This window comes from Variovorax sp. R-27, from assembly GCF_049913215.1.
Lineage (GTDB): Bacteria > Pseudomonadota > Gammaproteobacteria > Burkholderiales > Burkholderiaceae_C > Variovorax.
Genome location: NZ_CP183984.1, coordinates 5,397,682 through 5,452,001, shown reverse-complemented (window position 1 = coordinate 5,452,001; position 54,320 = coordinate 5,397,682). Strand labels below are relative to the sequence as shown.

General features: G+C 67.9%; 54 protein-coding genes and 1 tRNA gene (2 of these 55 only partly in view). 27 read left to right on the top strand and 28 right to left on the bottom strand.

Features of this window, described 5'->3' with window-relative positions; genetic code table 11:
- Positions 1-1,302, bottom strand: partial view of a methionine--tRNA ligase gene (gene metG, locus ACN9MV_RS25510; RefSeq protein ID WP_093178691.1) — the 5' portion only. 789 nt of this gene lie to the left of the window's left edge; the window shows 1,302 of its 2,091 coding nt (coding positions 1-1,302); its start codon is at positions 1,300-1,302; its stop codon lies off the left edge, out of view.
- 102 nt (positions 1,303-1,404) lie between these two features.
- On the opposite strand from metG, the gene ACN9MV_RS25505 reads away from it, so the two are divergent.
- From ACN9MV_RS25505 to ACN9MV_RS25480, 6 genes are all read left to right on the top strand, one after another.
- Positions 1,405-2,040, top strand: coding sequence for an LpxA family transferase (locus ACN9MV_RS25505; RefSeq protein ID WP_426390057.1), 636 nt, complete (start codon positions 1,405-1,407; stop codon positions 2,038-2,040).
- Positions 2,041-2,072: 32 nt separating this feature from the next.
- Positions 2,073-2,495 carry a hypothetical protein gene (locus ACN9MV_RS25500; RefSeq protein WP_093077415.1) on the top strand — a complete coding sequence of 141 codons (423 nt, stop codon included), beginning with the start codon at positions 2,073-2,075 and terminating at the stop codon, positions 2,493-2,495.
- Positions 2,496-2,569: 74 nt separating this feature from the next.
- Complete coding sequence (locus ACN9MV_RS25495) at positions 2,570-3,604, top strand: isocitrate/isopropylmalate dehydrogenase family protein (RefSeq protein WP_426390055.1); 1,035 nt, start codon at positions 2,570-2,572, stop codon at positions 3,602-3,604.
- A 25-nt stretch (positions 3,605-3,629) separates the two neighbouring features.
- Positions 3,630-4,328: a phosphodiester glycosidase family protein gene (locus ACN9MV_RS25490; protein ID WP_093058027.1), complete on the top strand. Its 699-nt coding sequence runs from the start codon at positions 3,630-3,632 to the stop codon at positions 4,326-4,328.
- A 47-nt stretch (positions 4,329-4,375) separates the two neighbouring features.
- Complete coding sequence (locus ACN9MV_RS25485) at positions 4,376-5,053, top strand: YceH family protein (protein WP_307616243.1); 678 nt, start codon at positions 4,376-4,378, stop codon at positions 5,051-5,053.
- 87 nt (positions 5,054-5,140) lie between these two features.
- Positions 5,141-5,644: a hypothetical protein gene (locus ACN9MV_RS25480; RefSeq protein WP_426390052.1), complete on the top strand. Its 504-nt coding sequence runs from the start codon at positions 5,141-5,143 to the stop codon at positions 5,642-5,644.
- On the opposite strand, the gene ACN9MV_RS25475 is transcribed toward ACN9MV_RS25480, so the two are convergent.
- Positions 5,613-6,083 carry an Lrp/AsnC family transcriptional regulator gene (locus ACN9MV_RS25475; RefSeq protein ID WP_093077408.1) on the bottom strand — a complete coding sequence of 157 codons (471 nt, stop codon included), beginning with the start codon at positions 6,081-6,083 and terminating at the stop codon, positions 5,613-5,615. The two genes, ACN9MV_RS25480 and ACN9MV_RS25475, sit on opposite strands and share 32 nt — an antisense overlap.
- Positions 6,084-6,167: 84 nt before the next feature.
- Between ACN9MV_RS25475 and ACN9MV_RS25470 the strand changes: the two genes are divergently transcribed.
- Both ACN9MV_RS25470 and ACN9MV_RS25465 read left to right on the top strand, forming a co-directional pair.
- On the top strand, positions 6,168-7,355 hold the full coding sequence (locus ACN9MV_RS25470) for a M20 aminoacylase family protein (RefSeq protein ID WP_426390050.1): 1,188 nt from the start codon (positions 6,168-6,170) through the stop codon (positions 7,353-7,355).
- Between the two features lie 5 nt (positions 7,356-7,360).
- Positions 7,361-8,605 (top strand): diaminopropionate ammonia-lyase, encoded by a 1,245-nt coding sequence (locus tag ACN9MV_RS25465; protein WP_426390048.1) that lies wholly within the window; start codon positions 7,361-7,363, stop codon positions 8,603-8,605.
- A gap of 13 nt (positions 8,606-8,618) precedes the next feature.
- Here ACN9MV_RS25465 and ACN9MV_RS25460 read toward each other — a convergent pair whose 3' ends face one another.
- A complete protein-coding gene (locus ACN9MV_RS25460; protein WP_093178681.1) occupies positions 8,619-9,815 on the bottom strand; it encodes a patatin-like phospholipase family protein in 1,197 nt (398 codons plus the stop codon).
- 75 nt (positions 9,816-9,890) lie between these two features.
- Between ACN9MV_RS25460 and apbC the strand changes: the two genes are divergently transcribed.
- The 3 genes from apbC (at position 9,891) to ACN9MV_RS25445 (ending at position 13,775) form a co-directional block, all read left to right on the top strand.
- The gene (apbC, locus tag ACN9MV_RS25455; protein ID WP_093077402.1) at positions 9,891-10,982 is read left to right on the top strand and encodes an iron-sulfur cluster carrier protein ApbC; all 1,092 of its coding nucleotides are present in this window, start codon (positions 9,891-9,893) and stop codon (positions 10,980-10,982) included.
- 14 nt (positions 10,983-10,996) lie between these two features.
- Complete coding sequence (locus tag ACN9MV_RS25450) at positions 10,997-11,941, top strand: LysR family transcriptional regulator (protein ID WP_093077400.1); 945 nt, start codon at positions 10,997-10,999, stop codon at positions 11,939-11,941.
- A 136-nt stretch (positions 11,942-12,077) separates the two neighbouring features.
- On the top strand, positions 12,078-13,775 hold the full coding sequence (locus tag ACN9MV_RS25445; RefSeq protein ID WP_426390045.1) for an OFA family MFS transporter: 1,698 nt from the start codon (positions 12,078-12,080) through the stop codon (positions 13,773-13,775).
- Positions 13,776-13,787: 12 nt separating this feature from the next.
- On the opposite strand, the gene ACN9MV_RS25440 is transcribed toward ACN9MV_RS25445, so the two are convergent.
- Positions 13,788-14,324: a hypothetical protein gene (locus tag ACN9MV_RS25440; RefSeq protein ID WP_426390044.1), complete on the bottom strand. Its 537-nt coding sequence runs from the start codon at positions 14,322-14,324 to the stop codon at positions 13,788-13,790.
- A gap of 167 nt (positions 14,325-14,491) precedes the next feature.
- On the opposite strand from ACN9MV_RS25440, the gene ACN9MV_RS25435 reads away from it, so the two are divergent.
- Both ACN9MV_RS25435 and tsaA read left to right on the top strand, forming a co-directional pair.
- The gene (locus ACN9MV_RS25435) at positions 14,492-14,839 is read left to right on the top strand and encodes a winged helix-turn-helix domain-containing protein (RefSeq protein ID WP_093058016.1); all 348 of its coding nucleotides are present in this window, start codon (positions 14,492-14,494) and stop codon (positions 14,837-14,839) included.
- A complete protein-coding gene (gene tsaA / locus ACN9MV_RS25430) occupies positions 14,836-15,330 on the top strand; it encodes a tRNA (N6-threonylcarbamoyladenosine(37)-N6)-methyltransferase TrmO (RefSeq protein ID WP_426390042.1) in 495 nt (164 codons plus the stop codon). Before ACN9MV_RS25435 ends, tsaA begins: the two co-directional genes overlap by 4 nt.
- Here the strand turns inward: tsaA and ACN9MV_RS25425 are convergent.
- Both ACN9MV_RS25425 and ACN9MV_RS25420 read right to left on the bottom strand, forming a co-directional pair.
- Positions 15,291-15,950: a nitroreductase family protein gene (locus ACN9MV_RS25425; protein WP_426390041.1), complete on the bottom strand. Its 660-nt coding sequence runs from the start codon at positions 15,948-15,950 to the stop codon at positions 15,291-15,293. The two genes, tsaA and ACN9MV_RS25425, sit on opposite strands and share 40 nt — an antisense overlap.
- A gap of 5 nt (positions 15,951-15,955) precedes the next feature.
- Positions 15,956-16,198, bottom strand: coding sequence for a hypothetical protein (locus ACN9MV_RS25420; RefSeq protein WP_426390040.1), 243 nt, complete (start codon positions 16,196-16,198; stop codon positions 15,956-15,958).
- A 108-nt stretch (positions 16,199-16,306) separates the two neighbouring features.
- Here ACN9MV_RS25420 and modB point away from each other — a divergent pair, with 108 nt between their 5' ends.
- From modB to fdhD, 6 genes are all read left to right on the top strand, one after another.
- On the top strand, positions 16,307-16,990 hold the full coding sequence (gene modB / locus ACN9MV_RS25415; RefSeq protein WP_093058013.1) for a molybdate ABC transporter permease subunit: 684 nt from the start codon (positions 16,307-16,309) through the stop codon (positions 16,988-16,990).
- A gap of 28 nt (positions 16,991-17,018) precedes the next feature.
- Positions 17,019-17,768, top strand: coding sequence for a molybdate ABC transporter substrate-binding protein (modA, locus tag ACN9MV_RS25410; protein WP_426390039.1), 750 nt, complete (start codon positions 17,019-17,021; stop codon positions 17,766-17,768).
- Positions 17,765-18,556, top strand: a complete 792-nt coding sequence (locus tag ACN9MV_RS25405) for an ABC transporter ATP-binding protein (protein ID WP_426390038.1) — start codon at positions 17,765-17,767, stop codon at positions 18,554-18,556. The genes modA and ACN9MV_RS25405 overlap by 4 nt, the downstream gene beginning before the upstream one ends.
- 84 nt (positions 18,557-18,640) lie before the next feature.
- Positions 18,641-21,001, top strand: coding sequence for an FdhF/YdeP family oxidoreductase (locus tag ACN9MV_RS25400; RefSeq protein ID WP_426390036.1), 2,361 nt, complete (start codon positions 18,641-18,643; stop codon positions 20,999-21,001).
- Between the two features lie 28 nt (positions 21,002-21,029).
- The gene (locus ACN9MV_RS25395; protein WP_093058009.1) at positions 21,030-21,317 is read left to right on the top strand and encodes a hypothetical protein; all 288 of its coding nucleotides are present in this window, start codon (positions 21,030-21,032) and stop codon (positions 21,315-21,317) included.
- Positions 21,318-21,348: 31 nt separating this feature from the next.
- Entirely contained in the window at positions 21,349-22,266 is a 918-nt protein-coding gene (gene fdhD / locus ACN9MV_RS25390; protein WP_426390035.1) for a formate dehydrogenase accessory sulfurtransferase FdhD, read from the top strand.
- On the opposite strand, the gene mnmH is transcribed toward fdhD, so the two are convergent.
- The 5 genes from mnmH to ACN9MV_RS25365 are packed head-to-tail and all read right to left on the bottom strand — an operon-like array spanning position 22,200 to position 26,610.
- Positions 22,200-23,270 (bottom strand): tRNA 2-selenouridine(34) synthase MnmH, encoded by a 1,071-nt coding sequence (gene mnmH, locus ACN9MV_RS25385; RefSeq protein ID WP_426390034.1) that lies wholly within the window; start codon positions 23,268-23,270, stop codon positions 22,200-22,202. The genes fdhD and mnmH overlap by 67 nt on opposite strands.
- 32 nt (positions 23,271-23,302) lie before the next feature.
- Positions 23,303-24,103: a phosphonate ABC transporter, permease protein PhnE gene (gene phnE / locus ACN9MV_RS25380; protein ID WP_093077384.1), complete on the bottom strand. Its 801-nt coding sequence runs from the start codon at positions 24,101-24,103 to the stop codon at positions 23,303-23,305.
- Positions 24,100-24,930: a PhnE/PtxC family ABC transporter permease gene (locus tag ACN9MV_RS25375; RefSeq protein WP_426390033.1), complete on the bottom strand. Its 831-nt coding sequence runs from the start codon at positions 24,928-24,930 to the stop codon at positions 24,100-24,102. The genes phnE and ACN9MV_RS25375 overlap by 4 nt, the downstream gene beginning before the upstream one ends.
- The gene (locus ACN9MV_RS25370) at positions 24,927-25,742 is read right to left on the bottom strand and encodes a phosphonate ABC transporter ATP-binding protein (protein ID WP_426390032.1); all 816 of its coding nucleotides are present in this window, start codon (positions 25,740-25,742) and stop codon (positions 24,927-24,929) included. The genes ACN9MV_RS25375 and ACN9MV_RS25370 overlap by 4 nt, the downstream gene beginning before the upstream one ends.
- Before the next feature lie 10 nt (positions 25,743-25,752).
- Entirely contained in the window at positions 25,753-26,610 is an 858-nt protein-coding gene (locus tag ACN9MV_RS25365; protein ID WP_426390031.1) for a putative selenate ABC transporter substrate-binding protein, read from the bottom strand.
- 83 nt (positions 26,611-26,693) lie between these two features.
- Between ACN9MV_RS25365 and selD the strand changes: the two genes are divergently transcribed.
- The gene (gene selD / locus ACN9MV_RS25360; RefSeq protein ID WP_307616224.1) at positions 26,694-27,761 is read left to right on the top strand and encodes a selenide, water dikinase SelD; all 1,068 of its coding nucleotides are present in this window, start codon (positions 26,694-26,696) and stop codon (positions 27,759-27,761) included.
- Positions 27,762-27,908: 147 nt separating this feature from the next.
- On the opposite strand, the gene ACN9MV_RS25355 is transcribed toward selD, so the two are convergent.
- From ACN9MV_RS25355 to ACN9MV_RS25305, 11 genes are all read right to left on the bottom strand, one after another.
- A tRNA-Sec gene (locus tag ACN9MV_RS25355) sits at positions 27,909-28,001 on the bottom strand.
- A gap of 14 nt (positions 28,002-28,015) precedes the next feature.
- Complete coding sequence (gene selB, locus ACN9MV_RS25350) at positions 28,016-29,923, bottom strand: selenocysteine-specific translation elongation factor (RefSeq protein WP_426390030.1); 1,908 nt, start codon at positions 29,921-29,923, stop codon at positions 28,016-28,018.
- A 13-nt stretch (positions 29,924-29,936) separates the two neighbouring features.
- Positions 29,937-31,142, bottom strand: a complete 1,206-nt coding sequence (locus ACN9MV_RS25345; RefSeq protein ID WP_426390029.1) for a ferritin-like domain-containing protein — start codon at positions 31,140-31,142, stop codon at positions 29,937-29,939.
- Positions 31,108-31,968: a phosphate/phosphite/phosphonate ABC transporter substrate-binding protein gene (locus ACN9MV_RS25340; RefSeq protein WP_426390028.1), complete on the bottom strand. Its 861-nt coding sequence runs from the start codon at positions 31,966-31,968 to the stop codon at positions 31,108-31,110. The genes ACN9MV_RS25345 and ACN9MV_RS25340 overlap by 35 nt, the downstream gene beginning before the upstream one ends.
- Before the next feature lie 11 nt (positions 31,969-31,979).
- Complete coding sequence (locus ACN9MV_RS25335; RefSeq protein ID WP_426390027.1) at positions 31,980-33,095, bottom strand: acyl-CoA dehydrogenase family protein; 1,116 nt, start codon at positions 33,093-33,095, stop codon at positions 31,980-31,982.
- Positions 33,096-33,130: 35 nt separating this feature from the next.
- Positions 33,131-34,579, bottom strand: coding sequence for an L-seryl-tRNA(Sec) selenium transferase (gene selA / locus ACN9MV_RS25330; RefSeq protein ID WP_426390026.1), 1,449 nt, complete (start codon positions 34,577-34,579; stop codon positions 33,131-33,133).
- Positions 34,579-35,607 carry a formate dehydrogenase accessory protein FdhE gene (gene fdhE, locus ACN9MV_RS25325; RefSeq protein WP_426390024.1) on the bottom strand — a complete coding sequence of 343 codons (1,029 nt, stop codon included), beginning with the start codon at positions 35,605-35,607 and terminating at the stop codon, positions 34,579-34,581. The genes selA and fdhE overlap by 1 nt, the downstream gene beginning before the upstream one ends.
- 10 nt (positions 35,608-35,617) lie before the next feature.
- Entirely contained in the window at positions 35,618-36,241 is a 624-nt protein-coding gene (locus tag ACN9MV_RS25320) for a formate dehydrogenase subunit gamma (RefSeq protein WP_354337718.1), read from the bottom strand.
- 10 nt (positions 36,242-36,251) lie between these two features.
- Positions 36,252-37,217, bottom strand: a complete 966-nt coding sequence (gene fdxH / locus ACN9MV_RS25315; RefSeq protein ID WP_426390023.1) for a formate dehydrogenase subunit beta — start codon at positions 37,215-37,217, stop codon at positions 36,252-36,254.
- Between the two features lie 3 nt (positions 37,218-37,220).
- Positions 37,221-40,298 carry a formate dehydrogenase-N subunit alpha gene (gene fdnG / locus ACN9MV_RS25310; protein ID WP_143047794.1) on the bottom strand — a complete coding sequence of 1,026 codons (3,078 nt, stop codon included), beginning with the start codon at positions 40,296-40,298 and terminating at the stop codon, positions 37,221-37,223.
- 90 nt (positions 40,299-40,388) lie between these two features.
- Positions 40,389-40,685 carry a hypothetical protein gene (locus ACN9MV_RS25305; RefSeq protein WP_093057992.1) on the bottom strand — a complete coding sequence of 99 codons (297 nt, stop codon included), beginning with the start codon at positions 40,683-40,685 and terminating at the stop codon, positions 40,389-40,391.
- A gap of 201 nt (positions 40,686-40,886) precedes the next feature.
- On the opposite strand from ACN9MV_RS25305, the gene ACN9MV_RS25300 reads away from it, so the two are divergent.
- Together ACN9MV_RS25300 and ACN9MV_RS25295 are read left to right on the top strand one after the other, a co-directional pair.
- Positions 40,887-43,403 (top strand): ABC transporter permease, encoded by a 2,517-nt coding sequence (locus ACN9MV_RS25300; protein WP_426390021.1) that lies wholly within the window; start codon positions 40,887-40,889, stop codon positions 43,401-43,403.
- Between the two features lie 93 nt (positions 43,404-43,496).
- Positions 43,497-45,170 (top strand): AAA family ATPase, encoded by a 1,674-nt coding sequence (locus ACN9MV_RS25295; protein ID WP_426390020.1) that lies wholly within the window; start codon positions 43,497-43,499, stop codon positions 45,168-45,170.
- Here ACN9MV_RS25295 and ACN9MV_RS25290 read toward each other — a convergent pair whose 3' ends face one another.
- Positions 45,171-46,097, bottom strand: coding sequence for a LysR family transcriptional regulator (locus ACN9MV_RS25290; RefSeq protein ID WP_007839236.1), 927 nt, complete (start codon positions 46,095-46,097; stop codon positions 45,171-45,173).
- 107 nt (positions 46,098-46,204) lie between these two features.
- Here ACN9MV_RS25290 and ACN9MV_RS25285 point away from each other — a divergent pair, with 107 nt between their 5' ends.
- Entirely contained in the window at positions 46,205-47,716 is a 1,512-nt protein-coding gene (locus ACN9MV_RS25285) for an MFS transporter (protein WP_426390019.1), read from the top strand.
- A 7-nt stretch (positions 47,717-47,723) separates the two neighbouring features.
- On the opposite strand, the gene ACN9MV_RS25280 is transcribed toward ACN9MV_RS25285, so the two are convergent.
- Positions 47,724-48,620, bottom strand: coding sequence for a LysR substrate-binding domain-containing protein (locus ACN9MV_RS25280; protein ID WP_426390018.1), 897 nt, complete (start codon positions 48,618-48,620; stop codon positions 47,724-47,726).
- A gap of 123 nt (positions 48,621-48,743) precedes the next feature.
- Here ACN9MV_RS25280 and ACN9MV_RS25275 point away from each other — a divergent pair, with 123 nt between their 5' ends.
- From ACN9MV_RS25275 to ACN9MV_RS25260, 4 genes are all read left to right on the top strand, one after another.
- Entirely contained in the window at positions 48,744-49,487 is a 744-nt protein-coding gene (locus ACN9MV_RS25275) for an SDR family oxidoreductase (RefSeq protein ID WP_426390016.1), read from the top strand.
- 32 nt (positions 49,488-49,519) lie between these two features.
- The gene (locus ACN9MV_RS25270) at positions 49,520-50,020 is read left to right on the top strand and encodes a DUF1097 domain-containing protein (RefSeq protein ID WP_426390015.1); all 501 of its coding nucleotides are present in this window, start codon (positions 49,520-49,522) and stop codon (positions 50,018-50,020) included.
- Between the two features lie 64 nt (positions 50,021-50,084).
- Positions 50,085-50,978 (top strand): SDR family oxidoreductase, encoded by an 894-nt coding sequence (locus ACN9MV_RS25265; protein WP_426390014.1) that lies wholly within the window; start codon positions 50,085-50,087, stop codon positions 50,976-50,978.
- A 65-nt stretch (positions 50,979-51,043) separates the two neighbouring features.
- Positions 51,044-51,268: a SlyX family protein gene (locus tag ACN9MV_RS25260; protein ID WP_007839244.1), complete on the top strand. Its 225-nt coding sequence runs from the start codon at positions 51,044-51,046 to the stop codon at positions 51,266-51,268.
- Positions 51,269-51,274: 6 nt separating this feature from the next.
- Here the strand turns inward: ACN9MV_RS25260 and trhA are convergent, their stop codons facing one another.
- The 4 genes in view from trhA to ACN9MV_RS25240 are tightly spaced (at most 36 nt apart) and all read right to left on the bottom strand, a layout consistent with a single transcriptional unit that may run on beyond the window.
- Positions 51,275-51,964 carry a PAQR family membrane homeostasis protein TrhA gene (gene trhA, locus ACN9MV_RS25255; protein WP_177142429.1) on the bottom strand — a complete coding sequence of 230 codons (690 nt, stop codon included), beginning with the start codon at positions 51,962-51,964 and terminating at the stop codon, positions 51,275-51,277.
- A gap of 36 nt (positions 51,965-52,000) precedes the next feature.
- The gene (locus ACN9MV_RS25250) at positions 52,001-52,546 is read right to left on the bottom strand and encodes a response regulator transcription factor (protein ID WP_093057984.1); all 546 of its coding nucleotides are present in this window, start codon (positions 52,544-52,546) and stop codon (positions 52,001-52,003) included.
- A complete protein-coding gene (locus ACN9MV_RS25245; protein ID WP_426390013.1) occupies positions 52,527-53,960 on the bottom strand; it encodes an ATP-binding protein in 1,434 nt (477 codons plus the stop codon). Before ACN9MV_RS25245 ends, ACN9MV_RS25250 begins: the two co-directional genes overlap by 20 nt.
- A protein-coding gene (locus ACN9MV_RS25240) for an SURF1 family protein (RefSeq protein WP_426390012.1) crosses the window boundary here: on the bottom strand, positions 53,917-54,320 show its 3' portion. The gene runs 403 nt beyond the window's last position; the window shows 404 of its 807 coding nt (coding positions 404-807); its start codon lies off the right edge, out of view — the gene reads right to left on this strand; the stop codon is at positions 53,917-53,919. The genes ACN9MV_RS25245 and ACN9MV_RS25240 overlap by 44 nt, the downstream gene beginning before the upstream one ends.

Here is a 54,320-nt window from a genome sequence, read left to right as displayed (position 1 = left end):
GAACAGCAGCGCGTCGCCGTCGGCCGACACCTCGCCCAGCTTGCCCTCGAAGCGCTTGCCGATGAAGCCAGCGGCGCGGCTCGCGATGTTGATGTACTTGCCCACGAGGTCGCTGTTGACGCGCGCGACGAAGTCCTCGGGATTGAAGTCGATGTCCTCGTTGCGGCCGTTGAGCTTGGCGGCGATGTAGTAGCGCAGCCATTCGGGGTCGAGCCCGATCGACAGGTACTTGAGCGGGTCGATGCCGGTGCCGCGGCTCTTGCTCATCTTCTCGCCGCTCACCGTCAGGTGGCCATGCACGTACACGGCGTCGGGCGCCTTGCGGCCGCTGAAGTGCAGCATCGCGGGCCAGAACAGCGTGTGGAAGGTGATGATGTCCTTGCCGATGAAGTGCACCTGCTCCAGGTCGGGGTCGGCCATGTACTCGGTGTACGAGATGCCGTCGCCGCCGAGTTCGATGCAGCGCTTGTCGAGCAGGTTCTTCAGCGAAGCCAGGTAGCCCACGGGCGCATCGAGCCACACGTAGAAGTACTTGCCCGGTGCATCGGGAATCTCGATGCCGAAGTAGGGCGCGTCGCGGCTGATGTCCCAGTCGCCGAGGCCGCCCTTGCCTTCGTCGTCCTTGTAGAGCCATTCGCGGATCTTGTTCTGCACCTCGGGCTGCACGTGGCCCGCGGCGGCGGTCCATTCCTTCAGGTAGGCCTCGCAGCGCGGGTCCGACAGCTTGAAGAAGAAGTGCTCCGAGCTGCGCAGTTCGGGCTTTGCACCCGACAGGGCCGAGTAGGGGTTGATCAGCTCGGTGGGCGCGTACACGGCGCCGCACACTTCGCAGTTGTCGCCGTACTGGTCCTTCGAATGGCAGTTGGGGCACTCGCCCTTGATGAAGCGGTCGGCCAGGAACATGCCCTTTGCGGGGTCGTAGAACTGCTCGACGCTCTTGGTGGCAATCAGGCCGTTGGCGCGCAGGTCGCGGTAGATGTCCTGCGCCAGCTGGTGGTTCTCGGGCGCATCGGTCGAGTGCCAGTTGTCGAAGGAGATGTAGTAGCCGTCGAGATACGGCTTGCGGCCCGCGGCGATCTCGGCCACGAAGGCCTGCGGCGTCACGCCGGCCTTGTCGGCCGCGATGGTGATGGCCGCGCCGTGCGCGTCGTCGGCACAGACGAAGTTGACGTCGGCGCCATTCATTCGCTGGTTCCGCACCCAGATGTCGGCCTGGATGTACTCCATCATGTGGCCGATATGGAACTTGCCGTTGGCATACGGCAGGGCGGTGGTGACGAAGAGCTTGCGCGGGGCGGACATCGGGAAGGGCGCTTTCGGGAGTGGCTGACTGGACTGACTGACGGGAACCGGGCATTTTAGGTGGCGGCGTCCCGGGAGGTGTTCGATGGCAGCATCGACCCCATGACGCATGCCATCGAACTCGCCGCCTACATCGCCGGATTCACCGGTTCGCCCCTGGCGCCATGGGCTGCCTCGCAGCCCTGGGAACTGCCGCCGCGCGCCCCTGAAATCGTGCGCCGGTTGCTGGCCGGGCTGCCGGCCGGCGACTACGTCGTCGAGGGCGAAGTCGCCGTTCACCGCAGCGCCCGGGTCGAGCCGGGCGCGGTGCTCAAGGGCCCGCTGATCCTCGGGGCGGACTGCTTCGTGGCCGCCGGCGCCTACCTGCGGGGCGGCAACTGGGTCGACGCCCGCTGCACCATCGGGCCGGGCGTGGAGCTGAAATCGTCCTTTGTGTTCGAGGGCACGGCGCTCGCGCACTTCAACTTCGTCGGCGACTCGGTGATCGGCGCGGGCGTCAACATGGAAGCCGGCAGCATCATCTGCAACCACCGCAACGAGCGTGTCGACAAACAGATCCTCGTGCGAAGCGGCGAGGGCGGCTCGCTGCAGGGCACGTGCTGCGACAAGTTCGGTGCGCTCGTCGGAGATGGGGCGCGTATCGGCGCCAATGCGGTGATCGCGCCCGGTGCCCTGCTTGTGCCGGGCCGCGTCGTGGACCGCATGACGCTGGTGGACGAGGAATTGCCCGGCCGATAAAGTCGAGGCGACAAACAGGGAGGAAGAAGACCATGTCTGACGATCGCTTTGCCCCACCGACCGCGGAAGTGCTGATGCCTGTCGTCGCGCCGCAAGTGCCAGACGCCATACGCAAGAAGATCCGTCTTGCCTGGGGCGCTGGCCTGGTTTCGGCGGCGGTGACGCTCATCTTCGTTCTGATCGCGGTTTCGGGGACGAGCCTGCTCGGCTTCGGTCTCGCGCAACTGCTGGACGTCGCGGTGATCCTGGGGCTGTCCTTCGGGATCTACAGGAAGAGCCGTGTTTGCGCGGTACTGATGCTGCTCTACTTCATCTATTCCAAGTTCCTGATGATGCGCATCGGCGGTATCAGCGGTGGCAACGTGTTCACTTCGCTGCTCTTCCTCTATTTCTACGTACAGGGCGTCATCGGCACCTTCGCGTACCACAAACACCTCAAGCAGAAGGTGCCTTGAGCGTGGGGGCGCTCGGCACTGTCTCGCGCGCGACGTATGCTCCAGCCCCCGATACAGAAAGCGAGACGCAGCCGATGACCCCCCCCTCCATTCCCGCAACCCTGATCCCCGGCGACGGCATCGGCCCCGAAATCGTCGACGCCACGCTGGCCGCGCTCGATGCACTGAAGGCACCCTTCACCTGGGACACGCAGATCGCCGGCCTGGGCGGCGTCAAGGCGTCGGGCGATCCGCTGCCGCAAGCCACGCTGGACAGCATCCGCCGCACCCGCCTGGCCCTGAAGGGCCCGCTCGAAACCCCGTCGGGCGGCGGCTACCGCTCGTCGAACGTGCGGCTGCGCGAGGAATTCCAGCTGTACGCCAACCTGCGCCCCGCGCGCACCATCATCCCCGGCGGCCGCTTCGACAAGATCGACCTGGTGGTCGTGCGCGAGAACCTCGAAGGCCTCTACATCGGCCACGAGCACTATGTGCCCATCGACGGCGACCCGCACGCCGTGGCCATGGCCACCGGCATCAACACCCGCCAGGGCAGCCGCCGCCTGCTCGAATACGCCTTCGAGACGGCAGTGGCCACGGGCCGCAAGAAAGTCACGATCGTGCACAAGGCCAACATCATGAAGGCGCTCACGGGCATCTTCCTGGAGACCGGCCTGGACCTCTACGAGAAGAAGTACAAGGGCAAGTTCGAGCTCGACACGGTCATCATCGACGCCTGCGCGATGAAGCTGGTGCTCAACCCTTGGCAATTCGACGTGCTGGTCACCACCAACCTGTTCGGCGACATCCTGTCCGACCTCGTGGCGGGCCTGGTCGGCGGCCTGGGCATGGCGCCCGGCGCCAACATCGGCGCCGACGCCGCGATCTTCGAGGCGGTGCACGGCTCCGCGCCCGACATCGCCGGCAAGGGCATCGCCAACCCCATCGCGCTGCTGCTGGCCGCCGCGCTGATGCTCGACCACGTGAAGCTGCCCGAACTGGCCACGCGCCTGCGCACGGCCATCGACGAGACGCTGAACATCGACAAGGTGCGCACGGGCGACCTCGGCGGCACGGCGGGCACGGTGGCGTTCACGAAGGCGCTGGTCAGCCGCATCAACGGCGGTTGACCGGAGCGGGGCTCGCGGGCGCTGCATGAGAAGGCTTCTGCTGCTCCTGGGGGCTCTGCTGTTCGCAGGCTTCGCTGCGGCCGACCCGCGCTTCACCGTGGTGAAGGTCGACTTGCGTACCGAGCGGCTCGAACTGTTCCTGCGCGACGACGCGGGCGTACCGTTCAAGCGCTTCGACCGGCTCGATGCCTGGCTGAAGGAGCGTCACCGCCAACTGGGCTTCGCGGTGAACGCCGGCATGTACCACGAGGACTTTTCCCCGGTCGGCCTGCTGGTGCGCAATGGCCGCGAAGAGGCACCGCTCAACCTGGCCGACGGTGCCGGCAATTTCTTCCTCAAGCCCAACGGCGTATTCCTCGTGTCGGACACGGGGCCGCGCGTGGTCGAGTCGTCGGAATACCCGGCGCTGGCGCAGGGCGTACGCCTCGCCACGCAGTCGGGCCCGCTGCTGCTGCGCCGCGGCGTTGTGCACCCCGCCTTCATTCCCCATTCCGACTCGCGCAAGATCCGCAACGGCGTCGGTGTGATCGGTCACACGGCGATCTTCGTCATCAGCGAGACGCCGGTGAATTTCTACGAGTTCGCGCTCTACTTCCGCGATGTGCTCCACTGCCGGGACGCGCTGTATCTCGACGGCACGGTTTCGGCACTGCATTCGACGGCGCTGCACAGAAGCGACTTCGTGCGGGAGCTGGGGCCTATCCTTGGCGTCGCGTCGCCCTGAGTGCGGCGCCTGCCTGCCTTCTGCGTTTCATCATCGATCCCCGAGCCATGTCCACCACACCGCTGCCCGTTCTGTCCCTTCTCGAAACCCGTGTCCTCGGCGTGCTGGCCGAAAAGCAGCGCACCGTGCCCGACAGCTATCCGCTCACGCTCAATTCCCTGCTGTCGGGCTGCAATCAGAAGACCAGCCGAAACCCCGTGCTCGAACTCGCCGAGTCGCAGGTGCAGGCCGCCATCGACAGCCTGAAGGGCTACAGCCTCGTCGCGGAAACCAGCGGCGGGCGCGCCTTCCGCTACGAGCACAACATCGACCGCGTGCTGCGCATCCCGTCGCAATCGGTCATCCTGCTCACCGTGCTGATGCTGCGCGGGCCGCAGACGGCGGGCGAATTGCGCATCGCCTGCGACCGCATGCACAACTTCGCCGACATCTCGTCGGTCGAAGGTTTTCTGAATGAACTCGCTGAACGACAGGCCGGTGCGCTGGTGGTGAAGCTGGCGCGCCTGCCCGGTGCGCGCGAGAGCCGCTGGGCGCATCTGCTGAGCGGTGCGCCGGCGGAAGAGGTGGCTGGGCCCTCCGATGTGCCTTATGCCGCGCACGACGTGTCGCTGGGCGAGGTCGCGGCGCTGAAAGCCAATGTGGCGCGGCTCGAAGCCGAGGTGGCGTCGCTGAAGGCGCTGCTCGGGCGTGTGTGTTCCGAGCTGGGGATTTCCGAAGAGGGTTGATCGCACCACTTCACGCGGGCTTCACGCGGCCCGCACATTCGGTGTCTAACTTCGGCCCCCATTGCACACATCAATGGAGCACCGGCCATGGACAACGGACCCATCGGACACACCGCAGCGTGGCGCGACCACATGCCCTTCGACGACATCACCCGGCGCGCGCTTGCGTGTCTTGCCCTCCTGGCGGGCGTCGCGAGCCTCTACGCGTTTTTCTGGTGGGCTGCGTCGGCCGCCGGCTTCTTCTTTTTCGAGGGCTATCGCCATACCTGGGAGGGCCTGGGCACGGCACTCGCGTTCCGGGACATGGACACGGCGTATTACCTGCTCAGTTGGGTCTTCTCTGTGTTCGGCGGGCTGTTGGGCTGGGCCGCGCTGATCGGGTTTGCCGTGACGCATCGGCGTGGTTGGGATGCGGTCTCGCGCTGGATCAAGATCGGCTGCGCGGTCGGCGCGGCGGCTGGGCTGGCGTTCGAGCCCGGCCGGCTGCTGGCGCTGGGGCCCATCGTCTGCGTGATGGCGCTGCTGTTGCGGTCGATGCTGATGCCGGCAAGGATTGCGATCAGCCCGAGGCAACAGGTACATCGAGGCTGAGCTTCACCGCATCCATCGTGACCAGCGTGCGAAAGCGCTTCACGTTGTTGCTCTGGAAGAAAAGCTGCCGGGTCAGCGCCGTGTATTGCGCCATGTCGCGCACCACGAAGACGAGGATGAAGTCCCACTCGCCCGTCACGTAGTAGCACTGCTGCACCTGCGGGCAGTCTCTGAAGCTCTGCTTCATTGCGTCGAGCAGTTCGATCTGCTCGCTCTCCGTTTCCACTTCCGCCACGATGGTCAGCGGGTGGCCCAGCGCGGCGGGCGACAGCACCGCACCGTAGCGCTGGATCACGCCCTCGTCGCGCATGCGCTTGAGCCGCCGGTTGACGGCTGCGGTCGACAAGTGCACGCGCTCGCCCAGTTCGCTCTGCGGCATGCGGCTGTCCGCCTGGATCAGCTCCAGCAGGCGAAGGTCGAGGGTGTCGAGCGGCGTCATGAAGTGGGAAGTGACGCAAAAACGTTGCGTCGAAGGCGATGATTTTGCGCGCCCATACCGCCGCATTGTCAATAGCATCTCGTCATGAACCTCACCGATGCACCCCTGCGCGAAACGCTCGCCGGCTGGCGGCGGCAACTGCACGCCATTCCCGAAACCGGCTTCGAGGAAGCGAAAACCTCGGCCTTCGTCACCCGGGTGCTGAGGGCGCTGGGCCTCGACGTGCACACCGGCATCGGCGGCACCGGCCTCGTGGCCAACCTGAAGGTGGGCAGCGGCAAGGGCGTGATCGGCCTGCGCGCCGAGATGGACGCGCTCAACATCACCGAGCTGCCCACCGACCGCGCGTACGCTTCCGGCACGCCCGGCAAGATGCACGCCTGCGGCCACGACGGCCACATGTCGATCATCCTCGGCGCGGCGCAGCTGCTGCGCGAGCGGCAGGATTTCGACGGCACCGTGCGCTTCATCTTCCAGCCGGCAGAGGAGCACGGCCGCGGCGCGAAGGCGATGATGGACGACGGCCTGTTCGATCGCTTTCCGGTCGACGAGATCTACGGCCTGCACAACATGCCCGGCATGCGCGCCGGCACCATCGCCACGCGCACGGGCGGCCTCATGGCGAGCGAAGACAACTTCGTGATCCACGTGAAGGGCCGCGGCACGCATGCAGCGCGGCCGCACATGGGCATCGACCCGATCGTCATCGGCGCACAGATCGTGCTGGCGCTGCAGAGCATCGTTTCGCGCACGCTCGACCCGGGCGCGCAGGCGGTGGTTTCGTGCACCGAGTTCATCACCGACGGCATCCGCAATGCAATTCCGTCGAACGTCGTTATCAAGGGCGACACGCGCAGCTACGACCCGGCGGTGCAGCAGATGCTGGCCAAGCGCATGCGCGAGATCAGCGAGGGCATTTGCCGCATGCATGGTGCCGAATGCGAATTCAGCTACACGCACGAGTTCGCGCCCACCGTGAACTGGGCTGAATGCGTGCCAACGGCGGTTGCCGCCGCCACGGCCATCGTGGGCGCCGGGAACGTCGATGCCAACGTGGCGCCGATGATGATTTCGGAAGACTTCGGCGCGTTCCTGAAAGTCGTGCCCGGCGCCTTCGTGTTCCTGGGCAACGGCGCCGAAGGCGAGCCGGGCGGCACGCCGCTGCACAACGGAAGCTACGACTTCAACGACGAGGTGCTCGCAACGGGCGCCCGCTATTTCGCGGAGATCGTCCGCCTGCGCCTTCCGCGGCACAACGAAACAAGAGACTGACCGGCATGCTGTTCACCAACCCCCAGGCGCGGCGTAGCGCTTATGACGAATCGTTGAGCGAGGTAATGAACATCGCGCGCGGCCAGGAGAGCCGGCAGTGGCTGTCGCACTGGAACCGGCTCGCGCCGCACCCCACGCCGGCATGGCCGCTGCGCCGGCTGGCGGCGCAGCTGGGCATCGGCCAGTTGGTCGTCAAGGACGAATCGAAGCGCTCGGCGCTCGGCAGCTTCAAGGTGCTGGGCGCGCCCATTGCGCTGCTGCGGCTCGTGCTGCGCCGATGGCCCGACCGCGGATGGACGCCCGCGGAGCTTCTGGCGGGCAGGCATGCAGCGGCGCTGCGCGACTTCGTGGTCGTCAGCGCCACCGACGGCAATCACGGCCGCGCGCTCGCAGCGGCCGCTCAGAGCATCGGCTGCCGCTGCGTCATCGTGCTGCATGCCCAGGTCAGCGAGGAGCGCGAAACGCCGATTGCCGCGCTCGGCGCGGAGATCGTGCGCATCGCCGGCAACTACGACGAGTCGGTCGAGGAGGCTGCGCGCCTTGCCCGCGTAAACGGCTGGGAGGTGGTCTCGGACACCTCCTACGACGGCTACGAAGAGGTGCCGCGCGATGTGATGCAGGGCTACGGCATCCTGGCCGACGAACTGCTCGAAGACATTGCCGCCGGTGCGCCGTGCCCGTTCACCCACGTCATCGTGCAGGGCGGCGTGGGCGGGCTGGCCGCGGGCGTCGTCAGCCATTTCTGGGAGCGCTACGGCGCGGCGCGACCGAGCTTCATCGTGGTGGAGCCCGAGCAGGCCGACTGCCTGCTGCAAAGCGCGCGCAGCGGCCGGCCCGATCGCGCAACGGGCTCGGTCGATTCGGTGATGGCGGGGCTGGCCTGCGGCGAAACCTCGCCGCTCGCATGGCGCTTTCTTCAACCGGCCGTCGACCTGTTCATGACCGTGACCGACGCGCAGGCCGAGCAGGCGATGCGCACGCTCGCGAGCGGCGAGACGGGCGACGTACCCGTGCTGAGCGGTGAATCCGGCGCGGCCGGCCTGGCGGCGCTGCAGGTGCTGGCAGCCGACCCCGCGGCCCGAGATATCTCGGGATTGGGCCCCGATGCACGCGTGCTGCTGATCAGCACTGAAGGCGCGACCGCGCCCGGTGTGTATCGCGCATTGACGGGGCGATCAGGCGAGGAGGTCGTCGCGGCGCAGCGGCAGTGGCTGGCGCGCGAGGGCATGGTCGAGCAGGCGGCCACCTGAGCGGCCAGACCCCTCAGGCCACGTTCCAGCCGAAAAAGCGCAGCACCTCGTCGCGCTGCTTCATCGCATCGGCGCGCCCCAGCGCCATCAGCTCGCGCGTGTAGCCCGACTCGAACAGCAGGTAACTCGCGAGCGCGCCGCCCTTCACATCGGCCGCCACCTTCGAGCCGCCCAGCAGATGCCGCACCGCGCCGGGCAGGGCCTCGACGTGGCGCGCCGCGATCACGTCGAGGCGCTCCGACGGCGAGATCACCAGCAGGTCGAGCGGGCGCAGCGCGCTCGCCGCGCGCGCCTCTTCGGGAATCAGCCCCAGCGTGTGGTTGATGCGGCGCAGCCGCTCGATGTCCACCGCCAGCGCATCGAGAAAAATGCTCGACAGCGCATGGCCCGCAATCTGCGCCATCGTCGGATAGCCGCTGTGGGTGTTGGGCGCATCGGCGTCGCGCGGCTCGTGCATGCGGCCCGCGCCGATCACCACGATGCGTTGCGCGCCCAGGTGAATGGCCGCCGCGATGGGCGCCGACTGGCGCATCGAGCCGTCGCCGAAGTACTCGGTGTGGCCCTGCATCGGCAAGGCCGTGGCCGGAAACACGAAGGGAATGGCCGACGACGCCAGCAGGTGGGTGTGCGTGATGCGGTCGCGCACCGACAGGCGCTGCGAGCGCACCCATGGCTCCATCGGCACGGCCGCCTCGAAGAAAGTGACGTGCTCGCCCGAGCTGTAGCTCGAAGCCGTCACGGCCAGTGCCTGCAGGTGGCCTTCCTTCATGAGCTGCGGCAGCCGCTCGAGCGGCACCATGCGTTGCAGCAGCTCGGCCAGCGGCGTGTTGTCGAGCAGCGACTTCGGCTTGATGCGCATCCAGTTGGCCGCGAAGCGCCCGAGCCCGAGCAGCATGCGCCAGCGCGCGCCGCTGCCAATCACCGAAAGCGAATCGGCGCGGTACACCTGTTCGGCGCGGAACTGGCCCCAGACCTCGGCGATGTGTGCCACCACGTGGTCGAAGTTGTCGCAGCCGCAGGCCAGCACGGCTGCGTTGATGGCGCCGGCCGAGGTGCCGGTGATGACCTGGAAGGGGTTGCCCGTGCCGGCGGCAGGGCCGACAGAGCGCCGGATCTCGGCAATGGCCTCCAGCACGCCCACCTGGTAGGCAGCCCGGGCGCCGCCCCCGGTGAGCAGGAGGCCGGTGGCGACAGGGCTTGTCTCTGGCATTTTTGGTTATTGGGAGGCTGTTCGATGCTGGCTTGGAGAGCGCACTAGACTACCCGCCATTCAGGAGTTAGATCAATGGCACTCACCCCAGATGGGCTCATGGACGCGCTCAAGGCCGTCGCGGACCCTAACACCGGCAAGCAATTCGTGGCGACCCGGTCGCTCAAGAACCTCCAGGTCTCGGAGGGCGACGTCTCGTTCGACCTCGAACTCGGCTACCCGGCGAAGAGCCAGCACGCGGCCATCCGCAAGGCGCTGGTGGCGGCCGCCAAGGCGGTGCCGGGCGTGGAGAACGTGTCGGTCAACATCGTCACCAAGGTCATAAGCCATGCGGTGCAGCGCGGCGTGCAGCTGATGCCCAACGTCAAGAACATCATCGCGGTGGCCTCGGGCAAGGGCGGCGTGGGCAAGAGCACCACGGCGGCCAACCTGGCGCTGGCGCTGGCGTCCGAGGGCGCCACGGTCGGCCTGCTCGACGCCGACATCTACGGCCCGAGCCAGCCCATGATGATGGGCATCGAAGGCCGCCCCGACAGCGCCGACGGCAAGACCATGGAGCCCATGGAGCGCCACGGTGTGCAGGTGATGTCCATCGGCTTCCTGGTCGACCAGGACCAGGCCATGATCTGGCGCGGTCCCATGGCCACGCAGGCGCTGGAGCAGCTGCTGCGCCAGACCAACTGGAAAGACCTCGACTACCTCATCGTCGACATGCCCCCGGGCACCGGCGACATCCAGCTCACGCTGAGCCAGCGCGTGCCGATGACGGGCGCGGTGATCGTCACCACGCCGCAGGACATCGCGCTGCTCGACGCCAAGAAGGGCATCAAGATGTTCGAGAAGGTCGGCGTGCCGATCCTGGGCATCGTCGAGAACATGGCAGTGCACATCTGCTCGAACTGCGGCCATGCCGAACACATCTTCGGCGCGGACGGCGGCAAGAAGATGGCGGCTGAATATCAGATGGAATACCTCGGCGCGCTGCCGCTGGACATCAAGATCCGTCTGCAGGCCGACAGTGGGGCGCCTACTGTGGTGTCCGATCCTGAAGGGGACGTGGCAGGCATCTACAAGGCGGTTGCACGTCGAGTGGCCGTCGGCATTGCGGAGAAGGCCAAGGACTTTTCGGCGAAGTTTCCGACGATCTCGATCAGCAAGAACACCTGAGGAACGGCGTCTCGATGAACCTGCTCGCCTCGATGCGCTATCTGGTAGCGCTGAACGAGCACAAGCACTTCGGCCGCGCGGCGCAGGCCTGCCACATCACGCAGCCTGCGCTGTCGAATGCACTGCGTGCGCTGGAGACCGAGTTCGGCGTCGTCATCGTCAAGCGTGCCCGCGTGTATGTCGGCCTCACGCACGAAGGCGAACGAGTGCTCGCCACGGCGCAACGCATGCTGCGCGACAACGAAGTGCTGCTGCAGGAACTGCGCAGCGACGTGGACAACCCTCACGGCCGCCTGCGCATGGCCGCAGTGCCCACGGCGATACCGATGCTCTCGCGCTTTGCGGCCATGCTGCAGCAGCGGCACCCGGGCATCGTGCCGGCCGTGCTGTCGATGAGTTCGCAGGACCTGGAGACGGGGCTCGAAAGCCTGTCGATCGACCTCGCGCTGGGCTACACCGAGCGCATGCACCTGCCCGGCATCAAGCTCACGGCCTGGCCGCAGAGCATCGAGCACTACTTCCTGCTGCGCCGCGCTAAAAAGGCCTCGACCGATGAACTGCGCATCGGCGAGCCCATCTCGTGGGCCGAGGCGGGCAAGCTGCCGCTGTGCCTGCTCACGTCCGACATGCACAACCGCGCCATCGTCGACCAGGCGCTGCGCGAAGCCGGCGTGCCTGTGATGCCCGCCATCGAGACCAATTCGGTGCTCGCGCTGGCGCTGGCGGTGAGCGCGGGCACGGTCAACAGCGTGCTGCCCGGCGGCATGGTCGCGGCCGTGCGAAGCCATCGTGAGCTGGAAGCGCTGCCGCTGATGGCGCCGGACGTGCGTACGCCCATCGGCTTCATGACGCAGGACGGCGTGCGCGCCTCGCGCGCGCTCGAAGCGGCGCTGGCTTTCCTGCAGACGCCTGAGTGGCAGGAGCAGTTGCAGCAGCACAGCGGTGCGCTCGGCAAATGACAGGAACCAAAGGCCTAATCATTTAGTTATTGAATCAGGCCATGCCCTGATCGAATTTGACGGAGATTTAACCGTTAGCTCACACTCCGCGACCCGGATTAGCAATAACTTACACATCCGGCGAACAAGGAGAAATATGGCAGGTTCATCTGCAGGCGTTCTCGATGGAGAACGCGTCGTTGGGGGAGGGGCGCAGACGCAACCCGGCTTCCTGGAAAAAGAACGCATCATCGCGGGCCCCGGCTTCAATCGCTGGCTGGTTCCGCCGGCTGCATTGGCCATCCATCTGTGCATCGGCATGGCGTACGGCTTCTCGGTGTTCTGGCTGCCGCTGTCGAAGGCGCTCGGCACTGCCGGCACCGGCGCACAAGCTTGCGCCAAGGACATGAGCTTCTTCGCCGAGCTCTTCGCCACCAATTGCGACTGGCGCGTGGCCACGCTCGGCTGGATGTACACCCTGTTCTTCGTCTTCCTCGGCTGCTCGGCGGCCCTGTGGGGCGGCTGGCTCGAACGCGTTGGCCCGCGCAAGGCCGGTGTGGTGTCGGCGATTTGCTGGTGCGGCGGCATGCTGCTGTCGGCGGTGGGCATCCACCTGCACCAGTTCTGGCTGATGATCCTCGGCTCGGGCGTGATCGGCGGCATCGGCCTGGGGCTGGGCTACATCTCGCCGGTGAGCACGCTGATCAAGTGGTTCCCCGACCGCCGCGGCATGGCGACCGGCATGGCCATCATGGGCTTCGGCGGCGGCGCGATGATCGGCTCGCCGCTGGCGGTCGACCTGATGAAGCGCTTCAGCACCGCCACCGACGTGGGCGTGATGCAGACCTTCGTGGTCATGGCGCTGGGCTACTTCGTGTTCATGATGGCCGGCGCGCTGGGCTACCGCGTGCCGCCCTCGGGCTGGAAGCCCGAAGGCTGGACCCCGCCCCCGGCGCAGACCACCAACACCATGATCACGCAGCGCCACGTGCATGTGAAAAAGGTCTGGGGCATTCCGCAGTTCTGGCTCGTGTGGCTGGTGCTGTGCATGAACGTGAGCGCCGGCATCGGCGTGATCGGCATGGCCTCGCCCATGCTGCAGGAAGTGTTCGGCGGTGCGCTGATCGACCTGCCGGCCAAGTACGGCCAGCTCGACAAGACGCAACTCGCGGCCATCGCGGTGGTGGCGGGCGGCTTTACGGCGCTGCTGTCGCTGTTCAACATCGGCGGGCGCTTCGTGTGGGCCAGCCTGTCGGACAAGCTGGGCCGCAAGCTCACCTACACGGTGTTCTTCGTGCTCGGCGGCATCCTGTACGCGAGCATTCCCTCGTCGGCCGGCGCGGGCAGCAAGCTGCTGTTCGTGGGTGCCTGCTGCGTGATCGTGTCGATGTACGGCGGCGGCTTCGCCACGGTGCCGGCCTACCTGGCCGACCTGTTCGGCACGCAGTTCGTGGGCGCCATCCACGGCCGCCTGCTCACGGCGTGGGCCACGGCCGGCATCCTCGGCCCGGTGGTCGTGAACTACATGCGCGAATACCAGCTGGGCCTGGGCCTGCCGCGCGAGCAGGTCTACAACCAGACCATGTACATCCTCGTGGGCATGCTGGTGATCGGCTTCATCGCCAACCTGCTGGTGCGTCCGGTGGCCGACAAGCACTTCATGACCGACGACGAACTGGCCGTCGAGAAGAAGCTGGCACACGAGAAGGCCTCGGCGGCCGAAGTGGGCAGCGGCTCGGGCCGTGCCGATACGGTGAGCCCGGCGGTGGTGGCGCTGGCCTGGGTGGCGGTGGGTATTCCGCTGGCCTGGGGTGTCTACAAGACCCTGATCAGCGCGGCCAAGTTCTTCGGCTGATCCTCCGAGCGATCAGCGGCCCGAGGGCTGTGCGGCGAACACTTCGATCGCCGCCAGCCGGGCCACCGAACGGCCCGGCTTCACATCGCCGGCCATCACCAGCCGGGCCATGCCGTTGCGACCCAGCGGCGTGCCGTTCAGGCTGTAGGCAACCAGCGCCATGCGGTTGCCGGATTCGGGTGCGATCTCCGCGAGCGAGACCACCGCACGGTAGCCGTCGCTGCCGACCACCACCGCATACATCGAGAGCACCGGGTTGCGCACCGCGGTGTCCGGCTTGAGGCCGACCGACGCATCGTTCAGCAGGGTCCACAGGCTCACGCCGGTGTAGGTGTTGCTGCCGACAGTCAGCGTGACGGCGGGCTGAGCCTGCAGGGCTGCGAGGTCGAAGGTGGCGCGCTTGCCGACGGCACCTGAGACAGTGAAGGAGGGCGAGATGCCTTCGTTGGTGGTGGCCGTAGCGTGCGCGGCATGCGGCGCCATGGCGGCTGCCTGTGGCGGGCTGCCGGCACAACCTGCGAGAACTGTCAATGCCGTGATGGCTGCCATGGCGGCAGTGCGGCGCAGCCGGGGCGTGGACAGGAATAGCGCGCGATCTTTCACAGGAACTCCTCGTTTCCTCAAGGCGGGTAGCGTCGTATTCATTCTTGCATAGCGACGGCCGCCCACCGCGGGCGGACAATGGCGGCCCGCATTGGTTTACGCTTGGCGCCAACATGAAATCCAAAGTCCAGTTCCGTCTGCGCGTCTACCGGGACGACACCATCGCCATCGGCCCCGGCAAGATCGCCGTGCTCGAAGCCGTGGCCGAGACCGGCTCGATCTCGGCGGCCGCCCGGCTGCTGGGCATGTCGTATCGCCGGGCCTGGATGCTGATCGACGAGATGAACCAGTCGCTGGCCTCGCCGGCCGTGAACACCGCCGCCGGCGGCTCGCGCGGCGGCGGCACGGCGCTGACGCCGGTGGGCGAGGAAATCGTCAAGCACTACCGGGCCATCGAGAACGCGGCGCGCCTTGCCACGGCGGCCGACATTCGTGCGCTGACGCGCCTGCTGGCGCCATGAGCTCCGAGGCCGCCGATGTCGTCTGCCGCCCGGTCGGCCTGGTGCGCAGCCGCTTCACGGAGGCCACCGGCATGCCGATCCAGACGGCCGGCGCACCCGAAGAAACGGGGCGCGTCGAAGTGTTCGCCGAGTTCGCGCCGGGCCTGCGCGACATCGAAAGCTTCGACTACCTGATCCTCGTCACCCACCTGCACCAGTGCGCACACGAGCGCCTGGAGGTGGTGCCCTTTCTGGACAACGCATCGCACGGCGTCTTCGCCACGCGCGCGCCCGCAAGGCCGAACCGGCTGGGCCTGTCGATCGTGCGGCTCACCTCGGTGGAGGGCACCACGCTGCACTTCAGCGGCAACGACATGATGGACGGCACGCCCGTGCTCGACATCAAGCCCTACGTGCCGAAGTTCGACGTGCGCGAGACCGACCGCATCGGCTGGTTCGGCGCCAGGCTCGATCAACTGCCGCGCACCCGCTCCGACGGCAGGATGGGCTGATCGGGCGGGGCGTTTTCCGGTGGGTCCTGCCAGCCTTGCCAGCACGACCACACGCTCTGCGACAGCACCTCGCGCGCCTGCGGCGGTGCTTCGCCGATGCTGCCCATGCTGATGAAGCCCGCAAGGTATTCGCCCGGCAGCACGCCCACCTGCCGCGCCAGCGTTTCGTCGAAGCAGCGTTCGCCGCTCAGCACGATGGCGCCATAGCCCAGCTGGTGCGCGGCGTTCAGCAGATTGCCGAGCGCCGCGCCCGCGCTCAGCCACTGTTCGCGCGCCGGGATCTTGCTGCGCTCGCGCGGCGACACCACGAAGCCCAGCAGCAGCGGCGGCCGAGTGGCATGTTCGCGTGCGCGCTTCAGGTCGGCGGGGCTGGCCAGCGGATCGCGCCGCAGTTTTTCCTGCTCGAAGCACCAGGCCAGCGCTTCGCGGTTCTGCGGGCGGAACTCGATCACGCGCCACGGATGCAGGCCGCCATGGTCGGGCGCGCGCAGGCCGGCCTGGAGGATCGCGTCGAGTTCATCGGGGTTGGGGCCGGGCGGCTGCAGGCGACGCGGCGACACCGAGCGCCGCGTCAGCAAAACTTCGAGGATGCGCTCCGCACCCGTCATGTGCCTCCACATGCGCGTCACTGCTCCCGGTGGTCGACCCACACCGCCTGGCGGCGCAGCACCTCGCCGATGTCGCCGGCGTCGGCCGTTGCCACGAAGAAGGACTGGCTCGCGCCATCGGGGCCGGTGATGGACAGCACGAAGCCCTCTGCATCCATGGCGCGCTCGATGCGCCATTCCTGCACCTGCGTCACATGGTGACGAAGCTCCGGCCGGCCGGAGATCGAGCGAACAACGGTGTCATGGGTGGAAGGGCGCATGGGTGGGATGTCTCCTACGCTGTATTCCTCAGTATATGAAGACTCATGGCTTTGCGCACCCCCGTGAGAACCTTAGGGCTCATCGTGTAACAATCTCGCCGTATTTTCATGAACACGACGAACTCGCTCATCGCTTCGACCGACTGGTTTCCGCTGGTGCTGTCGCTCAAGGTCGCCGCCGTGGCGACCCTGCTGGCACTGATCGTCGGCGTGGCGCTGGGCTGGGTGTTCGCACGCAAGAAGTTCTTCGGCGCCACTGTGCTTGAGGCCGTGTTCATGTTGCCGCTGGTGCTGCCGCCCACGGTGATCGGCTACGCGATTCTTGTGGCGGCCGGGCGCCGCAGCCCGCTGGGCGCGTGGCTGCGCGAGCACCTCGACTACACCATCATCTTCAGCTGGCACGGCGCCGTGGTGGCCTCGGCCGTGGTCGCACTGCCGCTGGTGCTCAAGTCGGCCAGCGCGGCGTTTTCGGGCGTCGACCGCTCGCTCGAAGCTGCGGCCAGCACGCTGCGGCAGTCGCCGTTTTCGGTTTTCCTGCGCGTCACGCTGCCGCTGGCCTGGCCCGGCATCCTGGCCGGCACGCTGCTCGCGTTCGCGCGCGCCATGGGCGAATTTGGCGCGTCGCTGATGGTGGCCGGCTCCATCCCCAAGCAGACGCAGACGCTTTCGATGGCCATCTATGACGCGGTGCAGGCAGGGCACGACGACCTTGCGCTGCTGCTGGTCATCGTGACTTCGCTGCTGTCGATCACCGTGCTGGTGCTGTCGAACCGCTTCTTCTCTCTTCGCTGATTTCATTTTCAATAATCTGGAGTTGCCCATGCGTCCGTTTCGCCTTCTGTCGTTGGTTCTTGCACTCGCCTTGCCGCTGGTTGCGGGCGCCCAGCAGATCACCGTGTCCGCCGCTGCCAGCCTGACCGACGCATTCAAGGAAATCGGCCCCAAGTTCGAGGCTGCCAAGACGGGTGCCACGGTGCGCTTCAATTTCGCGGCCTCGGGCGTGCTGCTGCAGCAGATCGGCCAGGGCGCACCGGTGGACGTGTTCGCCAGCGCCGACCAGGAAACGATGAACCGCGGCGTCGAGCAAAAGGCGATCGACGCCGCCACGCGCAAGGACTTCGTCACCAACAGCCTGGTGCTGATCGAGCCCGCCAAGGAAGGCGTGGGCCCCAAGACGCTGCAGGACCTGGGCGGCGCCAACGTGAAGAAGATCGCCGTCGGCAAGGTCGCCACCGTGCCGGTCGGCCGCTACACCAAGCAGGTGCTGGACAACGCCAACCTCTGGACCACGCTCGAACCCAAGTTCGTGCAGGCCGACAGCGTGCGCCAGGTGCTCGACTACGTGAGCCGTGGCGAAGTCGAGGCCGGTTTCGTCTACCGCACCGACGCGGCCGTAGCCGGCGACAAGGTGAAGATCGCCTTCACGCCCACCGGCCACACACCCGTGACCTACCCCATCGCCGTGGTCGCCGAGAGCAAGCAGAAAGCGCTGGCCGGCGACTTCATCGCCTTCCTCTCGACGCCCGCCGCGCAGGAAGTGCTCACGCGCTACGGATTCGGCAAGCCATGATCGATGTCGATCTGAAGCTCACGGTGGTCGATGGCCGCCGGCGCTTCGATCTGGCGGTGCGTTTCGCGACGGACGTGCCCTTTGCCGCGCTCTACGGCCCGTCGGGCGCGGGCAAGTCGCTGACCTTGCAGGCCATTGCCGGCCTGCTGCATCCTTCGGCGGGCCACGTGCGGCTCGACGGCCGCACGCTGTACGACTCGGCCCAGGGCATCGACGTGCCCGCGCCGGCGCGGCGCATCGGCTACCTGTTCCAGGACTACGCGCTGTTCCCGCATCTGAGCGTGCGCGAGAACGTGGCCTTCGGGCTGACCGCATGGCACCGCCGCAAGCCGGCCGCGAAAGATGCCGAACGCGTGCACGCCCTGCTCGAAAGCTTCGGCCTGGCAGCGCTGGCCGAAAGCCGGCCGCAGAACCTGTCGGGCGGCCAGCAGCAGCGCGTGGCGCTCGCGCGTGCGCTGGCCTGCGAGCCGCAGGTGCTGCTGCTCGACGAGCCCTTTGCCGCGCTCAACCCCATGCTGCGCGCGGAATTGCGCAACGAGCTCGCGCAGGTACGCAGGCAGTGGGGCATTCCGGTGCTGATGATCACGCACGACATCGAGGACGTGCTCGCGCTGGCCGACGTGGCCTTCGTCTACAAGGACGGGCAGGTGGTGCGCGAGATCGACCTGCACAACGCAGAAAGCCGTGACTTTGCGCTGCGCGATATCGCCGGCGTGCAGGCTGTCGAAGAGACGCCGCTGCGCAGCAAGCTGCGTGGGCTGCTGATGCAGGACACGCGAGGCGCCTGAGGCCCCGCTTCATTTCCTTTTTGAATCGCCGCATGTCCCGATTCAATTTGACGCTCTGCAGGCCCGCGGCGAACACTCGCCGGCATGAGCAGTGAGCAGAAGATCGAGTTTTACAAGGGCCCTGCGGGCGGTTGGGGCGCACTGCGCAGCGTGACGACCGCGCTGCTGCGGCAGGACATTCCCATCAAGGGCGCGAAGACGCTGCTGTCGGCCAACCAGCCCGACGGTTTCGACTGCCCCGGCTGCGCCTGGCCTGACCGCAACCACGCCTCGACCTTCGAGTTCTGCGAGAACGGCGTCAAGGCCGTGGCCGCCGAAGCCACCGCGCGCCGCGCCGGCCCCGAGCTGTTCGCCAAGCACACCGTGGCCGAACTCGCCGAGCAAAGCGACTTCTGGCTTGAAGACCAGGGCCGCCTCACGCACCCCATGGCCTACGACGCGACCAGCGACAAATACGTGCCCATCGAATGGGACGATGCCTTCGCGCGCATCGCGAAGCATCTGAACGCGCTGCCCGACCCGAACCAGGCCATCTTCTACACCTCGGGCCGTGCGAGCAACGAGGCGGCCTTTCTGTACCAGCTGTTCGTGCGCGAGTACGGCACCAACAATTTTCCCGATTGCTCGAACATGTGCCACGAGCCCAGCGGCAGCGGCATGCGTCCGCAGTTCGGCGTGGGCAAGGGCACGGTCACGCTCGACGACTTCGAGAAGGCCGACGCGATCTTCATCTTCGGCCAGAACCCCGGTACCAACCATCCGCGCATGCTCGGCGAGTTGCGCGCGGCTTCCAAACGCGGCGCGCGCATCGTGAGCTTCAACCCACTGCGCGAGCGCGGCCTGGAGCGCTTTGCCGATCCGCAAGACAAGCTCGAGATGGCGACCATGGGCTCCACGCCCATCAGCACGCACTACTTCCAGCTGCGCGTGGGTGGCGACTTCTCCGTCATCAAGGGGATGATGAAGCACGTCATCGAGCGCGAAGACGAAGCGGTGGCGCGCGGCGAGCCTTCGGTGCTCGACCATGAATTCATCGCCACGCACACCACCGGCTTCGAAGCGCTCGCGGCTGATCTGCGCGCCGAGTCGTGGGACATCCTGGTGCAGGAGTCGGGCCTGAGCGAAGCGCAGATCCGCGCCGCGGCCGACGTGTACCTGGGGGCCGAGCGGGTCATCGCCTGCTGGGGCATGGGTATCACGCAGCACCAGCATTCGGTCGCCACCATCCAGATGATCGGCAACTGGCTCATGCTGTGCGGCCACATGGGCCGCGAAGGCGCGGGTGCATGCCCGGTGCGCGGCCACAGCAACGTGCAGGGCGACCGTACCATGGGCATCTGGGAAAAGCCGCCGGCAGCGCTGCTCGACCGCCTGCAGAAGGTGTTCGACTTCGAGCCGCCGCGGCAGAACGGCGTCGACACGGTCGAGGCCATCCGGCTCATGCTCGACGGCAAGGGCAAGGTGTTCTTCGCGCTCGGCGGCAACTTTGCGGCCGCCACGCCCGACACCTACCAGACCTGGAAGGCGCTTCAGCAGTGCGACCTGACAGTGCACGTGACCACCAAGCTCAACCGCAGCCACGTGGTCCACGGGCGCGAGGCGCTGATACTGCCTTGCCTGGGCCGCACCGAGATCGACATGCAGGCCGCCGGCCCGCAGGGCGTGACGGTGGAAGACTCGATGAGCATGGTGCACATCTCGATGGGCATCAACCCGCCTGCGTCGCAGCACTTGCTGTCGGAGCCGGCCATCGTGGCGCGGCTCGCGGCCGCCACCATCGGCGCGCGCAGCAAGACACCGTGGCTGTGGCTCGTCGAAGACTACGCGCGCATCCGCGACAAGATCGAAGCCGTGTTCGACGACTTCAAGGACTTCAACACGCGCGTGGCGCACCCCGGCGGCTTCCGCCTGCGCAACACCGCAAGCGAGCGCGTGTGGAACACCGCGTCGAAGAAGGCCGTGTTCTTCACGCACTCCGTGCCGCTGGACACCCATTCGCACCGCGCCCGCGCGCGCTTCGCGAAGAAGGGCGACACCATCGTCTTCACGCTGCTGACCACGCGTTCGCACGACCAGTACAACACCACCATCTACGGCATGGACGACCGCTACCGCGGCGTGTTCGGCCAGCGCCGCGTGGTGTTCATCAACAAGGAAGACATCAGCAAGCTTGGCATGAAGGACGGCGACTGGGTCGACATCCAGACCGTGTGGAACGACGGCCAGGAGCGCCGCGCCGACCGCTTCAAGCTGGTGGCCTACGACATTCCGCGCGGCAACATCGCGGCCTACTACCCCGAGACCAATCCGCTGGTGCCGCTGTCGTCGGTGGCCGAGAACGCGGGCACGCCGACCTCCAAGTCGATTCCCGTGGTGCTGGTGCCGCACGAGCTGCCGATCCAGAAGCTGGCGGAGGACCAGGCGGACGGGATGGTGGCTGCATGAGCCACCGGGCCGCTGCGCAGGCGATCAGATGAGCGCCTTGCTCCAGGACGACCTTTCCGTGGCGATCCTGCGCATGCTCGCGCAGGCGCCGGACGACGCTGGCGTTTCGCTGCCGCGCCTCGGCAAACGGCTCGGGCAGGGCGCAAGTGTGCTGATGCGCCGGCTCACGCTGATGGGCGATGCGGCCATCGGCGGCGTGCGCGGCCCCGGCTGGGTGCGCGTGGAGCAGCAGGACGGCCGCTGGGTCGCACACCTCCAGGAGCCCGGACGGGCGCAGGTGCAAACGCTGCCCCCTGAAGACGAAATGGGCGACTGAGCCGACAATGGCAGGCCCACCCGGAGCCACCATGTCGCAGCCAGACCTCGCCGATTCCGAAGACACCCTGCCGCCGCTCTCCCGGCATGCCGTGCACGTCTTCGGCGAGCGCGGCGTTGGGCCCGAAGGCGTGGTGCGCGACGACACTCTGGCGGCCGAGGTGCCGGTCGCGCTGGTGTTCAACGGCGTCTCGCACGCGGTGATGATGGCCACGCCGCAAGACCTCGAAGCCTTCGCGCTCGGCTTCGCGCTGAGCGAAGGCATCCTCGATACCGCCGCCGACTGCCGCGGCATCGAAGTGCATACGGTCGACGCCTCCGATGCCGGATTGCCCGAAGGCATGCCCGGCATCGAGGTGCAGCTTGAAATTTCCACCCGCAGCTTCGAACGCCTGAAAGACCGCCGCCGCAGCCTTGCCGGCCGTACCGGCTGCGGAGTGTGCGGCGTCGAGAGCTTTGCGGGGCTCGATCTCTCGCCGCAGCGCGTGGCACAGCGCGACTGGATCGAACGCGTCGACCTGGCGACGGTGCTGCGCGCCTTCGCAGCCATGTCGCCGCGCCAAGTCCTCAACGCCGAAGCCGGCGCGATCCATGCCGCAGCATGGGCCACGGTCGACGGCGAACTCACCGACCTGATGGAAGACGTCGGCCGCCACAACGCGCTCGACAAGCTGCTTGGCAAGCTCGCGCTGGCAGGGCGCCTCGAGGAGCCGGGCTTCGTGCTGATGTCCAGCCGAGGCAGTCACGAGCTCGTGCGCAAATGCGCGCGCCTGGGCATCGCTGCGATGGCGACCATTTCTGCGCCAACCTCGATGGGGGTGCGCATGGCCGAGCTCTGCGGCTTGCGTTTCTGGGGGCTGTGCCGCGCGCCGCGTGGTGTGCTCTATGCCGACGGACTCGCACCCTTTTCGAGCGACAGCACGGCATCAGCCACCGCCTCGATCCCCTGATCTGACAAGTCCTCCGCCACCACGCTCCGGCGCTGCACCCAGGCCTTGAAGTGCAGCTCCTGCGACTTCTGGTAATGCGGGTCGTAATGCAACGCCATCAGCTCCGCAAACAGATGCGGCAGATCGGCTTCGCGCGCCCACTGCTGCCAGCGCGCCACCGTCTCCTTCCCCTGCATTTCCTTCAGCACGCCCATCTTGTCGGCCAGTGCCTCGCGGTCGTCGCCGAGGTAGGCGTAGTCGCGCAGCAGATAGGCCAGCCGTGCCTCGGGCGTGGCCGCCACCTCGATGCACGACGCCGCCCGCATCCGCGCCACCAGCGACAAGGGCAGCGACAGCCGCCCGATGCGGATGCTCTCTCCCTCCACATACAGCGGGCGCGAGAGATCGACGGTTTCGAGTACTGCCGCGATCAGTGTCTCGAAGTGCTTCTGCGAAGGCTGCGCCACACCCGGCAGCGAGCCGAGCAGCGAGCCCTTGTGGCTGGCGAAGTCTTCCAGGTCGAGCACCTGCGCGCCGCGTGCGGCCAGCGCGTGCAGCACGCGGGTCTTGGCGCTGCCGGTAGCGCCGCAGATCACGCGCAGGTCGAGCTTCGGGGTCAGCGCGTCGATCTGCGAGATCACGTGCCGGCGAAAGCTCTTGTAGCCGCCGGCGAGCTGCTGCGCGTCCCAGCCGACGAGGCGCAGCCAGGTGACCATCGAGCCGCTGCGCATGCCGCCGCGCCAGCAGTAGACCAGCGGCTTCCAGTTCTCGGGCCGGTCGGCCAGCGTGTCGCGCAGATGCTTCGCGATGTTGGCCGCGACCATCGCGCCGCCGATGCGCCGGGCTTCGAAGGCGCCGGTCTGCACGTAGACGGTGCCGACGATGCGGCGCTCCTCGTCGTCGAGCACGGGGCAGTTGATGGCGCCGGGGATGTGGTCGAGCGCGAACTCGGCCGGGGAGCGGGCGTCGATCAGCGTATCGAAGGCGTGGCGGTCGCCGACCCGCACGGGCTGGCGATGACTCATGGCAGGAACCTCATGCCCCGATTGTCGGGTACTCAGGCGTATGCAGGTCCAAGGCCACGGCGCAAGCGAGCGCTCGCAAAGTCCACCAGCGTGACCAGCACGAACATCGCGATCAGCACCGTCATCGCCTGCTGCTGCTGGAAGATCGACAGGTGGAAGTACAGCAGCTGCCCCAGCCCGCCGCCGCCCACGAAGCCCAGCACGGCTGCCATGCGGATGTTCATCTCCCAGCGGTAGAGCGCGTAGGCCACCCACTGCGGCAGCACGATGGGCAGGCTGGCGTAGCTGAAGGCGGTGACGGGGTTGGCGCCCGAGAGCGTCAGCGCGTGCTCGGGTTCGCGCGGGGCGTTTTCCAGCGCTTCGGCAAACAGGCGGCCCAGCACGCCGGTGGTGTGCAGCGACAGTGCCAGCGCGCCAGCGAAAGGGCCGATGCCGGCGGCGAGCACCATCAGCGCGGCCCACACGAGTTCGGGCACGCTGCGCAAGAAGTTCAGGACGAAGCGCGCCACATGGCGCGGCAGCCAGCCGGCGCGGCCCGAGGCCGGCAACGCGAGCACCGCGCCCGCGATGGCCGCCAGCACCGTGCCAAGGGCGGACACGGCCAGCGTCTGCAACGCGCCATTGCCGACCTTGGAGAGAAACTCGGGCGACACATCGGGCGGGAAGAACTCGGCAATGAACTTGCCCATGAGCCGCAGCGACTCCGACGAGCCCAACGCGCGGTAATCGATGCCCAGGTAGACAAAGCTCGCAATCACCGCCACACCGATCAGCAGCAGGGCAATGCGGCAGCGCCAGCAGGGCGGCGGGCGTGGGGGCAGCATCGTCGTCATGCCAGCAGCCTGCGCAACGCATTGCTCAGCAGGTCGGCCAGCAGCACGAGCGCCAGGAACACCAGCAGGATGCTGCTGGCCTCGCCGCCGTTGAGCATCTTCATCGACTGGTCCATCAACTGCCCCAGTCCGCCTGCGCCGACGAAGCCCATCACCACCGACGCACGCACCGCGCATTCCCAGCGGTACACGGTGTACGAGGCCAGTTCCTGCGCCGTGTTCGGCAGCAGCCCATAGCAAAGCGCCGCGAGCCGGCCGCTGCCGCTTTCGAGCAGGGCTCGCGCGGGGCGTGTGTCGGTCGATTCGAGGATCTCGGCGTAGACCTTGCCCAGCATGCCGCCGTAGGTGATGGCCAGCGCCAGCACGCCCGCGGCGGGGCCGAGCCCGAGCGCGCGCACGAAGAGCAGAGCCCAGACGATTTCGGGAATCGCCCGCAGCACCATCAGCAGCCAGCGCGCGGCCTGCCGCACGATGCCCGCCTGCACGCGGCCGGGCCCGGGGCCGATGCGCGAGATGGAGAGAGCGCGCGTCGTCACGAAGCCCAGCGGCGCGCCGATCAGCAACGCCAGCGCGGTGCCGGCCGTGGCCATCGCCAGCGTTTCGAGCGTGGCCTTGAAGAGCAGCGCGAGAAAGGCGGCCGAGCCGTCGGGTGGAAAGAAGCCCGCCAGGAAGTCGCCGATGACCGCGAGGTTGCCGCCGGCGAACAGCGCCCACGGCTTGAATTCGGACAGCGCCAGCATCGGCCATGCGATGACGAGCGCGGCGACGCATCCGGCCAGCCGGCGCGCGGCGTGCGGGTCGCGGTGGGCGATGGCGGTGCTCGTCAAGGGCAGTCCGGCCGATGGAAAGCCGCTTCCATTGCCGCACTTGCCGGCTGCGGCCGCTGCGTTGCGATGCCGCCTTCGCTCGCATAGAGCGCGTCGAGCATCGCGGCTGTTACTTGCGCGGCGGGCAGATCGAACATCACCTGCCCGTTGCGCATGCCGACGATGCGCGGAAACCAGCGCAGCGCGAGGTCCACCGCATGCAGCGAGGCCATCAGCGTGGCGCCCGTCGATTCGCTTTGCGCGACAAGCTGGCCGATGGCGGCGTCGGCCAGCGTGGGGTCGAGTGCGGACACGGGCTCATCGGCCAGCAGCAGAGCGGGGCGCTGATACAGGGCCCGCGCAATGCCCACGCGCTGCAGCTGGCCGCCCGAGAGGCGGTCGCAGCGGTCGAACAGGCGGTCTTCCAGCGACAGGCGCGCCAGCACTTCGTGCGCACCGGCAATGTCCGAGGGATGGAAGAGCGAGCCCAGCGCGCGCAGTGTCGACCACTCGCCGAGCCGACCCGCGAGCACGGCTGTGACCACGCGCAGGCGCGGCGCAATCGGCGGCGACTGGTGCACGGTGCCGATGCGGGCGCGCAGCTTCTTCAGCGCCGCGGCTGGCAATTGCCAAGGCCTGGCGCCCAAGGCTTGAACCTCGCCCTCCGTGGGCCGCAGCGCCGCGCCGAGCACGCGCAGCAGCGTGGTCTTGCCGGCGCCCGAGGGCCCGATGACGGCGATGCGTTCGCCGTCGTGCGCGGCCAGCGTCACCCCGGCCAGCGCTCGCTGGCCGTTGGGGTGCACGACACCCGCGCCTTCCAGCGAAAAACTCATCCGCGCAAACTCACTTGATCAGGCCAGCCGACTTGCCCGCCGTCTCGATGCCGTCGTAGTTCGACGACTTGGTCGGAATGAATTTGCTAGCCCGCTGCAGTGCCATGATTTCCTTCTGCGCCGGGTTGGCCGGGTCGAGCTTCAGGAACGCGTCGGTCAGCTTCCTGGTGATGGCCGCATCGAGCCCCGGGCGCACCGTCCAGTTGTAGTCGTAGTAGGTCGGCGTGGTCGCCAGCACGCGCACCTTGGCGGCGTTGGGGTTCTTGGATTCGACCAGCTTGTCCCACACCGATGCGTTGAGCACGCCTGCCTCGGCGCGCGATGCGGCCACGAAGGCCACCGTGGCGTCATGCGCGCCCGAGAAGGCGACCGTCTTGAAGTCCTTCTCGGGGTTGATGCCGGCCTGCAGCAGGAAGTAGCGCGGCATCAGGCTGCCAGAGGTGGACGAGGGCGCGCCGAAGGCGAATGTCTTGCCCTTCAGGTCGGCCAGCGTCTTGGCGGTGCTGTCGACCGGCACGATGAACTTGCTGGTGAACACCTCGTCTTCCGCGCGCTGCACGATCGGTACCGCGCCGCCGTTGGTGCGAATGCGTGCCTGCACGAAGGTGAAGCCTCCGAGCCAGGCCAGGTCGATCTTGTTGGTGGCCAGGCCTTCGACCACGGCGGCGTAGTCGGTCACGGGCGTGAACTGCACGTCCATGCCGGTTTCCTTCTTGAGGTAGTCGCCCAGCGGTGTGAACTTGCGCTGCAGCTCGGTGGGGGCTTCGTCGGGAATGGCCGAGACGCGCAGCACGCCCTGGGCGAGGGCGCCGAAGCTGGCGGCGGAAAAGGCCAGCGCGAGCGCCACCTGGGTGAGAGTCTTCTTCATGGATGTGCCTCGAAAACGTGCAGCGGGTGTGGGAAAGGAAAGGACGGGATTGTAGAAAGCAGGGCCGCTTCGATAATCGGCCCATGAACCCAACGCTCATGAACCCGCTCGCGCCTTTGCGCCTCACGAGTTTTTCGCATGGTGGCGGCTGCGGCTGCAAGATCGCGCCCGGCGTGCTGTCGCAGATCCTCAAGAACCATGCGGGCGGCATGATCCCGCCCGAGCTCATGGTGGGCATCGAGACCGCCGACGACGCGGCGGTCTACAGGCTCAACGACCAGCAGGCGCTGATCGCCACCACCGACTTCTTCATGCCCATCGTGGACGACCCCTACGAGTTCGGCCGCATCGCCGCGACCAACGCGATCAGCGACGTGTACGCGATGGGCGGGCGCCCGATCATGGCGCTGGCCCTGGTGGCCATGCCGATCAACCAGCTGCCGGTGGAAGTCATCGCCGAGATCGTGCGCGGCGGGCAGGACGTGTGCCGCGCAGCCGGCATCCCGATTGCCGGCGGCCACACCATCGATTCGGTCGAACCGATCTACGGGCTCGTCGCCATGGGCCTCGTGCACCCCGACCGCGTGCGGCGCAATGCCGATGCGAAGGCGGGCGACGTGCTGGTGCTGGGCAAGCCGCTGGGCGTTGGCGTGCTGTCGGCCGCGCTCAAGAAAGAACAGCTCTCCGAGACCGGCTATCGCCAGCTGATCGAGAACACGACGAAGCTCAACACGCCCGGCATCGCGCTCGCGGCGCTCGACGGCGTGCATGCGCTGACCGACGTGACGGGTTTCGGCCTCGCTGGCCACACACTCGAACTGGCGCGCGGCGCGAAGCTCAAGGCGATGATCGAATGGTCGAAGGTGCCGCTGCTCGACAACGTGGTGGTGATGGCCGCCGAGGGCATGGTCACCGGTGCCTCGGGGCGCAACTGGGCCGGCTACGGCGCCGACGTGGAGCTGGCCGCCGGCCTGCACGCCACCACGCAAAACCTGCTGAGCGATCCGCAGACTTCGGGCGGCCTGCTCGTGAGCTGCGCGCCTGAAGCGGTCGATGCCGTGCTGAAGATCTTCCGCGACGAAGGCTTTGCGCAAGCGGCGGTCATCGGTCGTGTAGAGGCCGGTGAGCCCTCGCTGCGCGTGGTGCCCTGACAGAGCGGTCCTATGCCGACTCGTCGAGTGGGCAGTCGCCGTCGCGAGCGGTTCGAGCTTGCGCCGAGAAGCGCAGACGTACATGGGTACGTCGAGCATCGCAGGTGCAAGATCGGACCGCGCAGCAGGCGAATGCCCGCTCGACGGCGGAAGGGGGAAGGAGTCGAACCTTCCCGGCGACGACTGGCGCCACCCACTGGGTTTGAAGCCCAGCCGCCCCACCAGGGACGATCCCCTCCCATGACTCTTGTCGTTCACGGCCTCGCCCCGAACAACGTCGTATCGGGCCGCAGCAAGTGCGTGTCCTTCACGCGCCGCGTATAGCCCACACGGTCAAAAAATTCGAGCAACTGGATTGCGCGCTTGCGTCCCAGCCCCGTTGCATCGCGAAAACTCGCAGCCTGCAAGCCTTCAGGACCATCGAGGCAATCGCGTGCCAACGCCGCCAACCGCTCGATGGTCGCCAACGGATAGTACAAGTCCTTCACCACCTGAAAGGTCTCGCCACGCCGCGCGAGACTCGCGAGCGTCTGCCGCACCATCGGCTCGCTCACCGCGCAGTCCTTCGCAAGATCGCGCACCCATGGCGGATCGAAGCCGCCGTCGGCCAGCCTGGGCAATAGCTTCTGTGCGAGCTTCTGTTCTGCTTCGCCGAGGCGTGCCGCATGGTCCGGCAGATGCAGCCAGGTGCCGCTGCGCACCAGCGCACCGCGCGCGACCAGCGCATCGAGCGCATGGCGCCACAGCGAGTCGTCCGCGCGTGGACCGGCCAGCCGCTTGAGGCGGCGCGCATCGGGGCCGACTTCGTCTGGCGCGGTGCGATGGAAGTCTGCGAGGCGCCCGGTGATCTGTTCTTCAAGCATGTCCAGATGCGTTTGCGCGATGGCCGTGTGGTCGATGCGCACGGCGTCGCCGGGCAGCGGCATCGCACCTTCATCGGCCAGCGAGAGAGCGCGCGCCATCCGTGCGATGTCGATACCCAGCGGCGCGTTGTGCAGCAGCGCGGCCACGCGGGCATCGCGGTCGTCGATGGCCCAGGCCGCCAGCGTGCGCAGGCGCTCGGGCGTGCGGCGGTAGCGCACCGGCGCGAACGGATCGAGCACGCGCACGCCGGCCACGGTGCGCGTGGCAGAGGCATCGCGCAACACACCGCGGTCGCCATGCCATGCGCCGACTGCTTCCCGCAGCACCAGCTGTGCAAAGGCCGTTTCGCCGGGCGCGAGCGCATCGCGGTCGAGCAGCGCGACAGACGCCATCACATCGCTCGCGCCGAGGTGCGCGTGCACCGTCGCGCCTGAGCGCAGAGGCTTGGCCTCGTCGGGCCACAGCGTGAGGAGCACGTCGATGCGGTCGGTGGCAAGCGCGATGGACGGTGTGCAGACCCAGTCGCCGCGATGCATCTCGTCCTTGGTGACGCCGGCCAACGCCAGCGCGCAGCGCTGGCCCGCGTGCGCCGATTCGGCCTTCTGGTTCTGCGCATGGATGCCGCGCACGCGCACCATGCGGTCGCCGGGCACCACGCGCAGTTCGTCCCCGATGCGCACCGTGCCGCTGAAGACCGTGCCCGTGACCACGGTGCCGACGCCCGACAGCGTGAAGGCGCGATCGACGGCGAGGCGAAACGCCAGGTCGTCTTCGCGCGCGTGCTCCTGGCGCGCCACGTCGAGCAGCCGCTCCCGCAACGCATCGATGCCTTCGCCGGTCGTCGCCGACACGGCCAGCATGGGCGCCTGTGCGAGCGGCGTGGGCGCGAGCAGCGCGGCGATGTCCGCGCGTACCTCGGCGAGCCGCGCTTCGCGCACGGCCTCGTCAATGCGGTCGATCTTGGTGATGGCCACCGTCGCCTCGCGCACGCCCAGCAGCGCCACCACCGCCAGATGCTCGCGCGTCTGCGGCATCACGCCGTCGTCGGCAGCCACCACCAGCAGCGCGTGGTCGATGCCCGTGGCACCGGCCAGCATGGTATGCAGCAGGCGCTCGTGGCCGGGCACGTCGACGAAGCCGAGCGACACGCCATCGGGCGCATGCAGGTACGCATAGCCCAGCTCGATGGAGATGCCGCGCCGCTTTTCCTCGGGCAGCCGGTCGGTGTCGACGCCGGTGAGCGCGCGCACCAGCGTGGTCTTGCCGTGGTCGATGTGGCCTGCGGTGCCGATGATCATCGTGGGGGCGTCGTCACATGAAGTTGCGGGTGTGCAGCTCGGACAGCCGCTGCGCCTCGTCACGGTCGAAGCCCAGCCGTGCGAGACGCGAACGCCGTCCGGCTGCCATGTCGCGCTGCAGCTGCTGCACGGCCGCGTGGCCACGTGCGACGGCAGTGGGCGAGAGTTCGCCAGCGGCCAGCAGCACCAGCGCGTCGAACACCTCCTCGTTGAGGCCCGCCGTGCTGGCCAGCGTGTCGTAGCGCACCTCGATGGCGTTGCGCAGCCGCGCCTGGTAGTCGGGCTGCACCGAGAGCCGGTATTCGAGATGCGCCATGCCGAAGGCGACGTGGCGTGCCTCGTCGCGCGCCGTGAGCCGCGCGATCTGCCGCGTCACCGGGTCGGGCGCATGCGCATGCAAAAAGTTGAGCAGGTTCACGAAGCTGCCCTCGCCGAGCACGGCCAGCAGGAAGGTGGCGACGGAGAAATCGGGCGCATCGAACAGCGTGCGCAGCGAGGCCTGACCGCCGGCGGTCGACAGCGCAGGCTGGTGGCCGCGCAGCGTGGCGCGGCGCGTGAAGACTTCGACGTGCCGCGCTTCGTCCGCGCATTGCAGCGCGAGCAACTGCAGCACCTCGCGGAAATGCGGATGGATCTGCCCGAGGTGGCGCGCCGGCACAAGCAGCGCGGCATTCTCGTTTTCGATGAGATAGGTCATCACCTGCACGACCGCTGCTTCCACAGCGGGCGACAGGTCGAAGGGCGCGTCCCACTCGATGGCCGTGCCCGGGTCCCATTGGGCTGCTGCTGCCTGCCGGTAGAGCTCGCCCGCCGTCGCGGCCCACACTTCTTCGCGGCGATGCAGGGCGAAGAAGAAGGGCGGGCTGCCGGCCTCCACCGTGGCACCGCGCGCGGCCAGGCCCCAGCCGGGCGCGGCGTCTTCGGCGGGCGAGCCGTTGGCGTCGCCCTGCGCAGCGCCGGTCGATTGCGCGCCGAGCCAGCGGCCTTCGGCATGCGGGCCGCGCGTGACCAAAGCCTCCTCCGCCGTCTCGAAGCGCAGCGGATGCCCCTGGCTGCGGCACCAGGCTTCCAGGTGCATCTGCCAGTCCGGCGATTGCCCGCGCACGCGCAGCTCGCCGCCCACCGGCCTTTCAGCCAGCGCGCGGCGAATGAGCAGCAGGGCGCCTTGGTCGAGGCCCAGCGACTCAATATCGATAGTCGGGGTTGGTGATGCGGCCATCGCCGTCGTAGAAATGCTCGTCGTCCACCGCGCGCTCGAGCAGCGCGTAGCCGCTGGTGCGTCCGGCGCGCCATTCGCGCAGGCCTTCGAGTTCGAGCAATGGGCGCACCTGCGGGTCGTCCCAGCGCATCGCCATCAGCAGCGACACGAAGCTGTCGATCAAGGCGGCCGGCGCGCCGGGGCTGGTGGTGAAGTTGCAGTGGTCGTACGCGCCGGTGCGCGCCAGCACGCGCGTGCTGCCCGAAGGCAGCGTGCCGTCGAGGCCGAAGGCCAGGTGGTTGCCGTCGATGAGGCAGCAGGCGTCGACCTCGCCGGCCATCAGCGCGATGGCCGCATCGCGCTCGCCGCCGATGTGGTCGCCATGCTTGCCGCCGAGCACGTCGAAGTAGCGCACCTGGAAGTCACGCGACTTCACCAGGCCTTCGGTGCGCAGGTGGTCGAGCGGGATCAGCGTGGCCTGCGGCGAATCGAGCGCACCCAGCCCGACGGTCTTGCCGCGCAGATCGGCCAGCGACTGCACCGGGCTGTCGGCCCGCACGACGATGGCCGAGCGCAGGTCGCAGTCGGTGTCGCGCATCGCCACGGCCTGCACCTGCTGGCCGCGGCTGCGCGCGACGCGGTCGGCCCGCACCCACGCCAGCGGCGAATTCCACGCCAGGTGCAGCGTGCCGTCGAACTGCGCCTCGACCTGGCTTTCGTAGTTCGAATACAGCACGTAGTCGAAGGGCAGGCCGTTCTTCACGAAGAAGGCCTTGAAGCCCTCCCAGATGGTGACGACCTTGGGCGCGTAGGCCACAGCGCCCATGATCAGCGTCGGTTCGGACATGGCGCGGTTCCTCAGAACAGCGGCAGGCCGGTGATGGCCTTGCCGATGAAGTCGTACAGCACGTCGGAGGTCGGTGCCATCACGCTCGATGCGCGCGCATCGCGGAACAGCCGCTCGATGCCTGCCTCCTTGCGGAATGCCGCGCCACCGCACACGCGCATGGCGATGTCGGTGACTTCGAGCGCGGCTTCGGCGGCGGCCGCCTTCACTTCGAGCACGTGCAGCATGGTGTCGGGGCGGCTCGCGCCGATGGCGGCCACGGTGTCGTCGAGCAGCGCCTGCACCATGTCGGTCTTGATGCGCGCACGTGCCAGGTAGGCGCGAATGGTCGGCAGGTCGGCCAGCGACGAATCGAGGTGCACGTGCTTCGTCTGGCTCACATGGCCGATGGCACGGCTCAGGGCGCCTTCCATCAGGCCGGTCGAACACGCGGCACTGAGCACCGAGAACCACGGCAGCACCAAGCCCATCATGGCGTCGAAGCCCTTGCCGTCTTCACCGAGCCGGGCGCCGGCTGCGATGCGCACATCCTTCGCGGTGATCGGCGTGGAGGCGTTGCCGCGCAGCCCCAGTCCGTCGAAGCGGCCGGGCTGGCTCAGGCCGTCGGACTTCGCATCGACCAGCCACAGCGTGCTGGCGCCTTCGGCCGCGAGCGGCTTGCTCGACCACACGTAGCTGTCGGCCTCGAAGGCGGAGGTGACCCAGCTCTTGCGGGCATCGAGCACCACGTTCGCGCCATCTGCGCGGGCGGTGCCGGTGGGGGCCCAGAAGTGGCTGCGCGAATCGGCTTCCGAAAAGGCCAGCGTGCTCAGGTGCTTACCCTCGGCAATCGCGCGGCGCGTGGCCTCGGGGCCGAACTGTTCGAGCACGGCGGTGGCGCAGTAGTGCATGCACACGACCATCGCGGTGGACGGGCAGGTCTGCGCGATGCGCGACACCACCTGCGCGGCTTCCTTCAGGCCCAGGCCCTGGCCGCCGACCGACGTGGCCGACACCAGCCCGAGCAGGCCGGCCTGGCCCAGCGCCTGGATCGTCTCTCGTGGAAAGCGTCCCTCGCTGTCGGTGCGCTGGGCCGAGGGCTGCAGCGTTTGCGTTTCGATACCGGCGAGCACTTCGAGGGGATTCATCGCTTTTTCCTGGAGTACGGATTGAGGGAGTCGATCTATTGCAGCCGCTCGCGCAGGGCATCGAGCTGGGCCGTGAAGGGCGCGCTGTCTTCCAGGCAGCGCAGGTCGAGCAGCAGACGGTCTTCCGCGATGCGGCCGATCACCGGCAGCGACAGGCCGCGCAGCGCGGTGGCGAGGGCGTCGAGCGCGGTGCCCGTGCCCTTTTTCGAGGTGCCGGCCGGCGCGAGCGCAAGGCCGGCCGAGGGCAGCCGCTCGACAGGCAGAGACCCGGAGCCGATCTGCCCGAGCAACGGCACGACTTCGACGGTGAAGCGCGGTGACACCGCTGCCTGCACGGGCGCCTTCAACGCCTCGGCCATTTCGCGGATCGCATCGGCGGGCCGCGTGAGCAGCCGCAGCGTCGGCAGGTCTTGCGCAAGACGCTCGGGCCGCAGGTACAGCGACAGCGTGGCTTCGAGCGCGGCCAGCGGCAGCTTGCTCATGCGCAGCGCGCGCTTCATCGGGAACTTGCGGATGCGGCCCACGGCGGCCTTGCTGCCGACGATCAGCCCGGCCTGCGGACCGCCCAGCAGCTTGTCGCCCGAGAAGGTGACCACGTCGCAGCCGGCTGCAAGCATCTCCTGCGGCAGCGGCTCGCGCGGCAGGCCGTAGTGCGCGAGGTCGACCAGCGAGCCGCTGCCCAGGTCGGTCGCCAGCGGCACGCCGCGTGCATGCGCGATGCCGGCGAGCGTGGCTTCGTCGACTGCGGCGGTAAAGCCCTGCACGGCGTAGTTGCTGGTGTGCACCTTCATCACCAGCGCCGTGTGTTCGTTGATGGCGCGCTCGTAGTCCTGCGGATGCGTGCGGTTGGTGGTGCCGACCTCGACCATGCGCGCGCCCGCGCTGGCCATCACGTCGGGCATGCGGAAGGCGCCACCGATCTCGACGAGCTCGCCGCGCGAGACGATCACTTCGCGATCGCGTGCCAGTGCCGCGATGGTGAGCAGCACGGCGGCCGCATTGTTGTTGACCACCGTGGCGGCCTCGGCGCCGGTGATGCTGCACAGCAACTCTTCCACCAGCGAGTCGCGGTCGCCTCGGCTGCCGGTGGCGAGGTCGTATTCGAGGTTGTTGGGCGATGTCATCACCGCGAGCAGCCGCTGCAGCGCTGCGTCGGCCAGCAGTGCGCGGCCGAGGTTGGTGTGGATGACGGTGCCGGTGAGATTCAGCACGGCGCACATGCGTGGTGCGAGGCGGGCCTGGATGCGCGCTGCAAGCGCATCGCCGAGTGCGTCGTGCCGCACCTCGGCGGCCATCAGCTTGCCCGCCACGGCCCGCGCGCGAAGCCCTTCGAGCAGCGCACGGGCCTCTTTCACCACCAGCGTATGGCCGTGCTCGGCCAGCAATGCGCCCGGCACGGCGAGGCGCAGCAGTTGATCGACAGAAGGCAGATCTTGGGGCCTTGCCGTCGAGCCGTGGACCACGGACTCTTCGGGCGCCGCCATCAGCCGCCTCCGCCGTCGTCGGGGATTTCGGGGTCGCCGAACAGCAGCATCAAATTGTGGCCGCTGCGTTGATGGCCGGCTTCGGACACCAGCAGGTCGAGCGTGACACTGGCGAGGTCGTCGGCGACGGGCTCGACCTCGGGGTCTTTCTCCATCGCGATCTGCTTGAGGTAGTGGCCGCAGCTGTCGCAGCACTCGGCTTTGACTGCGCCTTCGCGCGCGCCGGTGGCCGGCAGCTCCACGCCGGGTTGCGGCGACAGCGATTCGAAGTGAATGCCCTTGGTGCTCTCGCAGTGCGTGCACTTGATGCGCACGTAGTGCCACTCGGTGCTGCACAGCGAACAGTGCAGGTAGCGAAAGCCCGCTTCGTCGGCACCGATGCGCGTGATGCTCACGGTGGGCACGCTGCCGCAGCAAGGGCATTCGTTGCCGGGATCGGTGCGGCCGAAGATGTTCTCGCCTTCGCGGTCGGCCACCTGCAGCACGAGCTGAGCCCAGTAGGCCTGCAGCCCCGCGGCAATCAGTGGCGCGGCTGCGAGGTCGAGGCCGAACATGATGCGGCGCGAGAGCCGGTCGGCCTGCTCGTTGATCCACGCATCGTCGGCCGCCACCACGCGGTCGAGCGTGTCGCGTGCAGGGCCTTCGGGCAGCCGTGCGCGGAAGAGGCCGAGCAGACGGCGAAGCTCCTGCAGCCACACCGGATCGCGCGTCCAGCCGAAAGCGGGCATCGGCGGTTTCAGCACCTTCGATGCGGCTTCGAGCGAAGCGGATTCGGGCAACGTGACCGGTGCGTAGTCCTGCAGCACCTGGTGCTGCGCCTGCGCAAGATCGGCGATGAAGATCAGGTACTCCCGCATCGAATGCGAAGCTGCGAGCTGGCGCAGCCGCAATTGTCGGTCGGAGAACACGAGGGACCGAACCGGCAAACGCAGGAACGGCATCTGCCGTCCGGCCTGCATCGCGATCTGTTCGGGATCGAGGATGCGGGTGGTCCGGATCGGCGGTGGGCTGCCGGTGGAACTCGTCATCGGGGCAGTATCACTCACCTCGCGTCATTTTGCGATGCCAGAGCGGATGGTTGAGCTTGGCCCATCCCTCCGTGACGGTGCCGCGCGTCATCGCGCGCAGCGTGCCCTTGACCCAGATGGCCGCGTAGATGTGCGTGATGACTGAAATGATCAGCACCACGGCCGACACCGAATGCACCACCACCGCGATGCGCCGCAGGAGGATCGGGAAGAACCCGACGAACCACGGGCTCCAGAACATGAAGCCCGTCACCAGCAACAGCAGCAGGCTGACACCGAAGGCCCAGAACACCAGCTTCTGCCCCGCGTTGTACTTGCCCACCGGCGGCATGCTCGACTTGTCGCCCTTGAGCATCTTCGGCGCGTTGGCGATCCACTCGCGGTCGCTGCGATCGAGGATGTTCTCGCGCCACATCGCGCCGAACAGGAACACAAAGCCCAGCACCATCAGCAGCCCCATGAACGGATGCAGGATGCGCGTCCACGGCCCGCCGCCGAACAGCGTGCTCAGGAAGAACAGGGCAGGGTGGAAGAAGGCCAGGCCCGAGAGCGCGGCCGCGAAGAACATGATCGCGACGAACCAGTGGTTCATGCGCGTGGCGTCGCGGTAGCGGCGAAGGTAATAGCGTGTCATCGCGTTCTCCTCATGCACGGGGCGCGGTGGATGGTGCGGGGGGTGACGCAGGCGGCTCTTCGATCACCACCACGTCGTCGGGCTTGCCATCGCGGTCGGCATCCGGATGCTCGTCCTTCGGCTCGATGGGGCCGGTCTTCATGTAGTGGAAGAAGCTGCCCACCACGGCGCCGATCATGGCGACCATTGCGAGCGGCTTGGCCACGCCCTTCCACAGCGACACCAGCGGGCTGATGTGCGGGTCTTTCGGCAGGTCGGCGTACAGGCCCGGCCGGTCGGCGTGCTGCAGCACGTACATCACGTGCGTGCCGCCCACGCCGGCAGGGTCGTATACGCCGGCGTTGGAAAAGCCGCGCTCCTTCAGGTCGACGATGCGCTCCGAGGCGTACTCGTGCATGTCTTCCTTGGTGCCGAAATGCAGCGCGCCCGTGGGGCAGGCCTTGACGCAGGCCGGCTCCAGGCCCACGCCCACGCGATCTGAGCACAGCGAGCACTTGTAGGCCTTGTTGTCGGCCTTGCTGATGCGCGGCACGTCGAAGGGGCAGCCGGTGACGCAGTTGCCGCAGCCCACGCAGTGCTCGCTGATGAAGTCGACGATGCCGTTGCTGTACTTGACGATGGCACCCGGCGCCGGGCACGACTTCAGGCAGCCCGGGTCGTCGCAGTGCATGCAGCCGTCCTTGCGGATCAGCCATTCGAGCTTGCCGGCCTCGGGTTCGACTTCGGAGAACCTCATCACCGTCCATGAGGAAGGCGTGAGATCGACCGGGTTGTCGTAGGTGCCGTGCATGGTGCCCACGTCGTCGCGCAGGTCGTTCCACTGCATGCATGCGACCTGGCAGGCCTTGCAGCCGATGCAGGTCGACACGTCGATCAGCTTGGCCACCTGCTGCACCTGCGGGCGGCTGCGGATGTCGGGCGACGGCGTGGTCGTGGCCGATCGGGCGGCGATGTCCAGGGTTTGAAGGGAAGACATCGCTCAGGCCTTTTCGATGTTCACGGTGAACGACTTGTACTCGGGCGTCTGTGTGTTCGCGTCGCCCACGAAAGGCGTGAGCGTGTTCACCAGATACCCCGGCTTGGCCACGCCGACGAAGCCCCAGTGGTTCGGCAGCCCCACCGTGTGCACCGTGCGGCCATCGACCTGCAGCCCGACGATGCGCTTGGTGACCAGCGCCACTGCCTTGATGAAGCCGCGCTTGCTCGACACCTTCACCATGTCGCCATTGGCGATGCCTTTGTCCTTGGCAAGCTCCTCGCCAATCTCGACGAACTGCTGCGGCTGGATGATGGCCGAGGTGCGCACGTTCTTGGTCCAGTAGTGGAAGTGCTCGGTGAGCCGGTAGCTGGTCGCCACGTACGGGAAGTCCTTCGGCACGCCGAGACGCTCGAGGTCGCCCTTGAAGATGCGTGCCGCGGGGTTGGCGCGCGCCTTCTCGTTGTTCGGGTGCATCAGGTTGTTGACCAGCGGCGACTCGAAGGGCTCGTAGTGCTCGGGCAGCGGTCCTTCGGCCATGCCCGTCGGCGCGAAGAGCCGGGCCACGCCCTCGGCCGTCATGATGAAGGGGCGCACCGCGTCGGCTTCCGTCGGGTTCGCATCGGGCCGGATGTCGGGAACGTCGGCACCGGTCCACTGCTTGCCGTTCCACGCGATGAGGCCGCGCTTGGCGATCCACGGCTTGCCGGTGGCCGGATCGGTCGAGGCACCGTTGTACAGAATGCGCCGGTTCGCGGGCCAGGCCCACGCCCAGTTCTGCACCATGCCGATGCCGTACGGGTCGGCGTTGTCGCGCCGTGCCATCTGGTTGCCGGCCTGCGTCCATGCGCCGCTGTAGATCCAGCAGCCGCTGGCGGTGCTGCCGTCGTCGCGCAGCAGGCCGAAGCCCGAGAGCTGCTCGCCGGCCTTGGCTGTCGGCGGCTTGGTCGGGTCCTTCGGGTCGAGCAGGTCGGTCAGCGCGCGGCCGTTGTATTCCATCGCCAGTTCCTGCGCGGAAGGCGAGTGCGGAATCTTGTAGGGCCAGGTGAGGTTGACGATCGGGTCGGGATACGCGCCGCCGTCCTTCGCGTAGGCCGTGCGAATGCGGTTGAAGATGCCCGCGATGATCTCGATGTCGCCCCTGGCCTCGCCCGGCGGCTCCGCGCCCTTCCAGTGCCACTGCAGCCAGCGGCTGGAGTTGGTGAGCGAGCCGTCTTCCTCCGCGAAGCAGGTCGAAGGCAGGCGGAACACCGTGGTCTGGATGTCGGTGGTCTTGACGTCGTTGAACTCGCCGAAGTTGCGCCAGAACTCGCTGGTTTCGGTCATCAGCGGATCGATGGTGACGAGGAACTTGAGCTTGGACAGCCCATCGACGATCTTCTTCTTGTCCGGGAACGAGCCCACCGGGTTGAAGCCCTGGCAGATGTAGCCGTTGAGCTTGCCCTGGTTCATGAGCTCGAAGGCCTGCAGGATGTCGTAGAGCTTGTCGATCTTCGGCAGGTAGTGGAAGGCCCACTCGTTCTCCGCCGTGGCCGCGTTGCCCCACCACGCCTTCTGCATGCTGACGAAGAACTTCGGGTAGTTCTGCCAGTAGCTCATCTGGTTGGGGCGCAGCGGTTTCAGCGCGCGGGTCTTGTAGTAGACGTCCAGCGTCTGCTCGCTGTCACGCGCAAGCGACATGTAGCCGGGCAGGGAGTTCGACAGCAGCCCCAGGTCGGTCAGGCCCTGGATGTTGCTGTGGCCGCGCAGCGCGTTCATGCCGCCGCCGGGTACGCCGATGTTGCCCAGCAGCAACTGCACGATGGCGCCGGTGCGGATCATCTGCGAGCCCTGGCTGTGCTGCGTCCAGCCCAGCGCGTACATGATGGTCATGGTTCGCGTGGAGGTGCTGGTGCTCGCGATGTACTCGCACACCTTCAGGAACTTGTCCTGCGGCGTGCCGGTGATGCGGCTCACCAGCTCGGGCGTGTAGCGCGAGTAGTGCCGCTTCATCACCTGCAGCACGCACTGCGGGTCCTGCATGGTCATGTCGACCTTGGCCATGCCCTGCTCGTCGAGCGCGTAGCCCCACGACTTGGGGTCGTAGTTGCGCTTCTCGGCGTTGTAGCCGCTGAACAGGCCGTCCTCGAACTTGTAGTCAGGCCCGACGATGAACGGCGCGTTGGTGTAGTTGCGCACGTACTCCGTCTGGATCTTGTCGTTGCCCAGCAGGTAGTTGATGACGCCCGCGAGGAACGCGATGTCCGAGCCCGCGCGTATCGGGGCGTAGTAGTCGGCCATGGCGGCCGAGCGCGTGAAGCGCGGGTCGACCACGACAAGGCGCGCCTTGTTCTGCTTCTTGGCCTCGATGACCCACTTGAAGCCGCACGGATGCGCCTCCGCGGCATTGCCGCCCATGATCAGCACAACATCCGCGTTCTGGATGTCCTGCCAATGGTTGGTCATCGCGCCTCGTCCGAACGTCGGGGCCAGACTGGCCACCGTAGGTCCGTGTCAAACGCGTGCCTGGTTGTCGAACACCAGCATTCCCGTCGAGCGGAATGCCTTGTGCGTGATGTAGCCCGTTTCGTTGGACGAGGCCGAGGCGCAGAGCATGCCGCTGCTGGTCCAGCGGTTCACGGTCTTGCCCTCGGCGTTGGTGGTCTGGAAGTTGGCGTCGCGGTCGGCCTTGAGCAGCTTGGCGATGCGGTCGAGCGCCTCGTTCCAGCCGATGCGCTTCCATTCGGTGCTGCCGGCCTCGCGCACCTCGGGGTACTTCAGGCGGTTGGGGCTGTGCACGAAGTCGAGCAGGCCCGCGCCCTTGGGGCACAGCGTGCCGCGGTTCACGGGGTGGTCGGCATCGCCCTCGATGTGGAGGATGTCGGACACCACGTTCTTCGCCTTGTCGCCAAGGCTGTACATGATGAGCCCGCAGCCCACCGAGCAGTACGGGCAGGTGTTGCGGGTCTCGGTGGTGCGCGCGAGCTTGAAGTTGCGGGCCTCGGCCAGCGCGGCGGTCGGCGAGAAGCCGAGCGCCACGATGCTGGAGCCGACCAGCCCCGCACTGCTGACGCGGAAGAATTGCCGGCGGTTCATGTCCATGACGTGACCTCCTGCAGCGGTGAAGTGGGGTGTTTCATCGTGATCTTCTTTTTGCCGGGAAACTTGATTGAATGAATCAGTCGGGCCGCGCTACTTGGGCGCCGCAGTGCCGTCGCCACCGCTCGGCGCGGGCGCCGCGCCGCCGGACGAGCCGCCGCCGCCCGGGCCGCTCATGCCGCCGATGGCTGTGCCGCCTTCGGACGGGCCTTTGTGGGAAGCGGAGGATTCGACCTTGTCGCCGGACTCGGCGGGCTTGATGCCCGTCGGGCTCGCGCCGGTGGTGCCGCCATCGGCCTTCGGCGTGGGGACCTTGGGATCGCAGGCACTCGCCAGCATGCCTGCGACAAGGCACAGGCCGACGATCTGCAAACGCTGACATCGGGGCATCGACACTCCTTGGGGAAGGACGGGTCTGACAACGGGCTGTTTTTGTGGCCTCGTTTTTCGCTCTCCGGGAGTGCCCGGTTTGCGACAAACGGGATACGTTTGTCGCATCATGCGACAGCATCCTGTCGGGATCAAGGGCCGAAAGGGCGCAATAACCCTTGAATCCAGCCGCGCCCCCGACCGTCGGCTATCGTTCGCGCCATGAATGCCTCCCTCCGCCTGGGTTGGCGCACGCTCTGGCGCGACCTGCGCGCCGGCGAACTGCGCCTGTTGATCGTTGCCGTGGTGCTGGCCGTGGCCGCGCTCACGGCTGTCGGCTTCTTCGCCGACCGCCTGCAGGGCGGGCTCAAGCGCGACGCGCGCCAGCTGCTGGGCGGCGACGCGGTGATCGTCAGCGACAACCCGACGCCCGAGGCCTTCGTGGCGCAGGCGAAATCGCTGGGACTGGAAGGCAGCGGCACCTACGGCTTTCCGACCATGGCGCGAGCCGGGGACGCGCAAGGCGGCGCCAGCAAGCTGGTGGCGCTGAAGGCCGTGGCCGCTGGTTACCCACTGCGCGGCAACCTGCAGACCTCCACCACCATCGACGGGCCGGGCGCCATCACGCGCGACATCCCGCCGCCGGGCGAGGTGTGGGTCGATGCCTCGCTGCTCGACTCGCTCGCGCTCAAGGTCGGCGACACGATGCTGCTGGGCGACACCGGCCTGCGCGTCGGCCGCGTCATCACGCTGGAGCCCGACCGTGGCGCCGGCTTCATGAGCTTCTCTCCGCGCGTGATGCTCAACCAGGCGGACGTGCCGCGCACCGGGCTCGTGCAGCCCGCCAGCCGCGTCGGCTATCGCTACGCGGTGGCGGGCAGCGACGCGGCGGTGAAACGCTTCAGCGACTGGGCCGACGCCACCATCAAGAAGGGCGAGCTGCGCGGTGTGCGGCTCGATTCCTTCGAGGGCGGCCGCCCCGAGATGCGCCAGACGTTGGACCGCGCCGAGAAATTCCTGAGCCTGGTCGCGCTGCTCGCGGCGCTGCTGTCGGCCGTGGCGGTGGCGCTGGCCGCGCGCGGCTTCGCGGCCAGCCACCTCGACGACTGCGCGATGCTGCGGGTGCTGGGCCAGAGCCAGCGCACCATCGCCGTGGCCTATTCCTTCGAGTTCGCGGTGATCGGCATCGTGGCCAGCGGGCTGGGCGTGGCGATCGGCTTCGCGGTGCACTACGTGTTCGTGCTGCTGCTGGCGGGGCTGGTCGAAACCGCGCTGCCCGCGGCCACCTTGTGGCCCGTGGCCTTCGGGCTCGGCATGGGGCTCACGCTGCTGTTCGCCTTCGGCCTGCCGCCTGTGCTGCAGCTGGCCCGAGTGCCGCCGCTGCGCGTGATCCGGCGCGACGTGGGCGGGCTCAAGCCGGCATCGCTCGCGGTGCTGGGCGTTGGCGTGGCGGGCTTTGCGGCGCTGCTGATGGCGGCGAGCAGCGACATCAAGCTGGGGCTGATCGCGGTCGGCGGCTTCGCGGGTGCGGTGGCGGTGTTCGCGCTGCTGAGCTGGCTGGCGGTGAAGGTGCTGCGACGCAGCGTCAACGAAACGACGGCGCCGCGCTGGCTGGTGCTCGCCACGCGGCAGATTTCGGCGCGGCCGGCGTACGCGGTGGTGCAGGTCAGCGCGCTGTCGGTCGGCCTGCTGGCGCTGGTGCTGCTGGTGCTGCTGCGCACCGACCTCGTCGCGAGCTGGCGCCAGGCCACGCCGCCCGATGCGCCGAACCGCTTCGTCATCAACGTCATGCCCGACCAGAGCGATGCCTTCCAGAAGTCGCTGCGCGACGCGGGCGTGGGCAAGTTCGACTGGTACCCGATGATCCGCGGCCGGCTGATCGCCATCAACGACAAGCCCGTGACGCCCGACGACTACGCCGAAGACCGCGCCAAGCGCCTGGTGGACCGCGAGTTCAACCTGAGCAACAGCGTGGATGCGCCCGCGCACAACACCATCACCTCGGGCAAGTGGACGCCCGATGCGACGGGCGAAGTGAGCGTGGAAGAGGGCCTGGCCGAGACGCTGGGCCTGAAACTCGGCGACTCGCTGCGCTTCGACATCGGCGGCATGCAGAACGAGGCACGCATCACCTCGCTGCGCAAGGTCGACTGGGGCTCGATGCACGCCAATTTCTTCGTGATGTACACGGTGGCCTCGCTGGCCGACGTGCCCACCACCTACATGGGCGCCTTCCGCGCGCCCGAGACCCGGGGCTTCGACAACGCACTGGTGCGCAGCTACCCGAACGTGACCAACGTCGACATGAGCGCCACCATCAACCAGGTGCAGCGCGTGCTCGACCAGGTGATCCGCGCGGTCGAGTTCCTGTTCGGCTTCACGCTCGCGGCCGGGCTGGTGGTGCTGTTCGCGGCGGTGACGGCCACGCGCGAGGAGCGGGCACGCGAGTTCGCGGTGATGCGCGCGGTGGGCGCGCGCGCCAGCCTGCTGCGGCAGGTGCAGCGCGCCGAGCTGGTGGGTGTCGGGCTGCTCGCTGGTTTTCTCGCGAGCATCGTGGCTTCGGTGATCGGCTGGGCCCTGGCGCGCTTTGTGTTCGAGTTCACCTGGACTGCCTCGCCCATCGTGCCGGTGGCCGGCGCGCTGGCCGGCGCGGTGCTGGCGCTGGGCGCGGGATGGTGGGGCCTGCGCGACGTGCTGCGCCGCCCGGTGGTCGACACGTTGCGGCGCGCTGCCGAGTAGCCATCTTTTTCTTCGGGGTCGAGCCGAACGGGGTCGTGGAATGCAATACATTCCCCGACCCCGTATTCAATTCACTCGGAAGAATCTTTCTACATGCGCTTGGCGTCATTCCAGATCACCAACTTTCGCTCGATCAACGACAGCGGCCTCATCGACTCCACACAGATCACGGCGATCCTCGGTCGAAATGACAGCGGCAAATCGAACCTGCTGCGCGCACTCCACAGCCTGAACCCCGCAGAGGGCCTGGCCGAACTCAGCCCCATCAAGGACTTTCCCCGCCACCGGCGCCTGGAAGAGTGCACCGGTGACACCCCCGTCGTCTTCACGCGCTGGAGCCTGGACGAGAGCGAGCAGGCAGAGCTGGCCGCGATCCTGCCGCGCGCGGCAGGCGTGCGCCACGTTACCGCGGCCCGCGGCTATGGCACGGCGCGCCAGGCCGGGCTCGAAGGGCTCACGGCGCTGTCGCTCGACGTGAGCGACATCAAGGGCAAGGTCCGCAAGATCGTGCCGGCCGTGAAGGCCGCCGCAGAAAAGGTCGCCGAGGAAGCGAAGGCCACGCTCGAGCAGGAGGCCGACACCTTCGACGCCGCGATGATCATGAGCCCCGACTACATCAAGTGGTCGGCCGGCGCGGTCAAGGCGGCGCAGGCCCTGCGCAAGGCGCTGGCCGTGGCGGGCGCCGAACTCAGCGACAAGCAGGAGCAGATGCTGGCCGAGCTGGAAGACATGGCCCTGTCCATCTCCAACGACACGCCCGCGCTCGCCTGCGCGCAGGCCTGGGTGATCGAAAAGCTGCCGCGCTTCGTCTATGTCGACGAATACCCGGCACTGCCCGGCCGCCAGAACATTGCCGAGTACCTGGGGCGCCGGGGCTGGGGCCAGCTCACGCCTGAGCAGCAGAGCTTCGGCAAGCTGTGCAAGGTCGCGGGGCTCGATCCGCAGAAGCTGCACGACCTGCTCGAAAAGAACGACCAGGCCACGCGCAACCAGCTCGTCAACCGTGCCGGCTCGGTGGTGACGGCAGAGATCCGCCGCCTCTGGAAAGATCGTCCGCTGAAAGTGCGCTTCAACCTCGACGGCCAGTACCTCGACACGCTGGTGTCCGACCCGAACGGTGCCTACGAGGTCGAAGTGAACCTCGACGAACGCAGCCGCGGCTTCCAGTGGTTCTTCTCGTTCTACATCGCGTTCTTTGCTGACACGAAGGGCGGGAGTGCGGAAGACGCGGTGCTGCTGCTGGACGAACCCGGGCTGCACCTGCACCCGCACTCGCAGGCCGACCTGCTGGCGCACTTCGAGAAAGACTTCGGCAACCAGATCATCTACACCACGCACTCGCCGTTCATGGTGCCTGCGCACCGGCTCGACTCGGTGCGCACGGCCAGCCTCGGCGAGACCAGCGGCACCACTGTGAGCAATGCCGCGGAGGGCGACGAGCGCACGCTGTTCCCGCTGAAGGCTGCACTGGCAATGAGCCGGCTTGGGAGCGAGCCGGTGGCTGTGAAGGCGGAGCCGACGAAGCCGGCGGCTGCAAGAACGGTGACTGCAGAGGGCGTGAAGCCTGTCAGGGCGGCCAAGCCCGCGGAGGTGATGCCTGCCGCCGTGGCCGCGCCTGCCGAAGTGGCGCCCGTTGCCGCGGTCGTTGAGCCTGTCGCCGCACCGGTTGTCGCCCCGGTCGCGGTGCCACCCGTCACCGTGGCTGCGGCTCCCGCGCCGATGGCCGCGCCTGCCGAGACAGTCGCCGAGCAGGTGGAACCGGGCTGATCATCCGCGCGCGGCCTGCCTCGTGACCGGGGTGGGCGGGACTTCGTCGCCCTCCTTGAACATCCGCTCCCCCGCAAAGTCCACAAACGCCCGCACCTTCGGCGACAACTGCCGGCTCGACGGCCACAGCGCCGAGAACTGCCCCTGCCGCACGAGGTGCGTGGCCAGCACGCGCTGAAGCTCGCCGCGGTACAGCGAATCGCGCGCCAGGAAGTCGGGCATGTAGGCCACGCCGAGTCCGGCCACGGCCGCGCCCAGCATGGCTTCCATGTTGTTGCACAGCAGGCCGGGCGGCAGTTGCGCGGGCAGCCCGGGCAGGTCCCATTCCTCGACCTTGCCGCCGGTCACGAACTTGTAGCGCAGGCAGGCGTGCTGTATCAGGTCGGCCGGCACCTGCGGCACGCCGTGGCGTTCGAGATAAGCCGGTGACGCCACCAGCACGAACTGGAACGGGCCGAGCCGCCGCGCCACCAGTTGCGAATCGACCAGGTCGCCGCTGCGAATTGCCACGTCGACGCCCTCGGCGATCACATCGACCAGCCGGTCGTTGAAGTCGAGGTCGAGCTCGATCTCGGGGTAGCGCGCCTTGAAGTCCGGCAGGATCGGCAGCAGGAAGCGGTAGCCGATGGTCGGCAGGCTCACGCGCAGCCGGCCGCGCGGGGCGGCGACGGCGTCTTGCATCATGGCGCGCGCATCGTCCAGCTCGTCGAGGATGCGGCGGCAGCGCTCGTGGAAGAGCGCGCCTTCCTGCGTCAGCCGCGTGTGGCGCGTGGTGCGGTTGAAGAGGCGCACGCCGAGCTGCTGCTCGAGCCGTGCGACGTTCTTGCCCACAGCCGAAGCCGAGATGCCCAGCTGCCGGCCGGCCTTGGCAAAGCTCAGCTGGTCGGCCGCGCGCACGAAGGATTCGAGTCCGCTGAAGCTGTCCATGGATTAGCAACCCTGGGTTGGGAGTGTGAGGATCAATGACGCCATTTTCATTCCATTGATTCCTTTCTATCTTCTGTGGCTTCCTTTCTCCTGCGTGAAAGCCTTCGATGTCCACGTCTTCTCCCAACAAGAACTGGCTGCTGGCCGCCGTCTGCCTGGCAGCGCTGGGCATGCCGCTGAGCTTCACCGGCCCGGCGGTGGTGCTGCCCGCGATCCGCGATGCGCTGGGCGGCAGCCCGGTGCAACTCAACTGGGTGACCAACGCCTTCATGCTGAGCTTCGGCGCCACGCTGATGGCGGCCGGGGCGCTGGCCGATGCCTATGGGCGCAAGCGCGTGTTCCTGCTGGGGCTCGCGGTGGTGGCGCTGAGCAGCTCGCTACTGACGCTGGCTCCCGGCATCGTCGCCTTCGATCTGGCGCGGGCCCTGCAGGGGCTGGGCTCGGCCGCGGCCTTCGCGGCGGGCACGGCCGCGCTGGCGCAGGTGTTCGACGGCGCGGCGCGCACGCGGGCCTTCAGCCTGATCGGCACTTCGTTCGGCGTGGGGCTGTCGTGCGGCTCCATCCTCTCGGGCTGGCTCGCCGAGAGCTTCGGCTGGCAGGCGGTGATGCTGAGCCCTGGCGCGGTCAGCCTCGTGGCGCTGTGCATCGCCGCGCCGAGCATGCGCGAGTCGCGCAATCCTGATGCCATGGGGCTCGACATGCCGGGCACGGCGACTTTCACCGCTGCGCTGAGCCTGCTGACGCTCGGCGTACTGCAGGCGCCCGACAGCGGCTGGGGCAGCCCGTGGGTGCTTTGCGCGCTGGCGGGCGCGGCGCTGATGGGCACGGCCTTCATCGCCATCGAGCGGCGCGTGGCGCATCCCATGCTCGATCTGTCGCTGTTCCGTTTTCCGCGCTTCGTGGGCGTGCAACTGCTGGCTGCCGCGCCGGCCTATGGCTTCGTCGTACTGCTGGTGCTGCTGCCGATCCGCTTCATCGGGCTCGAAGGGCGCAGCGCGATCGAGGCGGGGACTTTCATGTTCGCGCTCTCGGGGCCGATCCTCGCCGTGCCGACGCTGGCGGCATCGCTTGCGCACCGGTTCTCGGCGGGCGTGATCTCGGCCGTGGGGCTGCTGGTGTGCGCGGCGGGGCTGTTCTGGCTCAGCCGCTGCGCGCCGGGCACGCCGCTGCACGACATCGTGTGGCCGCTGTTGTTGATCGGCGCCGGCATCGGCCTGCCGTGGGGCCTGATGGACGGGCTGGCCGTGAGTGTGGTGCCGCGCGAACGGGCGGGCATGGCATCGGGCATCTTCAACACCGTGCGGGTCGCGGGGGAGGGGATTGCGCTGGCGCTGGTAGGGGCCGGACTGACGGCACTTGTGACGGCGCAGCTGGGGCATGCCGCCGCCGCATCGCAGGCGGCGCAGCGCGTCACGACCGGGAACATGTCGCAGGCGCTGGCCCTGCTGCCCGGCATGGACCGCGCGGCGCTGCTGCATGCCTACGGCGCCGCATTCGGCACGCTGCTTTGCGTGCTGGCAGGCGTGACGGTGGTGACGGCGCTGGTGGTGTTTGCGTTCCTGCGTGGCGAGACTCACGCCGAGGCTGGTGCCGTGGCGCTGGAGTCGACGGCCTGTTGAGACCTGCTCAGGTTTGCGCTGCCGCTTCGAAGATGTCGCGCAGCCATTGCGTGAACACTCGCACCCGCGACGACAGCTGCCGGTTCTGCGCATAGAGCACCGAAACCGGCATCGGCGGTGGCGCGAAGCCGGGCAGCAGCACCTTCAGTCGCCCGTCTGCAAGTTCGCTGGCCACGCGATAGCGCGGCACCTGCACCAGCCCCAGGCCCGCGACGGCCGAGCCGGTGTACAGGTCGGCGCCCGTCACCGAGACGATGCCGCCGAGCTGCACGCTCGTCACCCGCCCATCGACCGTGAATTCGAGCGGCACCGCCTTGCCCGTGGCGCTGGAGATGTAGTGGATGGCGCGGTGCACCGACAGCGCTTCCACGCTCTCGGGCTCGCCGTGCTGCGCCAGGTAGGCCGGGCTCGCGACCGTGACCTGCGGCAGCAGCGCCACGCGCCGCCCGACCATCGATGAATCTTGCAGCGTGCCCGCGCGCAGGACGCAGTCGACGCCTTCGCGCACCAGGTCGACCAGCCGGTCGTCCTCGCCGATGTGCAGTTCCAGGTCGGGATATCGCGCCAGGAACGTCGGCAGCGCGGGCACCACGAAATGCCGCGCCAGCGTGCCCTGCAGGTTCACGCGCAGCAGCCCCTTGGGCGCCTCGTCGCGGAACAGGCCTTCGGCCTCTTCGACGTCGGCCAGCAGCCGAACGCAGCGGCGGTAGTAGGCCTCGCCGTCCTGCGTGAGGCGCACGGTGCGGGTGGTGCGCTCCAGCAGCCGGGTGCCCAGGCGCTGCTCCACGCGCTTGATGAGGTTGGTGACGGTGGCGCGCGGAATCTGCAGGTCTTCGGACGCCTGCGTGAAGCTCTGGCGCTCGGCGATGCGCACGAAGGCCAGCATTTCCTGGAAGCGGTCCATGGCCGGGCTCCGAATCTATTGTTGAAGTAAATGGAATGGTAATGGCGATTCAAGGCTGATTATCTTTGGATGGGAACGATCGATCATTCGTCTCACCAACCAACCACTGCAAAGGAAACAGCCATGAACAAGTCCTCCAACTCCAAAGTCGCCCTCGTCACCGGCGCATCGCGCGGCATCGGTGCCGCCATTGCGCGGCGGCTCGCCAAGGACGGCTTCGCGGTCGCCGTCAACTACGCGTCGAGCCCGGCGCAGGCCGACGCCCTCGTCGCCGAACTGCAGGCCGCCGGCGGCAAGGCTTTCGCGGTCAAGGCCGACGTGGCCAGCGCCGGCGAAGTGCGCGCCATGTTCGACGCCGTCGAGGCGCAACTCGGCAAGGTCGACGTGCTGGTCAACAACGCCGGCGTGCTCAAGACCGTGCCGCTGGCCGAACACACCGACGCGCTCTACGACCAGACCTTCGACATCAACGTACGCGGCACCTTCAACACGCTGCGCGAAGCCGCCACGCGCCTCAACGAGGGCGGGCGCGTCGTCAACTTCTCGAGCACCACGCTCGCGCTGAACATGCCCGGCTATGCGATCTACAACGCCACCAAGGCGGCGGTCGAGGCCTTCACGCACGTCTTCGCCAAGGAGCTGCGCGGCCGAAACATCACGGTGAACGCCGTGGCGCCGGGCCCGATCGCCACCTCGCTGTTCCTCGACGGCAAGACCGAAGAACAGATCCAGACCTTCGCCAGGATGCCGCCGCTGCAGCGCCTCGGCCAGCCCGAGGACATCGCTTCGGTGGTGGCCTTCCTCGCCGGCCCGGACGCGGGCTGGGTCAACGGGCAGGTCCTGCGCGCCAACGGCGGCGTGGCCTGAACTCCCGTCGAACCGCCCGAGGAGAAATCATCGTGAGCCAACAGACCTCTTCCGCTGCCACCCCGCGCTTCTTCAGCCTGGCCTACTCGGCCTTCACGCTGGCCGCCGCAGTGGTTGCCGCCGCCGCCTCGGCGGTGGCCCTTGTTCTCGAACTGCCCGTATGGGCGATGTTCGTCGGCTGGGTGGCCTTCTACACCCGTGGTGTCACGGCGCGCGATGGCGTGTTCAACCTCGTCTGCGTGAGCCTCGGCGTGCTGATCGGCAAGGCGGCGGCCGTGGCCATCGGCACACTGGCCCCCGTCGTGGGTGCCATGGCGCTGCCGCTTGTGGTGCTGGTCGTTGCGCTCGTCGTAGTGTCGATGCGCAGCGTGCCGCGTCTCAACAACCTGCTGTGCTACTTCCTCGGCCTGATCGCCTTCTTCGCGATTCACCAGCCGCCTTCGCTCTCGCTGTTCGGCACTCTGGGCGGCGCGATAGCGCTCGGATCGGTAGCCGCGTGGGCGGCCCATGCGCTGCAGCGTCGCGTGCATTGAAGGCAGCACGCCTCGATCTTTCCCGTCCCTTCCTTCCCCTCACATTCATTCCAGGAGTTCCATCATGCAATCCGTCATCCTTGTCACTGGCGCCGGCACCGGCATCGGCAAGCTCACCGCCCAGTCCCTCGCCGAAGCGGGCCACGTCGTCTACGCCTCGATGCGCGACGTCGCCGGGCGCAACAACGGCCGCGCCACCGAGCTGCGCGCACTGGCAGCGGCCAAAGGACTTCAGCTCCACCCGCTCGAACTCGACGTGCTCTCGCAGGACTCGGCCGATGCCGCCGCCGCGACCATCGTGCGCGAGCAGGGCCACCTCGACGTGGTGATGCAGAACGCCGGCCACCTCGTGGTCGGTCCGACCGAGGCTTTCACGCCCGAAGAGATCGTGAAGGTGTTCGACACCAACGTGCTCGGCGCGCAGCGCGTGAACCGCGCGGTGCTGCCGTACCTGCGCAGGCAGGAGTCGGGGCTGATGCTGTGGATCAGCAGCACCACCACCAAGGGCGGCTTTCCGCCGTTCATGGGCCCTTATGGCGCGGCCAAGGCGGCGATGGATTCGCTGGCCGTCACGCTGGCCTACGAGATCGCGCGCTTCGGCATCGAGACTTCCATCGTCGTGCCGGGCGCCTTCACCAGGGGCACCGACCACTTCCCGAGCGCGGGCAAGCCGGCCGATGCGGCGACCGCCGCCGCCTACAGCCGCTACGACGGCGTGATGGACCAGATCGGCGAACGCCTCTCGGCGCTGACGCCCGACAACGCCGACCCGCAGGCCGTGGCCGACGAGATCGTGCGCATCGTGGGCCTGCCCGCCGGCACGCGGCCGATGCGCTCGCTGATCGACTTCGTGGGCGACGGTGCGACGGAGGTGTTCGAGGTGTCGGAGCGTGTGCGCATCGAGTTCGCGAAGCGCATCGGCATGGGCGATCTGCTCGAAGCGAAGGTACGGCGCTAAGAGGCTAAGAGGAGGCTAAGGGAGGCGTCATAAAAGGTGGGGCGGTCTTCCTGTCCAATAGCGGCATGGAAAACCCACCCCACGACCTCGCGGAACGCGTGACCGAGCTCGAGATCAAGTCGAGCTACGCCGAAGACCTGCTCGACCAGCTGAACATGACGATCTACCGCCAGCAGCAGCAGATCGACCGGCTGATCCTGCAGGTGACGCAACTCAAGGAGCAGGCGCAAAGCGCGGGTCAGGACGGCGCTGCGCGCAACCCGCGCGACGAGCTACCGCCGCACTATTGAAGACGTTCAGCCGTGCGAGTGCCAGAGCACGGCGAAGAAATGGCAGGTGCTGCCCGCCAGCACGAACAGGTGCCACACCGAATGCGCGAAGCGCACCTTGTTGTCGAACAGGAACACCACGGCGCCCGCCGTATAGAAGAGCCCACCGGCCACGAGCCAACCCAGCCCCGCCGGTGACATGCGCTCGTACAGCGGCACCGCAGCCATCAGCGCCATCCACCCCATCGCCACATAGAGTCCGGTCGACCAAAGCGGATGCTGCAGCCGGTTGAACAGCTTGGCGCTCACGCCCAGCACGGCCGCCGCGCAGATGGCGCCGAACAGCGTCCACCCCAGCGGCCCGCGCAGCACGCCGAAGAGAAAGGGCATGTAGCTGCCCGCGATGAAAAGGTAGATGGCCGCGTGGTCCAGCCGGTTGAACCAGGCCTTGGCCCGGCCCATGGGCAGTGCGTGGTACAGCGTGGAGATCAGGTACAGCACGATGGCCGTGCCCGCGAAAAGACAGGCGCCGACCACGCCCGCGGCCTGCCCCTTCTGCACCGCGTTGTAGACCAGGATCGGCAGCGCGGCGATGGCCAGCGCCAGGCCCAGGCCGTGGCTCAGGGCATTGAAGAGTTCTTCCATCGCCGTCTGGTCGCGGGCTGCCAGCACGGAGGTGCGCTGCGAGGGTTGCGTCTGGGAGGGAGCTGTCGTCATCGGAACCTCATGCAGATGGAGAGATGTAGTGGTTGCCTACTTGACCTGCTGCTTGCCCAGCTTGCGCGCCAGCGTACGCCGGTGCATGCCGAGCCTGCGCGCGGTCTCCGAGATGTTGAAGCCGGTTTCGGCCAGCGTCTCGTGGATGCGCTCCCATTCGAGCGTCTTGATCGAGGTCGAGCGGTTGGTCAGCTCGACCTCCGTGGTGCCGGCGGCGCGGCCGAAGGCGGCCTCGATGTCGTCGGTGTTCGACGGCTTGGCCAGGTAGTGGCAGGCGCCGAGCTTGATGGCTTCCACCGCGGTGGCGATGCTGGCGAAGCCCGTCAGCACCACGATCAGCATCTTGGGGTTGTGCCGGTGCAGCATCTGCACGGCGGCCAGGCCCGAGGCCTCGCCGTTGAGCTTCAGGTCGACCACCGCGTAGCCGGGCGACGCGGTGGCCAGCAGGGCGTCGACTTCCGCGAGGTTGCCTGCCTGCGTCACGGCATAGCCGCGGCGCTCGAAGGAGCGGCCGAGCGCGCGCGCGAAGGCGTCGTCGTCCTCGACGATCAGCAACTGGCGCTCAGCTTCGGTTTCGGTCATTGCCTTCCACTTCGATGGTCTCGCCGTCGAGGACCTTTTCGTCGTCCTCTTCCGCCTCTTCTTCCAGCACGATGGCCGCGAGCGGCAGCGTGATCTTCACGATGGCGCCGCCCTCGGGCCGGTTGGCCGCCGCGACGCGGCCGCCGACAGTGCGCGCCACGTTCACGACCAGGAACAGCCCCAGCCCACCGCCGGGGCGGCCCTTGCTCGACTGATAGGGTTTGCCGAACTCCTTCAGGATGGCCGGCAGGAAGCCGGGGCCTGCGTCCGTGACCGTGATCGTCAGCGCGTCGGCGTCGTGCGCCGCCTCAAGGCGCAGCCAGTGCGGCGACGCCTCCAGCGCATTGTCGAGCACGTTGCAGATCATCTGCTTGAGGGCCGAGTCGGAGACCATGGGCAGGTCCCGGCCAAAGCGGTTGTCGTACTCGAAGTCTTCCACGGGGCGGGTGGTGCGCCACTCTTCGATCAGGTCGTCGAGGAAGGTGCTGACCGTGGTCTCTTCCGACGATTCGCCGCGCGCCTCGCCGGCCGACAGCAGGATGCCGCTCACGATGCTCTTGCAGCGCTGGATCTGCAGCTCCATCTCGGCCACCTCGGTCAGCAGCTCGGGGTCGGAGCTGAAATGCGGCAGCCGGCGCCAGTCGCCCAGGATCACCGCCAGCGTGGCCAGCGGCGTGCCCAGCTCGTGCGCCGCGCCCGAAGCCAGCAGGCCCATGCGCACGATGTGTTCTTCTTCCGAGGCGCGCTGGCGCAGGTCGGCCAGCCGGGCGTCGCGCGCGCGCAGGTTGCGGCCGATGCGGGTGATGAAGATCACGAGCAGCGCCGCGTTCAGCGCGAAGCACACCAGCATGCCCTGGATGTAGGGGCTCCACAGGCCGCGGTTGTGGTCCAGCGGCAGCGCGAGCGGACGCGAGAACAGCGCCAGCCCGGCGAAGCAGATGCTGGTGATGACCACGATGGTCCAGGTCGACCAGGGCTTCAGCAGCACCGCGCCGAGCGTCACCTGCAGCAGGAACAAAAACACGAAGGGGTTGGTCGCGCCGCCGCTCAGGTAGAGCTGCGCCGTGAGCGTGGCCACGTCGACCAGCAGCGCGAGGAACAGTTCGCCGTTGGTCACGCGCCGGTGGCTGCGCGAACGCAGCATGCTCACCATGTTGAAGAGCGCGAGGCAGGTCAGCACCTGCAGCATGTGGTCCAGCGGCAACCGGATCGCGAAGCCGTAGTGCACCACCAGGATGGTGACGACCTGCCCGACCACGGCGAACCAGCGCAGCTGGATCAGCTGCTGCATGTTCTGGTGGCCCGTGGCGTTGTCGAGGCTCGCGACGCCGGCGCGGGGGGCGTGCAGTTCGCCCGCGACCGCGGCGGTGTCAGTCGTCGCGGCGAGCATCTTGGGCGGGGCGGGCTTCGGCATGGGCCGCATTTTCGTCGCTGCGCCGCACGAACCAGGCCGCGACCAGCACCATCAGGGCCAGGCCGTACCACGTCAGGGCGTAAACCAAGTGGCTGTTGGGAAAGGCGATGACCGTCAGGCCGGCGGCGGGCCATGCGGGGGTGTCGATGCTGGCTGTGGCCTGCGCGGGCGCGGCCTCGGCATCGACGAAGTAGGGCGCGACATTGTTCAGGCCGCGCGCCGCGGCAATGGCCTGCACGTCGCGCGAGAACCAGCGATCGGCGGCCGCGTCGTTCTTGCGCAGGAAGCCGCCCTTGGGCTCGGTGAGGCGCAGCAGGCCGGCCACGGTGGTCTCGCCCTGCGGCTCTGGCGCGGTGCGGG

What these genes read in the sequence shown, in the direction of transcription:
- ACN9MV_RS25295 (WP_426390020.1), top strand. Translation starts at nt 43,497, where the DNA reads ATGCGCTTGGCGTCATTCCAGATCACCAACTTTCGCTCGATCAACGAC.
- fdhD (WP_426390035.1), top strand. Translation starts at nt 21,349, where the DNA reads ATGTCGCAGCCAGACCTCGCCGATTCCGAAGACACCCTGCCGCCGCTC.
- apbC (WP_093077402.1), top strand. Translation starts at nt 9,891, where the DNA reads ATGGCACTCACCCCAGATGGGCTCATGGACGCGCTCAAGGCCGTCGCG.
- ACN9MV_RS25405 (WP_426390038.1), top strand. Translation starts at nt 17,765, where the DNA reads ATGATCGATGTCGATCTGAAGCTCACGGTGGTCGATGGCCGCCGGCGC.
- ACN9MV_RS25340 (WP_426390028.1), bottom strand. Translation starts at nt 31,968, where the DNA reads ATGTCCGAACCGACGCTGATCATGGGCGCTGTGGCCTACGCGCCCAAG.
- ACN9MV_RS25475 (WP_093077408.1), bottom strand. Translation starts at nt 6,083, where the DNA reads ATGACGCCGCTCGACACCCTCGACCTTCGCCTGCTGGAGCTGATCCAG.
- ACN9MV_RS25320 (WP_354337718.1), bottom strand. Translation starts at nt 36,241, where the DNA reads ATGACACGCTATTACCTTCGCCGCTACCGCGACGCCACGCGCATGAAC.
- ACN9MV_RS25345 (WP_426390029.1), bottom strand. Translation starts at nt 31,142, where the DNA reads ATGGCCGCATCACCAACCCCGACTATCGATATTGAGTCGCTGGGCCTC.
- ACN9MV_RS25400 (WP_426390036.1), top strand. Translation starts at nt 18,641, where the DNA reads ATGAGCAGTGAGCAGAAGATCGAGTTTTACAAGGGCCCTGCGGGCGGT.
- ACN9MV_RS25280 (WP_426390018.1), bottom strand. Translation starts at nt 48,620, where the DNA reads ATGGACCGCTTCCAGGAAATGCTGGCCTTCGTGCGCATCGCCGAGCGC.
- ACN9MV_RS25285 (WP_426390019.1), top strand. Translation starts at nt 46,205, where the DNA reads ATGTCCACGTCTTCTCCCAACAAGAACTGGCTGCTGGCCGCCGTCTGC.
- modA (WP_426390039.1), top strand. Translation starts at nt 17,019, where the DNA reads ATGCGTCCGTTTCGCCTTCTGTCGTTGGTTCTTGCACTCGCCTTGCCG.
- ACN9MV_RS25250 (WP_093057984.1), bottom strand. Translation starts at nt 52,546, where the DNA reads ATGACCGAAACCGAAGCTGAGCGCCAGTTGCTGATCGTCGAGGACGAC.
- ACN9MV_RS25275 (WP_426390016.1), top strand. Translation starts at nt 48,744, where the DNA reads ATGAACAAGTCCTCCAACTCCAAAGTCGCCCTCGTCACCGGCGCATCG.
- ACN9MV_RS25460 (WP_093178681.1), bottom strand. Translation starts at nt 9,815, where the DNA reads ATGCCAGAGACAAGCCCTGTCGCCACCGGCCTCCTGCTCACCGGGGGC.
- ACN9MV_RS25395 (WP_093058009.1), top strand. Translation starts at nt 21,030, where the DNA reads ATGAGCGCCTTGCTCCAGGACGACCTTTCCGTGGCGATCCTGCGCATG.
- ACN9MV_RS25470 (WP_426390050.1), top strand. Translation starts at nt 6,168, where the DNA reads ATGAACCTCACCGATGCACCCCTGCGCGAAACGCTCGCCGGCTGGCGG.
- ACN9MV_RS25265 (WP_426390014.1), top strand. Translation starts at nt 50,085, where the DNA reads ATGCAATCCGTCATCCTTGTCACTGGCGCCGGCACCGGCATCGGCAAG.
- ACN9MV_RS25245 (WP_426390013.1), bottom strand. Translation starts at nt 53,960, where the DNA reads ATGCCGAAGCCCGCCCCGCCCAAGATGCTCGCCGCGACGACTGACACC.
- fdxH (WP_426390023.1), bottom strand. Translation starts at nt 37,217, where the DNA reads ATGTCTTCCCTTCAAACCCTGGACATCGCCGCCCGATCGGCCACGACC.
- ACN9MV_RS25435 (WP_093058016.1), top strand. Translation starts at nt 14,492, where the DNA reads ATGAAATCCAAAGTCCAGTTCCGTCTGCGCGTCTACCGGGACGACACC.
- selA (WP_426390026.1), bottom strand. Translation starts at nt 34,579, where the DNA reads ATGGCGGCGCCCGAAGAGTCCGTGGTCCACGGCTCGACGGCAAGGCCC.
- ACN9MV_RS25305 (WP_093057992.1), bottom strand. Translation starts at nt 40,685, where the DNA reads ATGCCCCGATGTCAGCGTTTGCAGATCGTCGGCCTGTGCCTTGTCGCA.
- ACN9MV_RS25440 (WP_426390044.1), bottom strand. Translation starts at nt 14,324, where the DNA reads ATGGCAGCCATCACGGCATTGACAGTTCTCGCAGGTTGTGCCGGCAGC.
- selB (WP_426390030.1), bottom strand. Translation starts at nt 29,923, where the DNA reads ATGATCATCGGCACCGCAGGCCACATCGACCACGGCAAGACCACGCTG.
- tsaA (WP_426390042.1), top strand. Translation starts at nt 14,836, where the DNA reads ATGAGCTCCGAGGCCGCCGATGTCGTCTGCCGCCCGGTCGGCCTGGTG.
- ACN9MV_RS25480 (WP_426390052.1), top strand. Translation starts at nt 5,141, where the DNA reads ATGGACAACGGACCCATCGGACACACCGCAGCGTGGCGCGACCACATG.
- ACN9MV_RS25365 (WP_426390031.1), bottom strand. Translation starts at nt 26,610, where the DNA reads ATGAAGAAGACTCTCACCCAGGTGGCGCTCGCGCTGGCCTTTTCCGCC.
- fdhE (WP_426390024.1), bottom strand. Translation starts at nt 35,607, where the DNA reads ATGACGAGTTCCACCGGCAGCCCACCGCCGATCCGGACCACCCGCATC.
- ACN9MV_RS25420 (WP_426390040.1), bottom strand. Translation starts at nt 16,198, where the DNA reads ATGCGCCCTTCCACCCATGACACCGTTGTTCGCTCGATCTCCGGCCGG.
- ACN9MV_RS25495 (WP_426390055.1), top strand. Translation starts at nt 2,570, where the DNA reads ATGACCCCCCCCTCCATTCCCGCAACCCTGATCCCCGGCGACGGCATC.
- phnE (WP_093077384.1), bottom strand. Translation starts at nt 24,103, where the DNA reads ATGACGACGATGCTGCCCCCACGCCCGCCGCCCTGCTGGCGCTGCCGC.
- ACN9MV_RS25370 (WP_426390032.1), bottom strand. Translation starts at nt 25,742, where the DNA reads ATGAGTTTTTCGCTGGAAGGCGCGGGTGTCGTGCACCCCAACGGCCAG.
- ACN9MV_RS25485 (WP_307616243.1), top strand. Translation starts at nt 4,376, where the DNA reads ATGTCCACCACACCGCTGCCCGTTCTGTCCCTTCTCGAAACCCGTGTC.
- ACN9MV_RS25500 (WP_093077415.1), top strand. Translation starts at nt 2,073, where the DNA reads ATGTCTGACGATCGCTTTGCCCCACCGACCGCGGAAGTGCTGATGCCT.
- ACN9MV_RS25290 (WP_007839236.1), bottom strand. Translation starts at nt 46,097, where the DNA reads ATGGACAGCTTCAGCGGACTCGAATCCTTCGTGCGCGCGGCCGACCAG.
- ACN9MV_RS25300 (WP_426390021.1), top strand. Translation starts at nt 40,887, where the DNA reads ATGAATGCCTCCCTCCGCCTGGGTTGGCGCACGCTCTGGCGCGACCTG.
- ACN9MV_RS25425 (WP_426390041.1), bottom strand. Translation starts at nt 15,950, where the DNA reads ATGTGGAGGCACATGACGGGTGCGGAGCGCATCCTCGAAGTTTTGCTG.
- ACN9MV_RS25490 (WP_093058027.1), top strand. Translation starts at nt 3,630, where the DNA reads ATGAGAAGGCTTCTGCTGCTCCTGGGGGCTCTGCTGTTCGCAGGCTTC.
- trhA (WP_177142429.1), bottom strand. Translation starts at nt 51,964, where the DNA reads ATGACGACAGCTCCCTCCCAGACGCAACCCTCGCAGCGCACCTCCGTG.
- ACN9MV_RS25450 (WP_093077400.1), top strand. Translation starts at nt 10,997, where the DNA reads ATGAACCTGCTCGCCTCGATGCGCTATCTGGTAGCGCTGAACGAGCAC.
- modB (WP_093058013.1), top strand. Translation starts at nt 16,307, where the DNA reads ATGAACACGACGAACTCGCTCATCGCTTCGACCGACTGGTTTCCGCTG.
- mnmH (WP_426390034.1), bottom strand. Translation starts at nt 23,270, where the DNA reads ATGAGTCATCGCCAGCCCGTGCGGGTCGGCGACCGCCACGCCTTCGAT.
- ACN9MV_RS25505 (WP_426390057.1), top strand. Translation starts at nt 1,405, where the DNA reads ATGACGCATGCCATCGAACTCGCCGCCTACATCGCCGGATTCACCGGT.
- ACN9MV_RS25260 (WP_007839244.1), top strand. Translation starts at nt 51,044, where the DNA reads ATGGAAAACCCACCCCACGACCTCGCGGAACGCGTGACCGAGCTCGAG.
- ACN9MV_RS25465 (WP_426390048.1), top strand. Translation starts at nt 7,361, where the DNA reads ATGCTGTTCACCAACCCCCAGGCGCGGCGTAGCGCTTATGACGAATCG.
- selD (WP_307616224.1), top strand. Translation starts at nt 26,694, where the DNA reads ATGAACCCAACGCTCATGAACCCGCTCGCGCCTTTGCGCCTCACGAGT.
- ACN9MV_RS25335 (WP_426390027.1), bottom strand. Translation starts at nt 33,095, where the DNA reads ATGAATCCCCTCGAAGTGCTCGCCGGTATCGAAACGCAAACGCTGCAG.
- ACN9MV_RS25445 (WP_426390045.1), top strand. Translation starts at nt 12,078, where the DNA reads ATGGCAGGTTCATCTGCAGGCGTTCTCGATGGAGAACGCGTCGTTGGG.